The organism is Streptosporangium sp. NPDC050148, assembly GCF_055586505.1.
Window position 1 is genome coordinate 1 of sequence record NZ_JBVJIA010000002.1, and the last position, 43,261, is coordinate 43,261.

The 43,261-nt window shown below is 71.9% G+C and carries 38 protein-coding genes and 2 rRNA genes; 31 read left to right on the plus strand and 9 right to left on the minus strand.

All coding sequences use genetic code 11. From position 1 onward, the window contains the following. Together ACZ6RT_RS01790 and rrf are read left to right on the plus strand one after the other, a co-directional pair. Nucleotides 1–89, plus strand: a 23S ribosomal RNA gene (locus tag ACZ6RT_RS01790); the annotation flags it as partial. A 69-nt stretch (nt 90–158) separates the two neighbouring features. Further along, nucleotides 159–275 (plus strand): 5S ribosomal RNA (rrf, locus tag ACZ6RT_RS01795). 1,992 nt (nt 276–2,267) lie between these two features. Here rrf and ACZ6RT_RS01800 read toward each other — a convergent pair. After that, a complete protein-coding gene (locus tag ACZ6RT_RS01800; protein ID WP_470151880.1) occupies nt 2,268–2,621 on the minus strand; it encodes a hypothetical protein in 354 nt (117 codons plus the stop codon). Between the two features lie 3 nt (nt 2,622–2,624). On the opposite strand from ACZ6RT_RS01800, the gene ACZ6RT_RS01805 reads away from it, so the two are divergent. Then, nucleotides 2,625–3,779, plus strand: a complete 1,155-nt coding sequence (locus tag ACZ6RT_RS01805) for a hypothetical protein (protein WP_470151882.1) — start codon at nt 2,625–2,627, stop codon at nt 3,777–3,779. Between the two features lie 187 nt (nt 3,780–3,966). On the opposite strand, the gene ACZ6RT_RS01810 is transcribed toward ACZ6RT_RS01805, so the two are convergent. Both ACZ6RT_RS01810 and ACZ6RT_RS01815 read right to left on the minus strand, forming a co-directional pair. Then, nucleotides 3,967–4,893, minus strand: coding sequence for an MBL fold metallo-hydrolase (locus tag ACZ6RT_RS01810; RefSeq protein ID WP_470151883.1), 927 nt, complete (start codon nt 4,891–4,893; stop codon nt 3,967–3,969). Between the two features lie 96 nt (nt 4,894–4,989). After that, the gene (locus tag ACZ6RT_RS01815; RefSeq protein WP_470151885.1) at nt 4,990–6,393 is read right to left on the minus strand and encodes a DUF1015 family protein; all 1,404 of its coding nucleotides are present in this window, start codon (nt 6,391–6,393) and stop codon (nt 4,990–4,992) included. Nucleotides 6,394–6,515: 122 nt separating this feature from the next. Here ACZ6RT_RS01815 and ACZ6RT_RS01820 point away from each other — a divergent pair, with 122 nt between their 5' ends. Together ACZ6RT_RS01820 and ACZ6RT_RS01825 are read left to right on the plus strand one after the other, a co-directional pair. After that, complete coding sequence (locus ACZ6RT_RS01820; protein ID WP_344903551.1) at nt 6,516–6,947, plus strand: tetratricopeptide repeat protein; 432 nt, start codon at nt 6,516–6,518, stop codon at nt 6,945–6,947. 254 nt (nt 6,948–7,201) lie between these two features. Further along, complete coding sequence (locus tag ACZ6RT_RS01825; RefSeq protein WP_399196827.1) at nt 7,202–8,224, plus strand: HAD-IIA family hydrolase; 1,023 nt, start codon at nt 7,202–7,204, stop codon at nt 8,222–8,224. A 148-nt stretch (nt 8,225–8,372) separates the two neighbouring features. Here ACZ6RT_RS01825 and ACZ6RT_RS01830 read toward each other — a convergent pair whose 3' ends face one another. Continuing rightward, on the minus strand, nt 8,373–8,720 hold the full coding sequence (locus ACZ6RT_RS01830; protein WP_399196828.1) for an SCP2 sterol-binding domain-containing protein: 348 nt from the start codon (nt 8,718–8,720) through the stop codon (nt 8,373–8,375). Nucleotides 8,721–9,306: 586 nt separating this feature from the next. Here ACZ6RT_RS01830 and ACZ6RT_RS01835 point away from each other — a divergent pair. From ACZ6RT_RS01835 to ACZ6RT_RS01895, 13 genes are all read left to right on the plus strand, one after another. Next, on the plus strand, nt 9,307–9,522 hold the full coding sequence (locus tag ACZ6RT_RS01835) for a hypothetical protein (RefSeq protein WP_399196829.1): 216 nt from the start codon (nt 9,307–9,309) through the stop codon (nt 9,520–9,522). Beyond that, nucleotides 9,519–10,340 (plus strand): TlyA family RNA methyltransferase, encoded by an 822-nt coding sequence (locus ACZ6RT_RS01840; RefSeq protein ID WP_470151888.1) that lies wholly within the window; start codon nt 9,519–9,521, stop codon nt 10,338–10,340. The genes ACZ6RT_RS01835 and ACZ6RT_RS01840 overlap by 4 nt, the downstream gene beginning before the upstream one ends. A gap of 181 nt (nt 10,341–10,521) precedes the next feature. Continuing rightward, nucleotides 10,522–11,427, plus strand: coding sequence for an NAD kinase (locus ACZ6RT_RS01845; protein WP_399196831.1), 906 nt, complete (start codon nt 10,522–10,524; stop codon nt 11,425–11,427). A gap of 90 nt (nt 11,428–11,517) precedes the next feature. After that, nucleotides 11,518–13,230, plus strand: a complete 1,713-nt coding sequence (gene recN / locus ACZ6RT_RS01850; protein WP_399196832.1) for a DNA repair protein RecN — start codon at nt 11,518–11,520, stop codon at nt 13,228–13,230. 217 nt (nt 13,231–13,447) lie between these two features. Next, nucleotides 13,448–14,659 (plus strand): putative cytokinetic ring protein SteA, encoded by a 1,212-nt coding sequence (steA, locus tag ACZ6RT_RS01855; protein ID WP_399196833.1) that lies wholly within the window; start codon nt 13,448–13,450, stop codon nt 14,657–14,659. Continuing rightward, nucleotides 14,656–15,630 (plus strand): copper transporter, encoded by a 975-nt coding sequence (locus ACZ6RT_RS01860; RefSeq protein ID WP_399196834.1) that lies wholly within the window; start codon nt 14,656–14,658, stop codon nt 15,628–15,630. Before steA ends, ACZ6RT_RS01860 begins: the two co-directional genes overlap by 4 nt. Nucleotides 15,631–15,635: 5 nt before the next feature. Beyond that, nucleotides 15,636–16,523 (plus strand): hypothetical protein, encoded by an 888-nt coding sequence (locus tag ACZ6RT_RS01865; RefSeq protein WP_470151891.1) that lies wholly within the window; start codon nt 15,636–15,638, stop codon nt 16,521–16,523. After that, a complete protein-coding gene (gene murJ / locus ACZ6RT_RS01870) occupies nt 16,520–18,202 on the plus strand; it encodes a murein biosynthesis integral membrane protein MurJ (protein ID WP_470151893.1) in 1,683 nt (560 codons plus the stop codon). The genes ACZ6RT_RS01865 and murJ overlap by 4 nt, the downstream gene beginning before the upstream one ends. Further along, the gene (locus ACZ6RT_RS01875; RefSeq protein ID WP_470151894.1) at nt 18,195–19,340 is read left to right on the plus strand and encodes a glycosyltransferase family 4 protein; all 1,146 of its coding nucleotides are present in this window, start codon (nt 18,195–18,197) and stop codon (nt 19,338–19,340) included. The genes murJ and ACZ6RT_RS01875 overlap by 8 nt, the downstream gene beginning before the upstream one ends. A gap of 210 nt (nt 19,341–19,550) precedes the next feature. After that, on the plus strand, nt 19,551–20,540 hold the full coding sequence (locus ACZ6RT_RS01880) for a TerC family protein (RefSeq protein ID WP_399196838.1): 990 nt from the start codon (nt 19,551–19,553) through the stop codon (nt 20,538–20,540). A gap of 128 nt (nt 20,541–20,668) precedes the next feature. After that, on the plus strand, nt 20,669–21,316 hold the full coding sequence (locus ACZ6RT_RS01885; RefSeq protein ID WP_344903521.1) for a phosphatidylserine decarboxylase: 648 nt from the start codon (nt 20,669–20,671) through the stop codon (nt 21,314–21,316). Continuing rightward, the gene (gene pssA, locus ACZ6RT_RS01890) at nt 21,303–22,133 is read left to right on the plus strand and encodes a CDP-diacylglycerol--serine O-phosphatidyltransferase (RefSeq protein ID WP_344903518.1); all 831 of its coding nucleotides are present in this window, start codon (nt 21,303–21,305) and stop codon (nt 22,131–22,133) included. Before ACZ6RT_RS01885 ends, pssA begins: the two co-directional genes overlap by 14 nt. A gap of 161 nt (nt 22,134–22,294) precedes the next feature. Beyond that, the gene (locus tag ACZ6RT_RS01895) at nt 22,295–22,573 is read left to right on the plus strand and encodes a hypothetical protein (RefSeq protein ID WP_470151896.1); all 279 of its coding nucleotides are present in this window, start codon (nt 22,295–22,297) and stop codon (nt 22,571–22,573) included. Nucleotides 22,574–22,647: 74 nt separating this feature from the next. Here the strand turns inward: ACZ6RT_RS01895 and ACZ6RT_RS01900 are convergent, their stop codons facing one another. Beyond that, nucleotides 22,648–23,289, minus strand: coding sequence for an MBL fold metallo-hydrolase (locus tag ACZ6RT_RS01900; RefSeq protein ID WP_399196840.1), 642 nt, complete (start codon nt 23,287–23,289; stop codon nt 22,648–22,650). A 281-nt stretch (nt 23,290–23,570) separates the two neighbouring features. On the opposite strand from ACZ6RT_RS01900, the gene uvrA reads away from it, so the two are divergent. The 12 genes from uvrA (at nt 23,571) to ACZ6RT_RS01960 (ending at nt 37,936) form a co-directional block, all read left to right on the plus strand. Next, a complete protein-coding gene (uvrA, locus tag ACZ6RT_RS01905) occupies nt 23,571–26,411 on the plus strand; it encodes an excinuclease ABC subunit UvrA (RefSeq protein ID WP_399196841.1) in 2,841 nt (946 codons plus the stop codon). A 434-nt stretch (nt 26,412–26,845) separates the two neighbouring features. Further along, nucleotides 26,846–27,319, plus strand: a complete 474-nt coding sequence (locus tag ACZ6RT_RS01910; protein WP_399196842.1) for a Rieske (2Fe-2S) protein — start codon at nt 26,846–26,848, stop codon at nt 27,317–27,319. A 148-nt stretch (nt 27,320–27,467) separates the two neighbouring features. Next, a complete protein-coding gene (uvrC, locus tag ACZ6RT_RS01915) occupies nt 27,468–29,402 on the plus strand; it encodes an excinuclease ABC subunit UvrC (RefSeq protein WP_399196862.1) in 1,935 nt (644 codons plus the stop codon). Continuing rightward, a complete protein-coding gene (rapZ, locus tag ACZ6RT_RS01920) occupies nt 29,399–30,271 on the plus strand; it encodes an RNase adapter RapZ (protein ID WP_344903503.1) in 873 nt (290 codons plus the stop codon). The genes uvrC and rapZ overlap by 4 nt, the downstream gene beginning before the upstream one ends. Beyond that, nucleotides 30,268–31,206, plus strand: coding sequence for a uridine diphosphate-N-acetylglucosamine-binding protein YvcK (locus tag ACZ6RT_RS01925; RefSeq protein ID WP_399196843.1), 939 nt, complete (start codon nt 30,268–30,270; stop codon nt 31,204–31,206). Before rapZ ends, ACZ6RT_RS01925 begins: the two co-directional genes overlap by 4 nt. Nucleotides 31,207–31,299: 93 nt before the next feature. Continuing rightward, nucleotides 31,300–32,280 (plus strand): DNA-binding protein WhiA, encoded by a 981-nt coding sequence (gene whiA, locus ACZ6RT_RS01930; protein ID WP_399196844.1) that lies wholly within the window; start codon nt 31,300–31,302, stop codon nt 32,278–32,280. Between the two features lie 387 nt (nt 32,281–32,667). Next, a complete protein-coding gene (gene gap / locus ACZ6RT_RS01935) occupies nt 32,668–33,675 on the plus strand; it encodes a type I glyceraldehyde-3-phosphate dehydrogenase (RefSeq protein ID WP_470151898.1) in 1,008 nt (335 codons plus the stop codon). Next, a complete protein-coding gene (locus ACZ6RT_RS01940; RefSeq protein ID WP_470151900.1) occupies nt 33,672–34,865 on the plus strand; it encodes a phosphoglycerate kinase in 1,194 nt (397 codons plus the stop codon). Before gap ends, ACZ6RT_RS01940 begins: the two co-directional genes overlap by 4 nt. A gap of 19 nt (nt 34,866–34,884) precedes the next feature. Continuing rightward, on the plus strand, nt 34,885–35,667 hold the full coding sequence (gene tpiA, locus ACZ6RT_RS01945; protein ID WP_399196848.1) for a triose-phosphate isomerase: 783 nt from the start codon (nt 34,885–34,887) through the stop codon (nt 35,665–35,667). A gap of 130 nt (nt 35,668–35,797) precedes the next feature. After that, nucleotides 35,798–36,028 carry a preprotein translocase subunit SecG gene (gene secG / locus ACZ6RT_RS01950; protein ID WP_399196849.1) on the plus strand — a complete coding sequence of 77 codons (231 nt, stop codon included), beginning with the start codon at nt 35,798–35,800 and terminating at the stop codon, nt 36,026–36,028. A 76-nt stretch (nt 36,029–36,104) separates the two neighbouring features. After that, nucleotides 36,105–36,452 carry an RNA polymerase-binding protein RbpA gene (locus ACZ6RT_RS01955; protein WP_012892502.1) on the plus strand — a complete coding sequence of 116 codons (348 nt, stop codon included), beginning with the start codon at nt 36,105–36,107 and terminating at the stop codon, nt 36,450–36,452. A 344-nt stretch (nt 36,453–36,796) separates the two neighbouring features. Further along, on the plus strand, nt 36,797–37,936 hold the full coding sequence (locus ACZ6RT_RS01960; protein ID WP_470151901.1) for an arabinan endo-1,5-alpha-L-arabinosidase: 1,140 nt from the start codon (nt 36,797–36,799) through the stop codon (nt 37,934–37,936). 214 nt (nt 37,937–38,150) lie between these two features. On the opposite strand, the gene ACZ6RT_RS01965 is transcribed toward ACZ6RT_RS01960, so the two are convergent. Next, on the minus strand, nt 38,151–38,807 hold the full coding sequence (locus ACZ6RT_RS01965; protein WP_470151903.1) for a pyridoxamine 5'-phosphate oxidase family protein: 657 nt from the start codon (nt 38,805–38,807) through the stop codon (nt 38,151–38,153). 279 nt (nt 38,808–39,086) lie between these two features. Between ACZ6RT_RS01965 and ACZ6RT_RS01970 the strand changes: the two genes are divergently transcribed. Beyond that, nucleotides 39,087–40,301 (plus strand): FUSC family protein, encoded by a 1,215-nt coding sequence (locus ACZ6RT_RS01970; RefSeq protein WP_470151904.1) that lies wholly within the window; start codon nt 39,087–39,089, stop codon nt 40,299–40,301. Between the two features lie 45 nt (nt 40,302–40,346). Here ACZ6RT_RS01970 and ACZ6RT_RS01975 read toward each other — a convergent pair whose 3' ends face one another. Genes ACZ6RT_RS01975 through ACZ6RT_RS01985 form a run of 3 tightly spaced genes read right to left on the minus strand, consistent with a single transcriptional unit; the run spans nt 40,347 to nt 43,051 of the window. After that, nucleotides 40,347–40,811 (minus strand): carboxymuconolactone decarboxylase family protein, encoded by a 465-nt coding sequence (locus ACZ6RT_RS01975; RefSeq protein ID WP_344903475.1) that lies wholly within the window; start codon nt 40,809–40,811, stop codon nt 40,347–40,349. Then, the gene (sigJ, locus tag ACZ6RT_RS01980) at nt 40,808–41,710 is read right to left on the minus strand and encodes an RNA polymerase sigma factor SigJ (RefSeq protein WP_470151905.1); all 903 of its coding nucleotides are present in this window, start codon (nt 41,708–41,710) and stop codon (nt 40,808–40,810) included. Before sigJ ends, ACZ6RT_RS01975 begins: the two co-directional genes overlap by 4 nt. A 54-nt stretch (nt 41,711–41,764) precedes the next feature. Further along, complete coding sequence (locus tag ACZ6RT_RS01985; protein WP_470151907.1) at nt 41,765–43,051, minus strand: MFS transporter; 1,287 nt, start codon at nt 43,049–43,051, stop codon at nt 41,765–41,767. Between the last annotated feature and the right edge of the window lie 210 nt (nt 43,052–43,261).

A 43,261-nucleotide genomic window follows, 5' to 3' on the forward strand; every position in this document is an offset into this window, starting at 1 on the left:
CCCGGGAGACGACCGGGTTGATAGGCTGGAAGTGGAAGCGCAGTAATGTGTGGAGCTGACCAGTACTAATAGGCCGAGGACTTGACCACAAAGCATCATGCTCGCGTCCACTACGCAATTCTGAAACAACAAACAGGTGTTTGTGTGTTTCATAGGGTTACGGCGGTTATGGCGAAGGGGAAACACCCGGTTACATTCCGAACCCGGAAGTTAAGCTCTTCAGCGCCGATGGTACTGCACCGGGGACGGTGTGGGAGAGTAGGTCACCGCCGGACAATCTTTCGAAAGCCCCCACCCGTTGGTGGGGGCTTTCGTGTTTCCCGGGGTGCTTTCTTGCTTCCCGAGGGTTCTTTCCCGGGGGGTTCTTCTGGCCTTGGTGGGGTTGTTCTCCTGCGGGCCCCTGGCTTTTCTGCGGGGGCCTTTTCTGGACGTGTCCTGGGAGGGCGAGGCGAGAGTGTGTCGTCACGCGTCCCAGGCCCCGTATGACGTACCCACCTCATACGCCCCTTCGGTGGCATCGGAGAAGGGCTCGTGGAGTTTCGGGAGCTTGCTAGGCTGGAGGAGCCGGGCCACCCCACCAGCGGGTGGCCTTCGTCGCGCCGGACCACGATAGGGCGGGGCAGCGATAGCGAACGGGGCGCACCCCGCGGCCGGAAACCGCCCACACGGCGAATGCCCCATCCGATCGAAGAGATGGGACGCGCTCGCAGAGTGAGCCAACGAATGGACCAGAAGTGAACAGTGACAGCGGGCGCGACGACGCGGGCCGACGAGAAGAGAGCGAGAACCGCGGATCTGGCGGTCAGGGAGGCTACCGCGGCGATCGCGCGGGTGGCGACAGGGGACGTCCGGGAGACGGTCCCCGATATGGTGAGCGCCGCGAAGGGCGCCCGAGTGGTTCCTACGGCTCTCGCGATCGTGGCGACAGGCCGTCCTACAACCGGGACGACCGCGGCGCCGGCCGTCCTCCGTTCAACCGTGACGACCGTGGTTCGGGGCGCCCCCCGTTCAACCGTGACGACCGTCCGGGCGGCGGGCAGAGGCCCTCAGGGCCGCGTGAAGGCGGCCAGCGTTCCTATGGTGACCGCGATCAGAGTCGCGGAGGTTCCTACGGCTCTCGTGACCGTGGTGACAGGCCGTCCTACAACCGGGACGACCGCCCGCCGTTCAACCGCGACAACCGCGGCGGCGACCGTGGAGAGCGTCCTCCGTTCAACCGTGATGCTCGTGGTGGCGGGGATCGTCCCTCGTTCAACCGCGATGATCGTGGTGGGAGTCGTTCGTACGGTGATCGGGATCAGTCGCGTGAGCGTTATGGTTCGCGTCCTGACGGGGAGCGTAAGCCGTTCAACCGTGATGACCGCGGATCGGGCCGGCCCCCGGCCGGTCGCGATGACCGTGGTGGGAGTCGTCCCCCGTTCAACCGTGACGACCGTCCCGGTGGCGGTTACCGGGGTGACCGTGGGGACCGCCCCTCCTACAACCGTGGCGGAGAGCGTCCCCCCTTCAACCGCGACGATCGCGGTGGGAGCCGTCCTCCGTTCAACCGTGACGACCGTGGCGGGGACCGCCCCTCCTACAACCGTGACGACCGTGGCGGCGAGCGCAGGCCGTTCAACCGCGACGACCGCGGATCCGGGCGTCCTCCGTTCAACCGTGACGATCGTCCCGGTGGTGGCTACCGCGGCGGCGACCGTGGAGAGCGTCCTCCGTTCAACCGTGATGCTCGTGGTGGCGGGGATCGTCCCTCGTTCAACCGCGATGATCGTGGTGGGAGTCGTTCGTACGGTGATCGGGATCAGTCGCGTGAGCGTTATGGTTCGCGTCCTGACGGGGAGCGTAAGCCGTTCAACCGTGATGACCGCGGATCGGGCCGGCCCCCGGCCGGTCGCGATGACCGTGGTGGGAGTCGTCCCCCGTTCAACCGTGACGACCGTCCCGGTGGCGGTTACCGGGGTGACCGTGGGGACCGCCCTTCCTACAACCGCGACGACCGCGGGGGGGACCGCCCCTCCTACAACCGTGGCGGAGAGCGTCCCCCCTTCAACCGCGACGATCGCGGTGGGAGCCGTCCTCCGTTCAACCGCGACGACCGTGGCTCCGGGCGTCCCCCGTTCAACCGCGATGATCGTGGTGGGAGCCCTTCGTACGGTGATCGTGATCAGTCGCGTGAGCGTTATGGTTCGCGTCCCGACGGGGAGCGCAAGCCGTTCAACCGCGACGATCGCGGATCCGGCCGGCCCCCGTTCAACCGTGACGACCGCGGTTCAGGCCGGCCGTCCTTCAACCGCGACGACCGCGGTGGGAGTCGTCCTCCGTTCAACCGTGACGACCGTGGCGGGGACCGCCCCTCCTACAACCGTGACGACCGTGGCGGCGAGCGCAGGCCGTTCAACCGCGACGACCGGCCCGGCGGACGCCCCTTCGGTGACCGCGACGGTGAGGGGTCCCGTACCCGCTATGGCCGCGACGACCGGTTCGGCGGCCAGGAGGAGGCTCCCCGCCAGCGTGAGGAACTGCCGGAGCTCGCTCCGGACATCACCGCGGAGGAACTCGACAAGGAGATCCGCGAGGAGCTGCGCTCCCTCCCGCTGGATCTCGCCGATCTGATCTCGCGTCACCTGGTGGCGGCGGAGAGGGCCCTCGGCGAGGACGACGCGGAGCGGGCGTACGAGCACACCAAGGTCGCACGGCGTTTCGCGGCCAGGATCGGCGTGATCCGTGAGGCCGTGGGCATCGCCGCCTACCGTGCCGGTCACTTCGCCGAGGCGCTCAGCGACCTGCGCGCGGCTCGCCGGATGACGGGGTCCGACTCCTTCCTGCCGGTCATGGCCGACTGCGAGCGCGGTCTCGGGCGGCCCGAACGCGCCCTCGATCTGGTCCGCTCCAAGGAGGCCGAGCGGCTGGACCGCGTCGGCAAGATCGAACTGGCCATCGTGGAGTCCGGTGCCCGCAGGGATCTCGGCCAGAACGACGCGGCGGTCATCACCCTTCAGCGTCTTCCCGAGCTGCGGGACACGCGCCCCCAGCCCTGGTCGGCCCGTCTGGCGTTCGCGTACGCCGACGCGCTGGCCGCAGCCGGACACGAGGAGCCCGCGACCGAGTGGTTCGGCCGTGCGATGGCCTTCGACGAGGACGGTGAGACCGACGCGGCCGAGCGCTACGCGGAGCTGACCGGATCCGTCATCGAGGATCTCGAAGAGGACGAGGACGACGAGGCGATCGACGCCGGAGACGCCCTCGCCGACGACGAGATCGACGCCGGGGACACCGGGAATCTCGGAGAGACCGGAGTCATCGAGGACACCGACGATGACGACGATGTGCCCGCCGCCGATGACGTGCTCACCGTCGAGGACGACGAGGACGAGGACGACGAGGAGCACGGCGACGCCCCCCTGGGCGCGGACGCCGATGACGACGATCTCGAGGATCTCGAAGATCTCGACGACGAGGATGACGACGACCACGACGACGAGGAAGAGGACGACCGGTCCGTGACCGGAGAGGTTCCGGCCGGCGGGTCCACCGCCGACGCCGGCCCTTCGGGGGACGAGCCTTCCACGGAGGCGGCCGAGTCCGGGACCCGGGAGAAGACCGAGCCCAAGGTCCAGAAGGCCGGCAAGGCCGACCTCGTCGGACCGGCGTTCATCGAGCCCGACTTCGGGGACATTCTCAGCGATGTCCCTGACATCGACCCCGATGACGAGGACGAGATCGGCCCTGGCCGGGACGGCGACTCCGGCCGCGCTCACCGGAGCAGGAACGACAAGAAGTAGTCCAGAACGGCCTCGTACCGCCGCGGAGACGGTTCACCGCTCCGCGGCGGTACGAGACATGCCCGTGACGGACGAGATCCCGTGACGGCCCGGGACGTCCCGTGACGGCACGATCCCGTACCGATCCGGACGTCCCACAAGGGTGTCCGCCCGTGGCCTGCCGTCGAGGACGGAGGCCACGGGTCCCTCAGGGCTGGACCCGGTTCAGCCAGTGCAGGATCCCGGCCACGTTGGACGGGGCGCCGCTGAGCAGTTCGAACTGCTCGGCGGTCGTCTCGTCCCCCCTCAGGGCGGCGTAGCGGTCGCGGGTACGGTCCCTGACCATGGCCACGGCGTGGTCCAGGTCCATTCCCTCCGCGTGGGCCTGCCGGGTCAGGTCGACCCAGACGCGCAGCTCCTCGGCGGAGCGCCCGAGCGTCTCCTCCACGTCCGTGACCGGGCCGTAGTGGCTGAAGAGCAGCCGTTGCGGCCCCAGTGCCTCGAACAGGGCGATGGAGTCCAGCGCGGTCTGCAGGTCGAAGTCCGGTGGGGGCGTGGCGGGCCGCAGGTCGCCGGTCTCCGGAAGGTAGACGCCGGCCGCGTCTCCCACGTACAGGTCACCGGTGCCCGAGTCGACGAGCCCCACGTGGTGCTTGGCGTGCCCGGGGGAGTAGTGACTGCTCAGCGTGCGCCCGTTGCCGAGGTCGATGGAGCCGGTGTCGCCGAGCGCACGGATCCTGGACGCCTCGGTGGGGGACAGCTCGCCGAACAGGACGTCCAGCTTGTCACCCCAGACCATGCGGGCACTGCTCATCAGCCTGGACGGGTCGGCGAGGTGCCGGGCGCCCTTCTCGTGCACCACGATCTCCGCGTCCGGGTAGAAACCGGCGATGTCGCCGACCCCTCCCGCATGGTCCAGGTGGATGTGCGTGACGACGACCGTGGCGAGGTCCCGAGGGCCGACGCCCAGGGAGGTCAGGGCGTCGCAGACCACGGGGGCGGAGGTGGAGGTGCCGGTCTCCACCAGGCAGGGCCGGTCCCCGAGGATCAGGTAACCGGCCGTGATGCCGGAGTACCCGGCCATTCTCGTGTCGATCTCATAGACGTCTCCGCCGAGGGCGGTGATGTTATCCACGGGTCACCTCATCAATGGAACCGGCGTCTCCGGAACAGTATTCGGCTCTTTGGGTGCGTCTCCCGGAGTGGCGACGCGGAAAGGTCCCCGAATCGCTCAAGGGGCCGGATCCCCGGCCGGCGCGGGCGTCCCGGAGCCGGACGTCTCCACGGGGGTGAGCAGGCGAAGCACCAGGCCGGTCCGGGGCTTGGGGCCGAACGAGGTGGACTTGCGGGGCACCCGTTCCCCCTGGGCCGCGACCGCGAGCACGTCGTCGACCGCCAGCGGGCGCAGCAGCACGGCCGTCCCGCCACAGGCCCGCGCGAGCCGTACGGCGGCCTCCGGGTCGTGGTGGACGATGTGCACTGACCGCTCGTCGTCGTCCGTCCCCCACACCTTGGGAAGCAGGAACTCGGCCAGGACGGACGTGTTCAGCGCCCGCCAGCCGGCCGACCGGCCCGGGGGCATGGCGTGCTCGAGCTGGTCGGGGTCGGGGTCGCTGAGCAGGTGGACGAGGTCTCCGCCGGCCAGCAGGTAGGCCGGTCCGGTGGTCTTCTCCAGCGCGGCCAGCCCTTCGTCCAGGTCGGCGTGTTCCTGTACCCGCCAGGAGCCCCTGGCCTTGGTCAGCGCCTCCTCGGGCGGCAGGCCCGGGACGACCCGGTGGATGGCCTTGAGGTTGGGCGGGTAGGCGGTGGAGTCCACCAGGAGGGCGAGGCCGAAGTCCCACGGCCCGGGTTCCACGGAGACGGAGCCTGAGGAGCCCGGCGTCCCTCCCGCACCGGCCGTCCCGGTGACCCCGGGCCTCCCGGCCTCCTCGCCGCCCGTCGCCGCCCGGTGCTCACGCTGGAGCTCCAGGTAGGTGGCGTAGCGGTGGTGCCCGTCGGCGATGAGGGCCTGCCTGGGGCGGAGGTCGGCGTCGATCGAGGCGAGTTCCTCCGCGTCGATGACGGCCCACAGCCGGTGCCGGAGGCCGTCGGAGGTCTCCGCCTCCGCCAGCGGCGGCCGGGAGGCGGCGATCCGGTCGACGAGGTGGGTGGTGGCGCCCCCCGCGCCGTCGTAGAGCAGGAAGATGGGCTCCAGGTTGGCCTCGGTGGTGCTCATCAGTGCCAGCCGGTCCGCGACCGGGCCGGGCAGGACGTCCTCGTGCGGCAGGATGATGTTCGACTCCGGCCCGGCCAGCCCCACATCCCCGATGAGCCCGCGCTGCAGGATCCCGGGCCCGGACTGCTCGTACACGTAGAGGGCGGGCCTGTCGTCGGCGGCCAGCACTCCCGAGGAGAGCCATTCGTGGAGCGTCGCGCGCGCCTCGGCGTATCTGTGGCGGTCGGAGCCGGGAAGGATCAAACGCACCACGTTGTTGGGATGGGTGTCGAGCAGCTCTCGCACCCCGGCCTCGTCGATGAGGTCGTAGGGCGGGGAGGTGACCCCGGCCAGATCGTCGACCGTGAACCGTATTCCGCGGAACGGGCGTAGCACCAGCCCGTCAGGTACCGGCAGTTCAGGATTCGCCATAGAGGGCATGCTGCCATAAAGGCCAGAACCGGCCGGGAGCCACTTCAAGGCCGTGGTGGTGTCCGGCCCCCCGTCTGGAATCGGCCGGATCGGTCAGATCTGTCGTCTGTCGATGAAGGAGGCCTCACACGATGGTCCAGGGACGTGGCGGTCCGTCCGATTCCCCCGGTCCCGAGACGGGAACGCCGGTCGGGGACGTCTACGAATGGTTTCAACGAGGGATGAGGCTGCTGTCCGAGGGCAGCCCCGCGGCCGCGGCCGCGCTTCTGGAGCGGGCGGCCGACGCTGAGCCGGAGTCGCGCAGCGTCCGCGAGGCCCTCGCCCGGGCACAGTTCAACTCCCGCCAGTACGCCGACGCGGCCGACAGCTTCCGCTGGATCATCGACGCCAATCCGGCCGAGGACTACGCGTACTTCGGCCTGGGGCTGTCCCTGTGGCGGACCGGGGACATGGAGGGGGCGCAGGAGCCCCTGGCCATCGCCGTGGCCATGCGGCCCGACCTGCGGCACTACGTCTCCGCCCTGAAGAGCGTGCGCGCCACGCTGCGCGCCCGCCGGATGTGATCCGGGCCGCGCGCTCGTCCACCCGACCCCCGTCCCGACCCCCGAAATCCCCGCCCCCTGAACCCTCCGGCACCACCCCGACCCCCGAAATCCCCGCCTCCCGAACCTTCCGGCACCACCCGCCGCCCGCCACCCGCCCGGCATTCGCCGCCCCCGGCCCCCGCTCTCGTCCCGGGTGGTCCACCGGCCCCGGATGATCCACGAAGTCGCGGGTGATCCATCCACGATGCGGTGACGAGTGATGGAATGGGCCGGTGGACACGAATACGCTGATCGACTCCTATGACACCCTCCTGCTGGATCTCGACGGGGTGGTGTACCTCGGGCGCGCGGCCGTACCCGGGGCTCCGGAGTCCCTGCGCGAGGCGGCCGAGCGGGGCGTGCGCCTGGCGTACGTCACCAACAACGCCTCGCGCACCCCGGCGGCCATCGCCCAGCACCTGAGTGATCTGGGCGCCCCGGCGACCGCCGAGGACGTCGTCACCTCGGCCCAGGCCGCGGCGCGGCTCGTGGCCGAGCGGTTCGGGCCGGGCGCCGCGGTCCTGGTGGTGGGCGGCATGGGGCTGCGCGTCGCGCTGCGCGCCCACGGCCTGCGGCCGGTCAGCACCGCCAGGGACGCCCCGGTGGCCGTCGTCCAGGGCATGGCCCTCGACCTCTCCTACGGGCTGCTGGCCGAGGGGGCGCTCGCGGTGCGCGGTGGCGCGCTCTTCGTGGCCGCGAACACCGACTCGACGCTGCCGACGGCCAGGGGCGAGCTTCCCGGCAACGGCTCGATGGTCAGGGTGATCGCCACGGCGACCGGGGTGGAGCCGGTCGTGGCGGGCAAGCCCGCGCCGCCGCTGCACCGCGAGTCGATGCTCCGTACCGGATCACGGCGGCCCCTGGTGGTCGGCGACCGGCTCGACACCGACATCGAGGGGGCGACCAACGCGGGCGTCGACAGCCTGCTGGTGCTGACCGGCGTGGCGACCCCGCTGGACCTGCTGACCGCCGAGCCCCGCCACCGCCCCACCTACGTCGCCGCCGACCTGTCGGCGCTGCACCTGCCCTATCCGGAGGTACGGAGCACCGAACGGGGATGGGTCTGCCAGGGCTGGACGGCCCGCTGGGAGGGGGACGCGCTGGCCCTGGAGGGGGAGGGCGACCCGCTCGACGGGCTCCGGGTGGCCTCCGCGGCGACCTGGGAGGCGGTGGGCGACGAACGGGCGGACGAGGACGCGGTCAAGGTGGCGCTGGACGCCGTCCTGCCCCCACGGGGCCCCGCCGCCACCAGCTGACCACCCCCGCCGGCCTCGTCCGCACGCCGGCCGTCCCCGCCCGCCGATCCCGTCGGCCGTTCCCGTCCGGGTCCCCGGCCCGACCTCGTCCGCGCTCGCCGAGCGTCCCCGTCGCCCCGGCCGTCGCACCGGGGCTCCGGGGACGTCCTCAGAGGAGCCTGCGCAGGCGCAGGAGGTCGCCGAAGCTGGCGTCGATCTTGACTCGGCCGCCGAAGACGGCGCGTCCCATGTCGAGCTCCCCGTTCACCAGGGAGACCAGGTCGTCGCTGCCGATGGTCAGTTTCACCTCGGCCCTGCGGTCGTCGCCCGGCGCCAGGTCCTCGAAGGGACCGAGGCCGCCGTGGTGGAGACGGCCGTAGAAGGTGACGCCCAGATCCTTGACGTGGCAGCTGATGCTGCGTTCGACCACGTGCCTGGCGCGGCTCTCCTGGTCGACCTCGTCGAACTGCTCGCCGAGTTTGCGCAGTGCCGTCCGGCACTCGTCGACGGTCGCCATCGCGTCGCGCTCCCTTCTCCTGCCGGACCGGCCCGGATCCCTCTCAGGTACGGACGGTAGCGTTCCATACGGGGAAGGCCGCAGTCCGGCGCGGGGGTGCCGGGAAAAGGATGCTCCCCATGACGTACGGCCCGTCCGGGCCGGACGGTGCCCGTCCCGACGAGATGACAACGATCGGATCGCCGGGATGGTTCGCGCCCGCCCCGATCCCGCCGGGCGTTCCGCCGATTTTCGGAACGTCCCCGGGGACGGGCCCGCGACCGCGCAGGGGAACGGCCCCGGACACGCTCCGGAAGGCGTCCGGGACACGGGAACACGGACAGGCGGGACACGGACAGGCGGGACACGGGACCGGCGCCGGTGCGACGGGCGACGCGGGTTCCGATACGGTCGGGGAGTTCAGGCGCGGCACCGGCGGGCGCCGTGCCCGCGTGACGACCCGTACGCCCCGCCGGCGCCGTCCGCGGGCCCGCCCGCGGTCACATGGCCCGGATGGGCGGGCCGACCGGCCGGGGACGGGTACGGGACTGCCGTACGGGACGACCGCGGCACGAGAAGCGACCGGGAGAGGTTCCGGAGGGGACACATGACGGACCTGCTGGAGGAGACCGGCGACGGGCGGGCGGACGCCGCGCTGAGCGGCCTGGCCCGGCTCGGCGCCCTGCCCGTCTCCGCGCACGCGGACGTCTTCGAGGAGGTGTTCACCGGGCTGGAGCACGCGCTCGCCTCGGTGGACGACCGGCCGGGCACGCCCGGCCGGGACGCGGAACGGCCGGGCGAGGCGGGGGAGCGGCACCGGTGAGCAGGCGGGCACGTCTCGACAGCGAACTGGTCCGCCGCAAGCTCGCGCGCTCCCGGGAGCAGGCGGCCCAGCTCATCGAGGCCGGGCGGGTCAGCGTCGGCGGCAGGACGGCGGAGAAGCCCGCGACCCAGGTCGACACGGCCTCGGCGATCGTGGTCGCGGAGGCGGCCGAGGGGCCCGACTACGTCTCGCGGGGGGCGCACAAGCTCCTCGGGGCGCTGGAGGCGTTCGGCCCCCGGGGGCTCACCGTGGCGGGCCGGCGCTGCCTGGACGCGGGGGCCTCGACCGGTGGCTTCACCGACGTGCTGCTGCGCGCCGGGGCCGAGCACGTGCTGGCCGTCGACGTCGGGTACGGCCAGCTCGCGTGGTCGCTGCGGACCGACGACAGGGTCACGGTGATGGAGCGCGTCAACGTCAGGGACCTGATCCCGGAGCTGGTCGGCGAGCCGCCCCCCACGCTGATCGTCGGAGACCTCTCCTTCATCTCCCTGCGGCTGGTGCTGCCCGCCCTGACGCGCTGCGCGGCCGGGCGGGCGGACTTCGCGATGCTGGTCAAGCCCCAGTTCGAGGTCGGCAGGGAACGGGTGGGCGCGGGCGGGGTCGTCCGGGATCCCGCGCTGCGGGCCGAGTCCGTGCGGGAGGTGGCCCGATCCGCGGGGACGCTCGGCCTGGAGGTGCGGGGGGTCACCGCGAGCCCGCTGCCGGGCCCGTCGGGCAACGTCGAGTACGTCCTGTGGCTCGGCAAGGGGGAGGGGCCCCCACCGGTCGCCGACCTCGACGCCGAGATCGAGCGCGCGGTACGGGAGGGTCCCCGGTAGAAAGGAACCTCCACCGGAAGGTGCCGGCGCGAGGCCCCCGGCCGGAGGGCGTCCCGCGGGGGCGCCTTCAGGGGAGGGGCCTGCCATAGGGTCCCCTTCGGGTGGGAAGGCTCGTGGACGGGTTCCGACGCAAGGCCGGCGGGAGGGCCACGACAGGTGGCGACCCGGGAGAGTGAGACACATGACTGCCAAGCGCACCGTGCTGGTCACCGCGCACACCGGGCGGGAGGCGGCGGTCGACAGCGCCCGGATGGTGATCGGGCGGTTCGTGGACGCCGGGCTGACCGTGCGCGTCCTCAGCGCCGAGGCCGACGAGATCGCCTGCGCCGGGGCCGACGTGGTTCCCGCGGGCTCGGCGGCGGTCGACGACGCCGAGATGATGATCGTGCTCGGCGGTGACGGGAGCCTGCTGCGGGCGGCCGAGCTGGCGCGCCCGGCCGGGGTGCCGCTGCTGGGCGTCAACCTCGGCCACGTGGGCTTCCTGGCCGAGGCCGAGGTCGAGGACCTGGCGGAGGCGGTCGACAGCGTGGTGGAGGGCCGCTACGACGTCGAGGAGCGGATGACCATCGAGGTCACGGCCCGCCTCAACGGCAAGCTGCTGGCCGACAGCTGGGCGCTGAACGAGGCCACCGTCGAGAAGAGCGAGCGGATGCTGGAGGTGGTCGCCGAGATCGACGGACGGCCGCTGTCGCGGTGGGGGTGCGACGGGGTGATCTGCGCCACGCCGACGGGTTCGACCGCGTACGCGTTCTCGGCGGGCGGCCCGGTCGTCTGGCCCGAGGTGGAGGCGCTGCTGCTGGTCCCGATCAGCGCGCACGCCCTGTTCGCCCGGCCCCTGGTGGTCTCGCCGCGGTCCAGGCTCGCGCTGGAGGTCCAGCCGGACACGGCCGGCGCGGTGCTGTGGTGCGACGGCCGCCGCAGGTTCGACCTGCCCGCGGGCGCGAGGGTGGAGCTCAGGCGGGCCGCGCTGCCGGTACGGCTGGCCAGGCTGCACGGCCTGGAGGACACCGGGGCGCCGTTCACCGACCGCCTGGTCGCCAAATTCGATCTCCCCGTTCAGGGCTGGCGTGGCCGGGTGAGGCCCTAGTTCGTCCGGGCGAGAGGCCTCCGGAGCGCGTAGGATCGTGCCCGCGCACCGCACTGATGTTCGGTGAACTCGATGTGACGGGAGGGACCAGTGCGACCCAGAGTCGAGGAGGTCCGCATCCAGGGGCTCGGCGTGATCGATGAGGCCGTCCTGGTGTTATCGCCGGGATTCACCGTGGTCACGGGCGAGACGGGTGCGGGCAAGACCATGGTCGTCACCGGTCTGGGGCTGCTGTTCGGCGGTCGGGCCGACCCCGCCCGCGTCCGCCCCGGTTCCGACAGGACCACCATCGAGGGCACGCTGATGATCGACCCGGCCGGCCGGGTCGCCCAGCAGGTGCAGGACCTCGGCGGCCAGGTCGAGGACGGCGAGCTGATCATCTCGCGGACCGTCTCGGTCGAGGGGCGCAGCCGCGCCTGGCTGGGCGGGCGCACCGTCCCGGTCGGCACCCTGACCTACCTCGCCGAGGACCTGGTCGCCGTGCACGGCCAGATGGACCAGCAGCGGCTGCTGCAGGCCGGACGGCAGCGCGCCGCCCTCGACCGCTACGCCGGTGAGGAGCTGGTCAAGCCGCTGCGCGCCTACGAGCAGGCCTACAAGCGGCACCGCAAGGCCGCCGAGCAGCTGGCCGAGCTCACCACCAGGGCCAGGGAACGCGCCCAGGAGGCCGACCAGCTCAGGTTCGGGCTCGGCGAGGTCGAGAAGGCCGATCCCAAGCCCGGCGAGGAGAACGAGCTGCGCGAGGAGGAGGAGCGGCTCTCGCACGCCGACTCCCTGCGCAGCGCCGCCGAGAGCGCGCACCGGGCGCTGCTCGGCGACCCGATGTCGGGCGAGCAGGCCATGCCGGACGCCATCGCGCTGGTCGGCGAGGCCCGCACGGCCGTCGAGGCGGTACGCGACTTCGACCCGGCGCTCTCGGGCATCGCCGACCGGCTCGCCGAGGCGGGTTACCTGATCTCCGACGTGGCGACCGAGCTGGCCGCGTACGCCGAGTCGGTCGACTCCGACCCGGGCCGGCTCGCGGCCGTGCAGGAGCGGCGGGCCGAGCTCATCCACGTCATCCGCAGGTACGGCCAGGACACGCACGAGGTGCTGGCCTGGGCGGCGCGGGCGGCCGCGCGCGTCGCCGAGCTCGACGGCGACGACGACCGCATCGCCGAGCTCACTCGCGAGCAGGAGGAGCTCACCGAGCTGCTCACCGAGCTGGCCGCCGAGCTGACCCGGGTCAGGACGGCGGCGGCGGAGCGGTTCGGGCAGGCGGTGACCGAGGAGCTGACCGCGCTGGCCATGCCGCACGCCCGGGTGGTGGTCGTCATCACCGCCGCCTCCGAGTTCGGCCCGCACGGCGTCGACGAGGTCGAGCTGCGCCTGTCCCCGCACCCGGCCTCGCCGCCGCTGCCGCTGAACAAGGGCGCCTCCGGCGGTGAGCTGAGCCGGGTGATGCTCGCCATCGAGGTGGTGTTCGCCGGCGCCGACCCGGTCCCGACGTTCGTCTTCGACGAGGTCGACGCGGGGGTGGGCGGCAAGGCCGCCGTGGAGATCGGCCGCAGGCTGGCCAGGCTGGCCCGCACCTCGCAGGTGATCGTCGTCACCCACCTGCCGCAGGTGGCGGCCTTCGCCGACCAGCACCTGGTGGTGGAGAAGGCCGACGACGGCAGCGTGGTGCGCAGCGGCGTGATCGCCCTGGACATGGACGGCCGGGCACGGGAGCTGTCCCGGATGCTCGCCGGCCTGGAGGACTCCGAGCTGGGCCGCGCGCACGCGCAGGAGCTGCTGTCGATCGCCGCCGCCGACAAGGCGTGACCGGCGGGCACGTGACGGTGTGAAGGAGCGCCCGCCCCCGGCGTGATCACGGCGTGACGGCCGCAAGGGCGGGCGCGAGGGCGGGCGCGAGGGCGGGCACGCGAAGGGGAGACGCGCCCGTTCCGGGGAAACGGGAGGCAGGCTCGTCCTGTGACGTATCTGACACGCTGCCGCCTGTTTGGCTCTCCCGGTCGTTCCCTCTGGCAGGATGGGCGTGATGAAGGTGCCGATTGACGGGCTGCAGGACAGGCTCACGGGGTACCTCCGCCGCAGGAAGGTCACGGACCTTCCCGGGGTGACGGCAGTGGCGAGAATCGATCGGCGGACCAAGAGGCTGACCAAGCGCCTCAGGGCCGGGGAAATCGCGATTATCGATCACGTTGACGTTGACCGGGTGAGCGCGGAGGCGCTTGTCGCGTGCGGCGCGGCGGGCGTCGTCGACGTCGCCGCGGGCATCAGCGGCCGCTACCCGAACCTGGGCCCGCAGATCATCGTCGAGGCCGGGGTGCCGTTCATCGACAACGCCACCCCCGAGCTGTTCGAGCGCATCAAGGACGGTGACCTGGTCCGGCTGCACGAGGGCGTCGTGTACCTGGGTGAGGAGGCGGTCGGCAAGGGCGACGTGCAGACCACCGAGTCCATCGAGGCCGCGATGAGCGAGGCGCGCGCCGGGCTGACCGTGCAGATCGAGGCGTTCGCCGCCAACACCATGGAGTACGTCCGCCGCGAGCGCGACCTGCTCATCGACGGGATCGGCGTGCCCGAGGTGCGGACCGTGATGGAGGGCAGGCACGTCCTCATCGTGGTGCGCGGCTACCACTACAAGGAGGACATCGCCGCCCTTCGCCCCTACATCCGCGAGTACCGGCCGGTCATGGTCGCGGTGGACGGCGGCGCCGACGCGCTGCTGGAGGCGGGCTACACGCCCGACATCATCGTGGGCGACTTCGACTCGGTCTCCACCAAGGCGATCTGCACCGGCGCGGAGCTGATCGTGCACGCCTACCGCGACGGCAGGGCGCCGGGGCTGGAACGGGTCCAGCAGCTCGGCCGCAGCGCGGTGCTCTTCCCGGCCATCGGGACCAGCGAGGACATCGCCATGCTGCTCGCCGACGACAAGGGCGCCGACCTCATCGTCGCCGTCGGCACCCACGCGACGCTGGTGGAGTTCCTCGACAAGGGCCGCTCGGGCATGGCCAGCACCTTCCTCACCCGGCTGAGGGTGGGCAGCAAGCTCGTCGACGCCAAGGGCGTCAGCCGGCTCTACCGCAGCCGGATATCCACTCCGTCCCTGCTCCTGCTCGTCGCCACCACGCTGATCACCATGGGGGTGGCGATCGTCGTCTCCCCGGTGGGCAAGATCTGGCTGGACAGCATGCGCGACGTCTGGAGCGGCTTCATCTTCTGGCTGGTCGGACTCTTCTCGTGATCGATTTCCGCTATCACCTCGTCTCCATCGTCGCGATCTTCCTGGCCCTGTCGGTCGGCATCGTGCTGGGCACCACCCTGCTGGAGGACCCCGTCATCAAGGCGAGCGAGCTGGCCGTCAACCAGTTCCGCGAGGGCAACAACGAGCTCCGCGAGCAGGTGGAGACCCTGCAGAAGCGCGAGGCCGCCAACGACGCCTTCGTCGTCGGCGACACCCCCCGGCTCGTCCAGGACGCGCTGACCGGCAAGCGCGTCGTGATCGTCGAGGCGCCCGGCGCCGCGACGGCCGTGCGCGAGGCGGCGCAGGAGGTGCTCGAGGAGGCCGGGGCGACCGTGACCGGCCGGGTCACCCTCGCCGAGAGGTACGTCGACCCCGACCAGGTGGGCTTCGTCGACAAGCTGGCGGTCGGGGCCAAGGCCCCCGAGACCGTCTTCGCGGCCGAGGACACCGCCTACGACAAGGCGGCCGAGGTGCTCGCCGGCGCGATCGTGACGACCGACCCCGGCCAGGCGGGCGAGGAGCACCCGGCGGGCGCCGGCATCCTCGACGCCTTCCAGCGTGGCGGCCTGATCAGCGTCACCGACACCCCGGCCAGGCGCGCGGACCTGGCGCTGGTGATCGCCCCGGCCGAGGCGTACACCGGTGACGACGCCGCCCAGCAGGCGCGCGCGCTGGTCACGCTGGCGCTCGGCCTGGACGAGGCGGGCCAGGGCGCCGTGCTGGCCGGTACGCAGACCGCGGCGGCGACCGGCGGGGTCATCACCGCGATCCGCGACGACGCCGCCTTCACCGAGAAGATCTCCACCGTCGACACCGTCGATATGCCCGCGGGACGGGTCGTGGTGGTCTACGCTCTCCGGGAGCAACTGACCGGGCTGGCCGGCCAGTACGGCATAGGCCCCGGCGTCTCCGGCATCGAGCCCAGCGCGACGCCGACCCCCACGGCCGCCACGGCCACCTCCGGAGGATGATTCCGATGGCTCGTCTGGCTCCCCGCTCCCTTCCCCGTGCCCTCGCGGGCGCCCTCGCCGGTGCGGCCCTCGGTGCCGTGGCCGCGCGTGCCGCCTACGCCGCGTTCACCCGCAGGCCCCCGGTCGGCGACGCGGAGACCTGGGCCCGTACCAACCACCGGGGCGAGCCGATCACCCTGCTGGAGGGGCCGGCGTTCGTCGCCGGAGCCGGGGCGGCCGCGGCCGTGACGCCCGGCCTGCCCGCACGGGTCCGCACGGCGGCGGTGCTGGCGGCGGCGGGCGCCGGGGGGCTCGGCGCCTACGACGACCTGTACGGCGCGACCTCGTCCAAGGGGTTCCGGGGGCACCTGAGCGCCCTGGCCAAGGGCGAGGTCACCAGCGGGGCGGTGAAGATCCTCGGCATCGGCGTGACGGGTCTGGCCGCCGCCGCCCTGACCTCCCGCACCCCCCTGGACGTGGCCGTCGACGGCGCCCTGATCGCCGGGAGCGCCAACCTGGCCAACCTCTTCGACCTGCGCCCGGGCCGCGCCGTCAAGGTGGGCCTGCTCGCGGGCGCCCCGCTGCTCGCCGCGGCCCTGCGCCGCGGCGATCCTGCCGGGGCCGCCCTGGCCGCGCTCCCCATGGGGGCCGCGGCCGCGCTGCTGGACGAGGACCTCGGCGAGCGGGCCATGCTCGGTGACGCCGGGGCCAACGCGCTGGGCGCGCTGCTCGGCCTGGCCGCCACCGTGAGCCTGGGCCGTCCCGGGCGCCTGGCCGTGCTGGGCACCGTGGTCGCGCTGACCGCGGCCTCGGAGAAGGTCAGCTTCACCAGGGTGATCGCGGGCAACCCCTTCCTGCACCGCGTCGACATGCTCGGCCGTCGCCCCGTGGAGCAGGCGCCCACCCCCCGATGACCAGGAGGATCGGGCAGGGCGTCGCGGGCGCGGCGCTCCTCATCGGGATCGTGACCGTCCTGGCCCGGCTCGTCGGGTTCGGCCGTTACCTGGTCCAGTCGCAGAGCGTCGGCAACCTCTGCCTGAGCACCGCCTACAACACCGCCAACTACGTGCCCAACATCGTCTTCGAGCTGGTGGCGGGCGGGGCGCTGGCCGGGATGGTGGTGCCGGTGCTGGCCTCGGCGGCCTCGCGGGCGGGCGAGGACCCGCGGGCCAGGGCCGAGGCCGGCCGGACCACCTCGGCGCTGCTGACCTGGACGATGCTGGTCCTGGTGCCGGTGACGCTGCTGATCGTGGCGTTCGCCGGGCCGATCGTCACGCTGCTGGCCGGCGAGGCGCCCGGCTGCGACCTGGCCCAGGTCGTCGAGGTCGGCACCGGCATGCTCGTCGTCTTCGCCCCCCGGATGATCTTCTTCGGGCTGGCCGTCGTCCTGTACGGGGTGCTCCAGGCCCACCGGCGCTTCCTGGGGCCCGCGCTGGCCCCGCTGGTCTCCAGCCTGCTCATCGTCGCCTCCAACCTGTTGTTCGAGGCGGTGAACGGGCGTGCCGCCGAGGACCTGTCGGCGCTGGACGACGCGGGCGCGCTCTCGCTCTCCCTCGGCGCGACCGTCGCCGCGGCGGCGATGGTGGTCACCGTCGCCGGCCCGGTGGCCCGGCTGCGGCTCAGGCTGCGGCCCTCGCTGTCGTTCCCGCCGGGCGTCGCGGCCCGCGCCCGGCGCCTGGCCACCGCGGGCCTGGCCGTCCTGGTCGCCCAGCAGCTCACGCTGATCGTCGTCGTCCACCTCGCCAACGACCTGGGCGGCGAGGGGGCGGTCGGTGTCTACACCTACGCCTGGGCGCTGTACCAGCTGCCGTACGCGGTGCTGGTGATGCCGATCGCCACCAGTTCCTTCCCGGAGCTGTCGACCCGGGCGGAGGAGGGGGACCTGGCCGGGTTCGACGCGCTGACCTCCGCCACGACGCGGGCCGTGCTGCTGGTGACCGGGCTCGCGGCCGGGGTGATGGCGGCGGTGGCCGTGCCGGTGGCGCGGGTGTTCCTGGAGGACACCCCGGGGGGCGACCCCGCGGAGATGGCCCGCGCGGTCGCGCTGTTCGCGCCCGGCCTGGCCGGGTACGCGCTCATGCTGCACCTGGCCCGCATCCTGTACGCCCGCGGGCTGGGCAGGCCGGCGGCCGTCGCCTCGGTGGCGGGCTGGGGGGTCGCGCTCGCGGCCCAGATCGTGCTGGCCCGTGCCGCGGGCGACGAGACCGAGGTGGTGGGGATGCTGGCGCTGGGCAGCACGATCGGCATGACCGTCGGCGGCCTGCTGCTTGCCCTGGCGGTGTTCCGCGCCGGCGGGGCGCCCGCGCTCGCGGGGGCGCCCCGTGCCCTGCTGGCCTCGCTGGCCGGTGGCGCCGCGGCCTGGGGTGCGGGCCTGGCCGTGGTCGGCGCCTTCGGCGAGGTGTCCCGGTGGGCGTGCGTGGCGGTCGGGACGGCCGCCGCGGTGGCGGGCACGGCCGCGTTCGCGGTCGTGGTGGCGGTGGTCGGCGGGCCGGACGCCCGGGGACTGCTGCGACGGCTCCGCGGCCGGGCCGGGGCGAGGACGACGGAGGGGACGGCAGAGAGTGCGACGGAGGGGAGCGGTTCCGATGGCTGACCGGGAAGGACGCGTGGCGCTCGTGCTGGGGACCAGCGCGGGCGGTGTCGGCCGGCACGTGGCCATGCTGGCCCGGGGGCTGGCCGGCCGCGGCCACCGGGTGGTCGTGGCGGGCCCGCCGAGCACCGAGGAGGCCTTCGGGTTCACCGCCCTGGGTGCGCGCTTCACGCCCGTGCCGATCTCCGACCGGCCCCGCCCGCCCGCCGACCTGCGGGCGGTCCTGGCACTGCGGTCGCTGCGCGGGGCCGACGTCGTGCACGCCCACGGGCTGAGGGCCGGGGCACTGGCGGCGCTCGCGCTGGCCGGGACCCCGGCGCCGCTGGTGGTGACCCTGCACAACGCGGCCACCGCGGGCGGCGCGGTCGGGGCGGTGTACGGGCTGCTGGAGCGCGTGGTGGCCCGCCGGGCCGACCGGATCCTGGTGGTCTCGCCCGACCTGGGGGAACGAATGACCCTGCTGGGGGCGCGGCGCGTCGAGGCCGCCGTCGTCCCGGCGCCCCCGCTGGCTCCCTCCGGGCGCCGGCCCGAGGAGGTACGGGCGGAGCTCGGCGCCGGAGACCGGGTGATCTTCCTGACGGTCGCCAGGCTCGCGCAGCAGAAGGGGCTGGAGACCCTGCTGGACGTGGCGGGGACGCTGCCCGGCGGGCCCGGGTCCCCCGGGCCGCTGTTCCTGATCGCGGGGCAGGGGCCGCTGCACGCGGAACTGCGGCGCCGGATCGACCGGGAGGACCTGCCGGTACGGCTGCTCGGCCCCCGCGCCGACGTCGCCGACCTGCTCGGGGTGGCCAGGGCGCTGGTGGTGCCCAGCCGGTGGGAGGGACAGCCGCTCGTCGTGCAGGAGGCCCTGCGGTCGGGCACGCCGGTGGTCGCCACCGCCGTGGGCGGCGTCCCGGCGATGGTGGGCGAGGGCGGGGTGCTGGTGCCGTACGGAAATGTGGCCGCGATGCGAGACGCGGTGGCAGGGCTGCTCGCCGACGGCGAGCGGGCGCGTGAGCTGGCCGGCGCCGCCGCCCGCAGAGGCCGTGAGCTGCCGGGCGAGAGCGAGGCGCTGGAGGCGGTGCTCGCCGTCTACGCCTCACCGTCCGGTCCGTCCGGGCCGCCGGAGCCGGAGGAACAAGGGGCGGGGACGCGATGTTGAATTAGGCGACACCAGGCCGGACACCTATACTGGCGTGGTTAGGGGGGGAGTATCCCTTCGTGGCAGTCTCGTCATCACGGTGTTGCCTCGCTCCACGAGGCCCCCGGGGCTGTCGGTCCGCACGGCCCGGTCTTCCAGCCGGGCCGGATCCATGCGGGCGGGAGAGACCTCCGGCTGTCTGTCGTGCGCGCTGCCGGAGGTTTATCAGCTGTGAGTGTTCCCACCTGGGCATGGTTCGCCATCATCGGCGGCCTTCTCGTCGTTCTCGCCTTCGATCTGTGGATAGTCGACCGCGGCGAACCCAGGGAATTCTCCCTGAGGCAGGCCGGTTTCTGGGTCGGGTTCTACGTCAGCCTTGCGGTCGTCTTCGGCATCGTGATGTGGGTGTTCGCCGGTCCCGTCCCCGCGGGCCAGTTCTTCGCCGGCTATCTCACCGAGTACAGCCTGAGCATCGACAACCTCTTCGTCTTCTACATCATCATGACCCGCTTCGCGGTGCCGAAGATGTACCAGCACAAGGTCCTGCTGGTGGGCATCCTGATGGCGCTGGTCATGCGCGGCGTCTTCATCGCCATCGGCGCCGCGGCCCTGGCCAACTTCGGCTGGCTGTTCTACGTCTTCGGCCTGTTCCTGATCTACACCGCGGTCCAGCTCGTCCGCCAGTTCGGCCAGGAGGAGGACCTCCCGGAGAACGCGGTCCTGCGCTGGGCCCGCCGCGTGCTGCCGCACACCGACGACTACGTGGGCTCCAAGGTGACCGTCAAGATCGACGGCAGGCGCATGGTCACCCCGCTGCTGATCGTCATGATCGCCATCGGCACCACCGACCTGCTGTTCGCGCTGGACTCGATCCCGGCGATCTTCGGCCTGACCACCGACCCGTTCATCGTCTTCGCCGCGAACGCCTTCGCCCTGATGGGCCTGAGGCAGCTGTACTTCCTGCTGGGCGGTCTGCTCCAGCGCCTGGTCTACCTGAGCTTCGGTCTCGCGTTCATCCTCGGTTTCATCGGGGTTAAGCTGATCCTCGAGGCTCTGCACTCCAGTGGCGTCTCCTGGGCTCCCGAGATCCCGATCTGGGTGTCGCTGTCGGTCATCGTCGTCACGATGGTCTTCACCACCGTGATCAGCCTGATGAAGGCCAGGCGCGACACCCGTGAGGGCAAGGAGAACAGCACCCCGGCGAGTGTCGAGCAGGGCTAGCGAATCGGTGCATGAGGCGCTTTGCTTGTCTCATTGCGCCTTATAAGGGCTGAGAGATGGGTAACATCCTGCCCCAAAGCGGGTAGACATACCGGTCTAATGCCGCAAGACATCACAAAAGGTTCCCTGTGTCCCACGATTCAGCAAGTCGCCGGCCAGGTCCGCTGGGCCTGGCGCGGGGCGTCTCCCCGTGGTTGCTCCCGACCGTGGCCGCCGCCGCGGCGACCTCCCTGCTCAGCCGCCGCGACCGGCGCTGGGCGGCGGCGGCGCTCCCGCTGACGGCGCTCACCGGTGGGATGCTCTGGTTCTTCCGCGACCCGGACCGGACGCCGGGCACCGGGCGGATCCTGTCCCCGGCCGACGGCGTGGTGCAGAGCATCGACCCGTGGCCGGACGGGCGCACCAGGGTGGCGATCTTCATGAGCCCGCTCGACGTGCACGTCAACCGGGCTCCGCTGGCCGGCACGGTCACCTCGATGCGGCACGTGTCCGGGGGGTACGTCCCCGCGTTCGACAAGGACAGCGAGAACAACGAGCGGGTCGTCTGGCACCTGGACACCGCGCTGGGCGACATCGAGTTCGTGCAGATCGCCGGCGCGGTCGCGCGCCGCATCGTGCCGTACGTGGCCGTGGGCGCCAAGGTCGCCAAGGGCGAGCGGATCGGCCTGATCAGGCTCGGCTCCCGGGTCGACGTCTACCTTCCCGAGGGGATCGCCCCGGCCGTCTCGGTGGGCGAGAGAACGGTCGCGGGGGTGACGGGTCTTGACCACGGCTGACGCGAGCTGGCCGCTGGACGAGACGGACGACGAGCCACGGGGGCCGGTGGGCAAGGCGTTCCGCCTGTCGGCCGCCGACTCCCTCTCACTCGGCAACGCCCTGTGCGGGTTCCTCGCGGTCTGCGTGCTGGCCTGGTCGGCCATCAGCGCGCTGCAGGAGGGCAAGCCCTTCGCGGCCGACCCCCGCTTCTTCGGCACCGCCGTGGTGCTGCTGCTGATCGGCGCCACCTGCGACCTGTTCGACGGCCTGGTGGCCAGGAAGTTCCGCGCCTCGGCCATGGGCGCCGAGCTGGACAACCTCGCCGACGTGATCAGTTTCGGGTTCGCCCCCGCCTTCATGGTGGTGATCTGGGCGGGGTTCAACCAGCAGATCCCCTTCCTGCTGGTGATGGCCGCGGCGGCGTCGGTGCTGCTGGCCGGTGTCATCCGGTTGGCGCGCTTCGCCTGCGTGAAGACCAAGAGCGGCGACTTCATGGGCCTGCCCATCCCGATGGGGGCCATGACCGTGGTCTCGATCGTGCTGCTGTTCCCGCCGTCGAGCTGGACGGTCCTGCCCATCTTCGCGGTGGCGTACCTGATGGTGAGCCGGATCGAGTACCCCAAGCCCAAGGGCAACCTGGCCGCGGGCGTGCTCGCCTGGATGATGATCAACGTGGCCTGCCTGACCATCTGGGTCGCGGGCCTGGCCGGAGGGGACACCCTGATCAAGGTCGGGGCGGTCATGCAGCTGACGATCGTGGCCAGCATCCCGCTGCGGGTGCTGATGTTCAAGCGGGAGAAGCGCAAGGAGCGCCAGGCATCGGCCGGGGTCGGCTGACCTTCTTTTCCGGATTTTTCACCTTTTTCGGCCCTGGGGCCGGGGGCCCGGGGGGATCCCGGTGGGGGGATGGTCGGGGATCCGTCATACGGATGTCCGTTCTCGCCCCCGAACCCCCGATCCGTCTTTCCCCTGGCCGGGCGATCGCGTTCAATTGCCGCATGGCGACCGAGCCGCGCGAGCACACCCGCACGTACTTCCTGAGCCTGCTCGCCCGTGAGCTGGAGCTCAGGGGCGTCACCGCGACCCTCAGGCGGAGCCCGCCGTCGCTGCGGGTGAGCGATCCCGAGGCGGCGCTGTTCTCCGAGACGGTCGACTGCGTCCCGCAGGCCGACGGCTGGTTCTACCGCTGGTCCTGGGGGGACCTGGTCGAGCGGGTGGAGGACCCGTCCGCGGCGGCGGACCGGATCCTCCGGATCTTCGGCGGTACGGCCCGCTGACGCCCGGCCGGGCCCTGCCCCTCGTCCCGTCCGCTTCTCCCCGTGCCGCCGCGGTCACCCGTCGCCGCGGAGGGTCACCAGCCGCGTTCGCGCCACTCGGGCAGCGAGGGGCGCTCGGCCCCCAGGGTGGTGTCGCGGCCGTGGCCCGGATAGACCCAGGTGTCGTCCGGCAGCCGGTCGAAGATCCGCTCCGACACGTCGGCGAAGAGCTGGGCGAACCGCTCGGGATCCTTGTTCGTGTTGCCCACCCCGCCGGGGAAGAGCGAGTCACCGGTGAACAGGTGGCCGGGGTAGTACAGGGCGATCGAGCCGGGCGTGTGCCCGCGCAGGTGGATCACCTCCAGGCTGACCACGCCGACGGTGATCCCGTCGCCGTGCCCGACCTCCAGGTCCACCGGCACCGGCAGCCCGGGCGCGTCCAGGGGGTGGGCGATCACCGAGGCGCCGGTCGCCGCGGCGACCGCCTCCAGGGCCTGCCAGTGGTCACCGTGCTGGTGGGTGGTGATGATCTTGCTGATCGGCAGGTCGCCGATGAGCTCCAGCAGCCGGTCGGGCTCGGCGGCGGCGTCGATCAGGGCGCCGTCCCCGGTCTCGGTGCAGCGGACCAGGTAGGCGTTGTTGTCGAACGGGCCGACGGCCAGTTTGGCGATCGTCAGGGCGGGAAGTTCGCGCAGGTCGGCGGGGCCGCCCACCTGCACGTCACCGGTGTACGTCACGGTCTCTCCTCGGGCGGGGTCGCGGGAAGGTGAGGGCACGGGCGGTGCCCGTCATGGTCGTCGTCTCGTCATCATCATCGCGCGCCGCCGGCGTGTGAGGGCATAAGGGGGGTGTTCGGATCGTTGAGTAGCTGAGCGGCCTGCCGTGTCCGCGAGGAAGCCGTACCCTGAAACGGGCGGGGGCCCCGAGGGCCAGGACACCGGCCCGGAAAACTGTCGGTCGCTGTCGCTAGTCTGCCCGCGACCGCTCTCAACCCTTCTATATCGACGTCGGGACTGCTGTGGCTGACCGCCTCATCGTGCGTGGCGCACGGGAACACAACCTCAAGGACGTCTCGCTGGATCTTCCGCGGGACTCTCTGATCGTCTTCACCGGGCTGTCCGGCTCGGGGAAGTCGAGCCTGGCCTTCGACACCATCTTCGCCGAGGGCCAGCGCCGCTATGTCGAATCGCTGTCGGCGTACGCGCGGCAGTTCCTCGGGCAGATGGACAAGCCCGACGTCGACTTCATCGAGGGGCTCTCGCCCGCGGTGTCGATCGACCAGAAGTCCACCAGCCGCAACCCGCGCTCGACCGTCGGCACGATCACCGAGGTCTACGACTACCTGCGCCTGCTGTGGGCCCGCGTCGGCAAGCCGCACTGCCCGCAGTGCGGGCGGGCGATCGCCAGGCAGAGCCCCGAGCAGATCGTCGACCGGGTGATGGAGCTGCCCGAGGGCACCCGCTTCCAGGTGCTGGCCCCGGTGGTCCGCGGCCGCAAGGGGGAGTACGCCGAGCTCTTCGGCCAGCTCCAGGCCAAGGGCTTCGCCCGCGCCCGCGTCGACGGCACGGTGGTCCGGCTGGACGAGCCGCCGACGCTGAAGAAGCAGGAGAAGCACGACATCGAGGTGATCGTCGACCGCCTGGCCGTGAAGGAGGGGGCGGCCAGCCGCCTGACCGGCTCGGTGGAGACCGCCCTGAACCTGTCGGGCGGGACGATCACCCTGGAGTTCGTCGACCTGCCCGAGGACGACCCGAACCGCGAGCGCTTCTACTCCGAGCACCTCTACTGCCCCTACGACGACCTGTCGTTCGAGGAGATGGAGCCCCGCTCGTTCTCGTTCAACTCGCCCTTCGGCGCCTGTCCCGAGTGCACGGGTCTCGGCGTCCGCATGGAGGTCGACCCCGACCTGATCGTGCCCGACCCGGAACGGCCGCTGGGCGAGGGCGCCCTGTCGCCGTGGGCGGGCGGCCACACCAGCGACTACTTCGTCCGGCTGGTCGAGGCGCTCGGCCTGAACATGGGCTTCAGCCTGGACACCCCCTGGGAGCGGCTCCCCAAGAAGGCCCAGAAGGCCCTGCTGTACGGCCACGACGAGCAGGTCCACGTCCGCTACAGCAACCGCTACGGCCGCCAGCGCTCCTACTACACCACCTTCGAGGGGGTCATCCCCTGGGTGCAGCGCCGCCACGGCGAGTCCGACAGCGACGGCATGCGCGAGAAGTACGAAGGCTACATGCGGGAGATCCCGTGCCCGGCCTGCAAGGGGGCCAGGCTCAAGCCGGTCTCGCTGGCCGTCACGGTCGAGGGCCGCTCGATCGCCGAGGTCTCGGCGATGTCGATCGGCGACTGCGCGGTCTTCCTGGCGGGCCTGAAGCTCTCCGACCGCGACATGCAGATCGCCGAGCGGGTGGTCAAGGAGATCAACGCCCGGATGGGCTTCCTGCTCGACGTGGGCCTGGACTACCTGACCATGGACCGGGCCTCGGGGACCCTCGCCGGTGGCGAGGCGCAGCGCATCCGGCTCGCCACCCAGATCGGCTCCGGCCTGGTCGGCGTGCTCTACGTGCTGGACGAGCCCTCCATCGGCCTGCACCAGCGTGACAACCAGCGGCTGCTGGAGACGCTGATCAGGCTGCGCGACATGGGCAACACGCTCATCGTGGTCGAGCACGACGAGGACACCATCGCCGCCGCCGACTGGGTGGTGGACATCGGCCCCGGAGCCGGTGAGCACGGTGGCCAGGTCGTCGTCTCCGGCACCGTGGCCGACCTGCTGGCCTCCGAGGACTCGATGACGGGCGCCTACCTGTCCGGCCGCAGGTCCATCACCATCCCCGCGACCCGCCGCAAGCGCGACAGGAAGCGGCAGATCACCGTGAAGGGCGCCCGCGAGCACAACCTCAAGGGCGTCGACGTGGAGTTCCCGCTCGGCGTGCTGACCGCGGTCACCGGGGTCTCCGGATCGGGCAAGTCCACCCTGGTCAACGACATCCTCTACAACGCGCTGGCCAAGGAGCTCAACGGGGCGCGCACCGTCCCGGGCCGCCACTCGCGGATCAACGGGATGGACCTGGTCGACAAGGTCGTGCACGTCGACCAGTCGCCGATCGGCCGCACGCCGCGCTCCAACCCGGCGACGTACACCGGCGTCTTCGACAAGGTCCGCGACCTGTTCTCGCAGACCACCGAGGCCAAGGTCCGCGGCTACCAGAAGGGCCGCTTCAGCTTCAACGTCAAGGGCGGCCGGTGCGAGGCGTGCTCGGGAGACGGCACCCTCAAGATCGAGATGAACTTCCTGCCCGACGTCTACGTGCCCTGCGAGGTCTGCCACGGCGCGCGGTACAACCGGGAGACCCTGGAGGTCCACTACAAGGGCAAGACGATCTCCGAGGTGCTCGACATGCCGATCGAGGAGGCCCTGGGCTTCTTCGACTCGATCCCGTCGATCAAGCGCTACCTGCAGACGCTGTTCGACGTCGGGCTGGGCTACGTCCGGCTGGGCCAGCCGGCCACCACGCTGTCCGGCGGCGAGGCCCAGCGTGTCAAGCTCGCCTCCGAGCTGCAGCGCCGTTCCACCGGACGCACGATCTACGTGCTGGACGAGCCCACCACGGGCCTGCACTTCGAGGACATCCGCAGGCTGCTGGGGGTGCTGGGCAAGCTCGTCGACGGCGGCAACACGGTCATCGTGATCGAGCACAACCTCGACGTGATCAAGACCGCCGACTGGCTGATCGACATGGGCCCGGAGGGCGGTTCCCGCGGCGGCAGCGTGCTGGCCGTCGGCACCCCCGAGGAGGTCGCCCTGGTCGACGAGAGCCACACCGGCCGCTTCCTGCGCAAGATCCTCGGCAGCTGAGGGCGGGGCCGGCGGCGGGGCCCGCCGCCGGCGTCCCCGGCACGGGTTCCGCCACGGCCCCGTGCCGGGTCCCCGGGACGGTTTCCGGGCCCAGGAGCCCCGGGCCGAGGGTCCCCGGGCCGAGGGTCCCCGGGCCGAGGGGCCCTGAGCCGAGGTCCCCGAGCCGGGGTTCCGGTGGTGGGCCCCGCGCGGGTCCCGGTGCCGAAGGACCCGGGGACGAGGGTCCCGGCGTCAGGGGACCCGGTGGCGAAGGCCCGTGTCGAAGGGGCCCGCTATGAAAGGCCCCGGCGCCGAAGCCCCCGTGGCCGGATCCCGGGGCCGCGGACCTGTCCCAGGGCGTATTTCTTCACAGTCTCCTGATGCGTCGTACGGCATGCTGAACCGTCATCGGGGTGTTGACCGTACCTGAACATGACGATCCTGGAGGAACATAGATGACTGAGACGACGCGTCGCACGGTGATGATGAGCGCCGGTGGAGCCGGTATGGCCGCGGTGCTGACCGCCTGCGCCGGGTACGGGGAACCGGCCGCCGGCGGTGGTGAGACCTCCGCGACCGCCGCCTCGGAGGCTCCCGGGAAGAGCGCGGACACCGGCGCGGGGTCGGGCTCCGACTCCGCGGCGGAGGCGCTGGCCAAGACCGCGGACATCCCCGAGGGGGGCGGCAAGGTCTTCAAGGACGAGAAGATCGTGATCACCCAGCCCACCGCGGGCCAGTTCAAGGCGTTCAGCTCGGCCTGCACCCACCAGGGGTGCGACGTCGACAAGGTGGCCGACGGCACCATCGACTGCCCCTGCCACGGCAGCAAGTTCAAGATCACGGATGGTTCGGTGGTGGACGGTCCCGCGACCAAGCCGCTCCCGGAGAAGACGATCAAAGTGGACGGCGACTCCATCACGCTGGCCTGATCCCCGTCGCCGGACTCGCCGCCGGGGGACGGGTTCCCCGGCCGCGAGGCCCGCGCCGTGACGGGCGCCCCCTTCGGGGAAGGGCGGCGCCGTTATCGTAAGGAAAGCTGTCGGTCGGGGCCGATAGGCTCATGGTGTGGCGAGATCTGTGGGTGGTCCGGCGAGTTTCCGGCCGAAACCGGGGTCGATCCCCGACTCTCCCGGCGTCTACCGGTTCAAGGACGGCGACGGCCGGGTCGTCTACGTCGGCAAGGCGAAGAACCTCCGTCAGCGGCTCAACTCCTACTTCGCCGACTTCGCGGGCCTGCACCAGCGCACCCAGACGATGCTCACGACCGCCGCGGCCGTCGACTGGACGGTCGTCGGCACCGAGGTCGAGGCGCTCCAGCTGGAGTACTCCTGGATCAAGGAGTACGACCCGCGTTTCAACGTCAAGTACCGCGACGACAAGTCCTACCCCTACCTGGCGGTCACCATGGGGGAGGAGTTCCCCCGGGTGCAGGTGCTGCGCGGCGCCAAGCGCAAGGGCACCCGCTACTTCGGCCCCTATTCGCACGCCTGGGCGATCAGGGAGACCGTCGACCTGCTGCTGCGGGTCTTCCCGATCAGGAGCTGCTCCACCGGCGTGTTCAGGCGCGCCGAGCAGATCGGCCGCCCCTGCCTGCTGGGCTACATCGACAAGTGCTCGGCCCCCTGCGTCGGCCGGGTCACCCCCGCCGAGCACCGGGCCCTGGCCGAGGACTTCTGCGAGTTCATGGCGGGCAACACCGCCAGGTTCATCAGGCGGCTGGAACGCGAGATGCGCCAGGCCGCCGTCGAGCAGGAGTACGAGCGCGCGGCCAGGCTGCGCGACGACGTCCAGGCGCTCCAGCGGGCCCTGGAGAAGCAGGCCGTGGTCCTGGGCGACACCACCGACTGCGACGTGGTCGCCCTGGCCGAGGACCCGCTGGAGGCCGCCGTCCAGGTGTTCTACGTCCGCGGCGGGCGGATCAGGGGGCAGCGCGGCTGGGTGGTCGACAAGGTCGGCGAGGTCACCCCGGCGGAGCTGGTCGAGCAGTTCCTGCTGCAAATGTACGGCGACGCGGCCGCCGAGGCACTGCCCAGGGAGGTGCTGGTGCCCGTGCTGCCCCCCGACGCCGAGGCAGTCTCGGAGCTGCTCTGCGAGCACCGCGGCGCCCGGGTGGAGATCAGGGTCCCGCGGCGCGGCGACAAGAGGTCGCTGATGGAGACCGTCGAGCGCAACGCGGCCGAGTCGCTCAAGCAGCACAAGCTCAAGCGGGCCAGCGACCTGACCACGCGGAGCAAGGCCCTGCAGGAGGTCGCCGACGCCCTCGGCCTGGACCAGGCGCCGCTGCGCATCGAGTGCTACGACGTCTCCCACATCCAGGGCACCGACGTGGTGGCCTCCATGGTGGTCTTCGAGGACGGCCTGGCCCGCAAGAGCGAGTACCGCCGATTCTCCGTGCGCTCCACCGAGGGCGACGTCGCCTCCATCCGCGAGGTGATCTCCCGCCGGTTCAAGCGCTACCTGCAGGAGCGCTCCGAGACCGGGGAGCTCGACGCCGACCCCGGGGCCGGGCCGGGCGAGGGGACACGGCCGACCGGCATCGACCCGGAGACCGGGAAGCCGCGCCGGTTCGCGTACCCGCCCAACCTGGTGGTGGTCGACGGCGGTCCCGCGCAGGCCGCGGCGGCCCGCAGGGCCCTCGACGAGCTGGGGATCGACGACGTGGCCGTGTGCGGCCTGGCCAAGCGGCTGGAGGAGGTCTGGCTGCCCGGCGAGGACCTCCCGGTGATCCTCGCCCGCTCCAGCGAGGCCCTTTACCTTCTCCAGCGGGTACGCGACGAGGCCCACCGCTTTGCCATCACCTACCATCGAGCCAAGAGGTCCAAGAGCGTCACGGAAAGCGCCCTGGACGAGGTCCCCGGACTCGGCCCGGCCCGCAGACAGGCGCTGATCAAGCATTTCGGATCGGTGAAACGGCTGCGGGAGGCGACGGCGGCCCAGATCCGCGAGGTTCCCGGAATCGGCCCGTCGACGGCCGAGACGATCGTGTCGGCCTTGAAGGGGCAGCACCCATGAGCGAGAGAGAGTCCGCGTTCGTCCTGGTCACCGGCATGTCGGGGGCGGGGCGGAGCACGGCGGCCAAGGCCCTGGAGGACCTGGGCTGGTTCGTCATCGACAACCTGCCGCCGGGGCTGCTGTTCGCCATGGCCGAGGAGGCCGGCCGGGTCAAGCTGGCCGCCGACAAGGTGGCCGCGGTGGTGGACGTGCGCAGCCTGGCCTTCACCAGCGACCTCAACAGCGCGATCGAGGAGCTGGAGGGGCGCGGCGTCGGCGTGCGCGTGGTGTTCCTGGAGGCCAGCGACGAGGAACTGGTCCGCAGGTTCGAGAACGTCCGCCGCCCGCACCCGCTGCAGGGCGACGGCCGCCTGGTCGACGGCATCGCCCGCGAGCGCGGCATCCTGCGCGAGGTCCGGGCCAACGCCGACCTGGTGATCGACACCTCCAACCTCAACGTGCACGAGCTCCGTGGGAAGATCGTCGCCTTCTTCGGCGGGGAGGACCGCCCCGGCCTGCGGGTCAACGTCGTCTCCTTCGGCTTCAAGTACGGCCTGCCGGTCGACGCGGACCTGGTCGTCGACTGCCGCTTCCTGCCGAACCCGCACTGGGTGCCGGAACTGCGCCCCATGAACGGCCTGGACGCTCCCGTACGGGAGTACGTTCTCAATCAAGCGGGTGCGAAGGAACTCCTCGACGCCTACGAGGAGGTGGTCTCCATCATCGCCTCCGGCTACACCCGCGAGGGCAAGAGCTACGCCACGCTCGCCGTCGGCTGCACCGGCGGCAAGCACCGCAGCGTCGCCATGGCCGAGCAGATCGGCGGGCGGCTGCGGGACCGGGGTGGCATGGAGGTGCAGGTGAGCCATCGGGATGTGGGCCGGGAGTGAACGATGAGGGTCTCAAGGTCGTCGCACTGGGCGGGGGACACGGGCTGTACGCCTCGCTGTCGGCGCTGCGGAGGGTCACCTCCCGTCTGACGGCGGTGGTCACGGTGGCCGACGACGGGGGGTCCAGCGGGCGGCTCCGCCGCGAGCTGGGGGTGCTGCCGCCGGGGGACCTGCGCATGGCGCTGGCCGCGCTGTGCGACGACGACGAGTGGGGGCACACCTGGAGCGAGGTGGTCCAGCACCGTTTCCGCAGTGACGGCGACCTGCACGGCCACACGGTCGGCAACCTGCTGATCGTGGCCCTGTGGGAGCGGCTGGGCGACACGGTCGCCGGGCTCGACTGGCTCGGGCGGCTGCTGGGCGCGCACGGGCGGGTGCTGCCGATGTCGTCGGTGCCGCTGGACATCGCGGCCGAGGTGGAGCTGGACGGCCGGGTGAGCACGGTGCGCGGCCAGGTGGCCTGCGCGCTCACCCCCGGCCGGGTGCGGGCCGTCTCGCTGCTCCCGAAGGATCCTCCGGCCTGCCCCGAGGCGGTCGAGGCGGTCCTGGACGCCGACTGGGTGGTGTTCGGCCCCGGCTCGTGGTTCACCAGCGTGCTGCCGCACCTGATGGTGCCCGAGCTGGCCGAGGCGCTGCTGGCCACCCGCGCGCGCCGCCTGGTCGCGCTCAACCTCGCCCCGCAGCCCGGTGAGACCGACGGCTTCTCCCCCCAGAAGCACCTGGAGGTGCTGGGCCAGCACGCCTCCTCCCTGGCGATCGACGTGGTCGTCGCCGACACCGGGGTGACCCACGACCGCGACGCCCTGGCCAAGGCGGCCGCCGATCTCGGCGGGCGGCTGGTCCTCGCCCCGGTGGCCGACGAGGACGGCTCGCCGCGACATGATGCGCAACGTCTTGCCTCCGTCCTGGACGAGATTTTCCGTGAGAAGCGTTGATCCTGGTCAGCGGTGCTCAGGAGTGCGAGAAACTTCTGTGAGCCCGATTCACCTCGGGCCGCAAGGGGTCTGTATGGGGGAGGACGAACGCGCATGGCGATGACCGGTGTGGTCAAGGACGAGCTGAGCAGGCTTCCGGTACTGAAGCCCTGCTGCCGCAAGGCCGAGGTGTCGACGCTGCTGCGGTTCGCGAGCGGGCTGCACCTGGTGAGCGGGCGGATCGTGATCGAGGCCGAGCTCGACACCAACGTCACCGCCCGGCGGCTCATCAAGGACATCGGCGAGGTCTTCGGGCACAAGGCCGAGGTGCTCGTGCTGGCCCCGGCCGGGTTGCGCAAGGGCTCGCGCTACCTCGTGCGGGTCTACCGCGACGGGGAGGCCCTGGCCCGCCAGACCGGCCTGATCGACAACCACGGCCGCCCGGTGCGCGGCCTGCCGCGCCAGGTCGTCGCGGGGGCGACGTGCGACGCCGAGGCCGCCTGGCGGGGAGCGTTCCTGGCGCACGGCTCGCTCACCGAGCCGGGGCGTTCGATGTCGCTGGAGGTCACCTGCCCCGGGCCCGAGGCGGCGCTCGCGCTGGTCGGCTCGGCACGGCGCCTCAAGATCCACGCCAAGGCCCGGGAGGTCCGCGGCGTGGACCGGGTGGTGGTCCGCGACGGTGACGCGATCGGCGCGCTGCTGACCCGGCTGGGCGCCCACGACAGCGTGCTGGCCTGGGAGGACCGGCGGATGCGCCGGGAGTTCCGGGCCACGGCCAACCGGCTGGCCAACTTCGACGACGCCAACCTGCGCCGTTCGGCCCGCGCCGCGGTCGCCGCCGGGGCCAGGGTCCAGCGGGCCCTGGAGATCCTCGGCGAGGAGGCCCCCGAGCACCTGGTGGTCGCCGGCCGCCTACGGGTGGAGCACAAGCAGGCGTCCCTGGAGGAGCTGGGCCAGCTCGCCGACCCGCCGCTGACCAAGGACGCCATCGCCGGCCGCATCCGCCGCCTGCTGGCCATGGCCGACAAGCGCGCCCAGGACGTCGGCATCCCCAACACCGAGGCCAACCTCACCGTGGACATGCTCTCCCCCTGAGGGCGCGGTGCGGGCGGTCCGGGCCGCCCGCCGGGAGCGGAACGCTCCAACCGCCCGGCAGGGAAGGCGGGGGTGGGCGCCGGGGGCCCGCGGGGCCGGTGAGGCCGCCGGGGCGGTGTCCTTGCCGTCCCCTCGGGCGCGTCCCGCACGGCCGCGGATCGTGGGCCGTCGTCGCAGGTCCAGCAGGGGCTGGAGGAATTTACCGGACGATACGGGCGTCTTACGTGAAGGGTGCGATACCCCTTCGTGAAGCATGAAATAACGCACCCTACCCCTCCAGTGGTCTACACCAATTTGGGTCCGATAGGGTTCGTGGTTGAGGTTTCAAGCCAGCCCCCAGTCGCCGGTCCCACGATCGGCGCACCGACGTACGAGGAGATCGGCACCGTGACCATCCGCGTAGGCGTCAACGGATTCGGCCGTATCGGCCGCAACTTCTGGCGTGCGGTCGCTGCCAGCGGCAAGGACATCGAGATCGTCGCGGTCAACGACCTGACCGACAACGCCACCCTCGCTCACCTTCTGAAGTACGACAGCATCCTCGGCCGCCTGCCGTACGAGGTGAAGAGCACCGCCGACGAGATCATCGTCGACGGCAGGACCATCAAGGCCTTCGCCGAGCGCGACCCGGCCAAGCTGCCCTGGGGCGACCTGGGCGTCGACGTCGTGGTGGAGTCCACCGGCTTCTTCACCGACGCCAACAAGGCCCGCGTGCACGCCGACAACGGCGCCAAGAAGGTCATCATCTCGGCCCCGGCCAAGAACGAGGACGTCACCGTCGTCATGGGCGTCAACCACGACACCTACGACCCGGCCAGCCACACGGTGATCTCCAACGCCTCCTGCACCACCAACTGCCTGGCCCCGATGGCCAAGGTCATCAACGACACCTTCGGTATCGAGAAGGGTCTGATGACCACCATCCACGCCTACACGCAGGACCAGAACCTGCAGGACGGCCCGCACAGCGACCTGCGCCGCGCCCGCGCCGCCGCGCTGAACATCGTGCCGACCTCCACCGGCGCCGCCAAGGCCATCGGCCTGGTGCTGCCCGAGCTCAAGGGCAAGCTCGACGGCTTCGCGCTGCGGGTGCCGATCCCCACGGGCTCGGCCACCGACCTCACCGTCGAGGTCGGCCGCGAGACCACCGTCGAGGAGGTCAACGCCGCGCTCAAGGCCGCCGCCGAGGGCCCGCTCAAGGGCTACCTCACCTACACCGAGGACCCGATCGTCTCCTCCGACATCGTCACCGACCCCTCCTCCTGCATCTTCGACTCGGGCCTGACCAAGGTCATCGGCAACCAGGTCAAGGTCGTCGGCTGGTACGACAACGAGTGGGGCTACTCCAACCGCCTGGTGGACCTCATCGAGCTGGTCGGCGCCGACCTGCGATGAAGGACATCACCGAGTTCGACGTGGCGGGTCGGCGCGTCCTGGTGCGCGCCGACCTCAACGTCCCCCTGGAGGGGGACGTCATCACCGACGACGGCCGCATCCGCGCCTCGGTGCCGACGATCAAGGACCTGGCCGGTCGCGGCGCCCGCGTGATCGTCGTCGCGCACTTGGGCCGCCCCAAGGGCAGGCCCAACCCCGAGTTCTCCCTGGCCCCGGTGGCCAGGAGGCTGGGAGAGCTGCTGGAGACCGAGGTCGCCTTCGCGACCGACGTGGTCGGCGAGTCCGCCCAGACGGTCGTGGACGGCCTCCAGGACGGCCAGGTGGCCCTGCTGGAGAACCTGCGCTTCGAGCCCGGCGAGGAGTCCAAGGACGACGCCGAGCGGGCCGCGTTCGCCGGGAGGCTGGCGGCGTTCGCCGACCTGTACGTCGGTGACGGCTTCGGCGCGGTGCACCGCAAGCACGCCAGCGTCTACGACGTGCCCGGCCTGCTGCCGCACGCCGCGGGCACGCTGGTGCTGGCCGAGGTCGACGTGCTCAGGAAGCTGACCGACGACGCCGAGCGCCCCTACGTCGTGGTGCTGGGCGGTGCCAAGGTCTCCGACAAGCTCGGGGTCATCGGCAACCTGCTCACCAAGGTCGACCGGCTCCTCGTCGGCGGCGGCATGGCCTACACCTTCCTGAAGGCCCAGGGCTACGAGGTGGGCGGGTCGCTGCTGCAGGAGGACCAGCTGGAGCAGGTGCGCGGCTTCCTCGACGAGGCGGCCAAGCGCGGCGTGGAGCTCGTCCTGCCGGTCGACGTGCTGGCGGCCGTCGAGTTCGCCGAGGACGCCGAGTACGAGGTGGTCGACGCCACCGCCATCCCGGCCGACCGCGAGGGGCTCGACATCGGCCCGCGCACCCGCGAGCTGTTCGCGGGCAAACTGGCCGACGCGGGCACCGTGTTCTGGAACGGCCCGATGGGCGTCTTCGAGTTCGAGGCGTTCTCCGGGGGAACCCGCGCGGTCGCCGAGGCGTTGATCGCTTCTGAGGCCTTCACGGTCGTCGGCGGGGGAGACTCGGCCGCGGCCGTGCGCAAGCTCGGCCTGCCCGAGGACGGCTTCTCGCACATCTCCACCGGTGGCGGGGCCAGCCTGGAGTATCTGGAAGGCAAGACCCTCCCCGGCCTCGTGGCCCTGGAGGAGCAGAAGTGAACCCGGAAGTCGGTGCCCGATGACAGTCCGCAAGCCGCTGATGGCCGGCAACTGGAAGATGAACCTCAACCACCTCGAGGCCATCGCCCACACCCAGAAGCTCGCCTTCGCCCTCAACGACAAGGACTTCGACCGGGTCGAGGTGGCCGTGCTGCCGCCCTTCACGGACCTGCGCAGCGTGCAGACGCTGGTGGACGGTGACAAGCTGCGGATCACGTACGGCGGGCAGGACCTGTCCGCGTACGACGGCGGGGCCTACACCGGAGAGATCTCCGGTGCGATGCTCGCCAAGCTCGGCTGCACCTTCGTCACCATCGGGCACTCCGAGCGCCGCCAGTACCACCGCGAGGACGACGACGTCGTCAACGCCAAGGTGCACGCGGCCTACCGGCACTCGCTCACCCCCATCCTGTGCCTGGGAGAGGGCCTGGACGTGCGCCGGCAGGGCGGGCAGGTGGCCTTCAGCCTCGCGCAGCTCGACGGGGCGCTCCGCAAGGTCACCGCCGAGCAGGCCGCGTCCATCGTGATCGCCTACGAGCCGGTATGGGCGATCGGCACCGGCGAGGTGGCCACCCCGGACGACGCCCAGGAGGTCTGCGGCGCTCTCCGGACGCGACTCGCCGAGCTGTACGATGCGCAGGTGGCCGCCGGTGTCCGTATCCTTTACGGTGGGTCGGTCAAGGGCGACAACATCGCGGGCATCATGGCGCAGCCTGATGTCGACGGTGCCCTGATCGGCGGGGCGAGCCTCGACCCCGGGGAGTTCGTTAAGATTTGCCGTTTTGGTGAATTGTCGAACTGACTGAGCCATTCGGGGGGTACGACTTGACATCACGTCATACCCTCTTAGAGCAAGTTTGAATCGTCACGCCTCGGCGTACACAGGGTCGTGCCCGGACGCGGGTCACGCGCACACAGGGAACAGGTCAACGGTGACAATCGGAATCTCCATCGCCCTCATGCTGGCGAGCTTGCTGATGATGCTGCTCATTCTGCTTCGCAAGGGCAAGGGCGGCGGTCTGTCGGATCTGTTCGGTGGCGGGTTCTCGTCGTCGTTCGGAAGCTCCTCGGTGGTGGAGCGCAACCTCGACAGGCTCACCGTCATCACCGGTCTGCTCTGGCTGGTGTGCATCATCGCGCTGGGCCTCCTCCTGCGACCCTGACCCGATTCGACAGGCGTGACAGTGGTTCAGTCCCCGCATCCCCAAGCGGCGGGGCCATCGAGCAAGGAGTTCATCCGTGGGTAGTGGCAACGCGATCCGTGGCAGCCGTGTCGGTGCCGGGCCGATGGGAGAGGCGGAGCGCGGCGAGGCGGCCCCCCGTGTCCGGGTGCCTTTCTGGTGCGCGAACATGCACGAGACGCGCCCCAGCTTCGCCAGCGACGCGGCCGTTCCCGAGTTCTGGGACTGCCCTCGGTGTGGTCTCCCCGCCGGTCAGGACGAGGCCAACCCGCCCGCCCCGCCGCGCAACGAGCCGTACAAGACGCACCTCGCGTACGTGAAGGAGCGCCGTAGCGACAAGGACGGCGCGCAGATCCTGGCCGAGGCCCTGGAGCGGCTGCGCTCCTCCTCGCGCCCGATCTACTAGTCCGGCTCCGCGCGGCCTCGTGCCGTGCGCCGTCGAAGGCCCTCGCGGTGATCCCGCGGGGGTCTTCGTCGTTCCCGGGCCGTCGGGCCGTCGGGCCGTCGGGGCCGGTCTCACCGCGCTCCGGTGCGGGCGGTGAAACTTTCATCTCGCCGCGGGGCCCCGGGGCGTCGCGATCACGGTTCCGGGGTGCGCCGACGGATGTTCCGGACGGGGGCCGCGCCTGCGGGGGGGTTGACCTTAGAAAACGCTTTCCATACCGTGCGATCAGTCCGATGAACACGTTTTAATCGACGTCGCGAAGCACGGTGATCAGGTCGGCCCCACCTGAAGAGGATGACGATGACATGAGACGCCCCAGGTTCGACCGCGCCCTGGTCGCGGCGTGCGCGATCGCCGTCGCCGCGCTGGGACTCCCGCGGTCCGCGCTCGCCGCGCAGCCGGCCTCCGCCCCGGCCGGCGCCGTCGGCGTCCCGTCCGGCGCGACGGCCGCCACGCGAGCCGTCACCCGGGCCGTGGGGACCTCCGGCTCGGCGCGGGCCTCGGTGCCGGGTGCCGCGCCGGTTTCGGGAGCCGCCGGGACGTCGCTCGCCGACTACCCGGGGCCCGGCCGGGTCACCGGGGACGTCCTCGTCCACGACCCCTCGATGGTGAAGAAGCCGGACGGCACCTACCTGCTGGTCCACACCGCGGACGGCATCGGCATCAAGACCTCCGCCGACCGGACGGCCTTCCGCAACGCCGGCGTCGTCTGGCCAAATGGGGCGCCCTGGACCACCGCCTACACCGGTGGGAGCCGCAACCTGTGGGCCCCCGACCTCTCCTACCGCAACGGCCGCTACCACCTGTACTACTCGGCCTCCACCTTCGGCTCGTCCCGCTCGGCGATCTTCCTGGCCACCAGCACCACCGGAGCCTCGGGGTCCTGGACCGACCGGGGGCTGGTGATCGAGACCACGGCCGACAGCGGCTACAACGCCATCGACCCCAACCTCGTCGTCGACGACCAGGGCAGGTGGTGGCTGTCCTTCGGCTCCTTCTGGTCCGGGATCAAGATGATCCGGCTGGACCCGGCCACCGGCAAGAGGTCGTCCTCCGACACCTCGGTCCGCGCCCTGGCGCAGCGGACCACCGCCTCCGGCGCGGTCGAGGCGCCCTTCATCCACCGTCGCGGCGGCTACTACTACCTGTTCGTCTCCTTCGACCTGTGCTGCCGGGGGGCGCAGAGCACCTACCGCACGATGGTGGGCCGCTCGACCTCGGTCACCGGGCCGTTCGTCGACCGCAACGGGACCCGGATGACCTCGGGCGGCGGGACCGAGATCCTGGCGGGCCACGGGAGCGTCCACGGCCCCGGCCACCCCGCGGTGATGCCCGACGCCGACGGGGACCTGCTCGTCTACCACTACTACGCCGACGACGGCTCGGCCAGGCTCGGGGTCAACCTGCTCGGCTGGGACTCCGCCGGCTGGCCGTACGTCCACTGAGCCCCCGCCGTACCGGCGGGAGGCGCGGTCCGGGCCGGGCGCGGAGCGCCGGCTCGGAGAACGGCGCGACGGCGACGGCCCCCGGGTCGGGAGCCCCCAGGGCGGCCTCGCCGGCGTGACCGGCCCGGCCGCGCCGGACGGTGACGTCGGGCGGTGACGTCGACGTCGACGTCGACGGTGACGTCGGGCGGTGACGGAGGTGGCGGGAGACGGGTCAGGAGGCGAGGATGCGGCGGCCGGTGATCCGGCTGGGGGCGATCCTGACGTAGAGGTCGCGCTCACCGCCCGCCCAGGGCTCCACGCCCACGCCCGCCACCGAGGGCAGCTCCTCGGGGGCGACGTGGTGGACGGGGCCCTGCACGAGCACGCTCCACCCCTCCCGCCGGGTCTCGTCGATCCGGTCCACCTCGAAGCCGATCTTCATCTCGACGCCCTCGACGCCGGTGCGCAGGTCCTGGTCCATCGGGCCGCCGGACCGCGTACGGAAGACGATCACACCGTCGTGCACCCGGTAGTTGACCGGCAGCACGGCCGGTCCGGCCGGGCCGTCGAAGGCGATCCTGCCGACGCCGCCGGGGGCGATGAGCCGCATGCACTCGTCCGGGGCGAGCTCCTTCGGCGGGGAAGGCTCGTCGTTCAGGGGTTGTTCCACGTCACCGGCGAGCAGGTCGCCGGGCGTGGTGTCCAGCGCGTCGGCCAGGTGCGACAGCGCGCCGTCGGTCACGCCGACCGGGTTCTCCTCGATGAACTCCACCGAGGTCGGGGGGATGCCGCTGCGCTCGGCGAGCTCCTCGCGGCTCAGGCCGAGACGTTCGCGGTTGAGGGCCACACGGCGGCCGAGGCCGTCCGGTGCGGGGGTGATGTCCGGCATCGACACTCCTTGTTTACGCGGGTGGAGGTACGGTTCGCGCCGCGGGTGGGGGAGGGCGGCGCGGCGCCCCTATGTCGGTTTCATGGAGTGTGCACCGAATCGCCCGTATCTCGTCAATGCGCCTTATCGGGCAATCCGACATAACCGGTGTGCCCCCCATGTTGGGAACTTACGCCGCATGGAGCATGACCATTGCGAGACCTCCGTCTTCCAGACAGGGATGGGACGGGACGGCACCCCTGGTTTGCCAAACGATGATCGTTGCGTGATCGTCGGGACATGGCTGATCTGGACACGGACCGGGTGCGCACCGCGGTCCGGCGCGAGCTGCGGTACGTACGCGACCAGGCGGCCGGGCTGGCCAGGCGCGACTCCGAGCAGCGCTTCGAGCTCCGGCAGATCGCCAAGGCGACCTTGGCCGCGGTGCTGGCCTGGTTCCTGGCCGACCGCCTCCTGCCGCGCGAGACGGTGTGGATCGCTCCCGCGACCGCCGTCATCATGGTGCACGCGACCGTGTACCAGACCCTCACCAACGGGGTACGGCGGGTGTTCGCGGTCGCGGCCGGAGTGATTCTGGCCGGTAGCGTCGGCCACCTCATCGGGCTCACCGCGCTGGGCCTGCTCCTGGTCGTACCGCCCGCGCTGGTCGCGGCGCGCTGGCACCGGATGGGCCGCCACGGCACCGACGTGGCGACCACCGCCGTGCTGATGCTGTCGTTCGGCGCCGCCTCCCAGGAGCGCTACCTGCTGGCCTACGTGGTGGCCACCGGCGTCGGAGCCGTCTGCGGCGCGCTGGTCAACGCGATGCTCTGGCCCCCGCTGTACCACCGCCGCCCGCGCGAGGCGGTGCGCCGCCTGAGCGGGGAGGCCGCCACCCTGCTGGAGAACGTCGCCGGCGGGATGCGCGAGGGCTGTGACCTGTCGGACCTGCCCGACTGGCAGCAGCAGGCCGAACGGCTGGACGAGCACCTGGCCCGGGCCGCCTCGGCCATCGCCGACGGCGCCGAGAGCCGCCGTTACAACCTGCGCGGCGCCCGCGTCCCCGAGCCGGACGACTACCAGCGGCTGCTGTCGGCGATGAGCGAGATCGGCGTACACCTGCACGCCCTGGTGCGGGCGCTGGCGCACGTCGCCCAGCGCGGGCGCGGCCGGGGCGGCCCGCGGTGGACCAGCGAGGAGTTCGGGCGCGACTACGCCGAGCTGCTGGACCTGCTCGCCCGGGCGCTACGGGCACGGATGCGCATCGCGGACGAGCCCGCGCGGCTGAGCGCGCTCATCTCCGTCGCGCTGGAGCGGGCTGACGCGATCCAGGAGCAGATGACCGAGGAGGTGCGCACCGGCAGCCTGGACCAGCCGCGCGGCTGGGCCGTCACCGGGAGCCTGCTCACCGACGCCGAACGCGTCCTGACGATCCTCAAGGCGCTGCACGCCGAGTCCCTCCGGGACCCGGCCGTCCTCGGCGACGGGGACGGGGTCCCCGACGCCCTCGTGTGAGACGGGCCGCGGGGAACGTACGAGGACCCGGCGGGCGCGCCCGGGTCAGGCGGTCCGGCCGCGGAGCGTTCCCGGGACCGCGCGCGTGATGACGGCGATCCGGTTCCACGCGTTGATCGTCGAGATCGTCACGACCAGCGCGGCCAGCGTCTCCGGCTCGTAGTGCCGCTCGGCCTCCGCCCACACCTCGTCCGGCACGGTCTCGCCGCGGTCGCACAGGCGGGTGGCCTCCTCGGCCAGGGCGAGGGCCGCCCGTTCGGCCTCGGTGAAGAAGGGCGTCTCCCGCCAGGCCGCCACCGCGTACAGCCGCTCGTCGCTCTCACCCGCGGCCTTGGCGTCGTGGCAGTGCATGTCCACGCAGAAGCCGCAGCCGTTGATCTGGCTGACCCTGATCTTCACCAGCTCCCGCGTGGTGTGCGGCAGGTCGCTGGAGGCCGTGTACCTCTCCAGCCCCTGCATGGCCCGGTACGCCTCGGGGGCGAGCTCGGCGACGTTCATCCGCTGCTTCAACGGACACTCCTTAGTTTCTCCGGGTTCATCACGATGTCGATCTCGGTGATCCGGCCCTCGGACACGGTCAGCCCGTAGACGGCGGCGATCGTCCCGTCCCGCGTCCGCAGCAGCCCGGCCCGGCCGTTGACCGTGGCGGACGTCAGCACGCTGTCGCCGCGGTCGTACTTCCCGGCCACCCCGAGCACGAAGCGGGCCACCCGGTCGGCGCCGTGGATCGGCCGCCGGGCCGCCCCCACCACCCCGCCGCCGTCGCTGCGCAGCACCACGTCCGGGTCGAGCAGCAGCATCAGCGAGGCGAGGTCGCCCTCGCCGTCCCGGGCGAACCGGGCGAACGCCTCGACCACCCTGCGGTGCTCGGTCTCGTCGACCTCGAAGCGAGGCGCCCGCGCCGCGACGTGCCCGCGGGCACGGGCCGCCAGCTGCCGGCACGCGGCGGCCGACCGCCCGACCGCCCGCGCCACCTCCTCGAACGGCAGCCCGAACACGTCGTGCAGCACGAAGGAGGTGCGCTCGGCCGGGCTGAGCGATTCCAGCACGACCAGCATGGCCAGGCTCATCGACTCGTCCAGGGTCACCCGGTCGGCCGGGTCGCCGTCGGTCACCACCGGTTCCGGCAGCCACGGCCCGACGTACTCCTCGCGGCGTACGCGCGCCGAGCGCAGCACGTCCAGGGCGAGCCTGGAGACCGTGACCACCAGCCAGCCCGTGACGTCCTCGATCTCCGCGCGCCGGGTCCTGCCCAGCCGGAACCAGGCGTCCTGCACCACGTCCTCGGCCTCGTCGAGACTGCCGAGCAACCCGTACGCCACACCGACCAGCCGCGGCCGGATGGCCTCGAACCCGGCCGCGAGCGCCTCGTCACCGTTCACGTCCGCGAGGGCCTCGTCACCGTTCACGTCACAAGGACGAGACGGGCGCGGAGTCTGTGACATCCGTTCCACGGCCACCTGTCACGAGGTGGCCGGAGCCGTGTCCTCGGGGGCGGAACGGCGGATCGGGGTCAGCAGCGCGGTCACCGCGATCAGCAGGCAGGCGGTACCGGCGACGAGACAGGTCACGGCGACACCGTACTCGCCCGCACTCCAGGTCAGCGCCGCCGCGCCCACCGGGCCGAGGGAGAAGTGGATCGTCCAGAACGCCGAGGTGACACGGCCCAGCAGATGGTCCGGGGTGACCTGCTGGCGCAGGGACATCGAGCAGATCCCGGCCACGCTGACGCCGCCGAGATAGACGGCCATCAGGGTGGCGATCACCGGAACGCGGCCGGAGAGGCCGACGCACGCCACGGCGAGCCCGCTGACGGCGATGGCGCCGATCCAGGTGACGCCGAACCCGAGCCTGCGGCGGACGGGCGCCACGAGCAGGGAGCCCGCGATCGTCCCCGCGGCGGCGATCGCGAGGACCGTGCCGACGGTGCCGTCGGAGCGGCCCAGATCGTGCTTGAGGTGGTAGATCAGCACGTCGGTCATCCCGAGCGTGAAGAAGATGAAGAAGGACAGCAGGATCGTCAGGGAGCGCAGCACCGGATTCCGCCAGAGGAAGCGGGCACCGGCCGACAACTCCTGCCAGGGCCGCTGTCGCTCCGGCGCGGGCACGGGGACTTCGGTGGCCCCGGTGACCTCGGTGGTCTCGGCCTTCCTGAACCGGACGAAGAACAGGCCCGCCGCCGACAGCGCGAAGCTCGCCGCGTTGACGGCGATCGCCGCGGTCGGCCCGAACTGCCCCGACACCACCCCGGCGAGCAGCGGGCCGCCGAGACCCGCCGCCGCCGCGGTCGCGTACAGCCGGCCGTTGGCCTCGGTGACGCGGTCGACGCCGACCAGGTTGCGCACCGCGGTCACGTAGGTGACCTGGAAGACCATGCCGACCGCCTCGCCGAGCGGCAGCACCACGTACAGCAGCCAGACCTGGGGGCCGAACGTCCAGGCCAGCGGGATGAGCCCGTACAGCACCAGGCGGACGAGGTCGCAGCAGATCATCAGGGTCCGCCGGTCGAACCGGTCGGCCAGGACGCCCGCGAAGATCCCGGCGAACACCGACGCGGCACCCGCCACGCCCGTCAGCAGTCCCATCTGCGCGACCGACCCGGTCACGTGCAGCACCAGCAACGGTACGGCGATGTAGGCGAAGGAGTCCCCGGCGACCGAGAGGGTCTGGGAGACCCAGAAGACCCCGAAGTTCCGGTCCCGCCACAGCGGCGGCGAGGGTCTGTCCTCCGCTCCCGATGCTTCCGTCACCGGATCACTATCACCCGCTTCGGGGATCTTTTCCAGTGATCGAACGATCTCCGGCGGAAGGGCACCGATGCCCCGCCACGGCCACCGGTGCCGTCACGGGCCCCGTGACACCGCGACCGGCGGCGCGCCCCCCGGCACCGCCGCCCGCGGGGGGGGGGGGAGGGCCGGTATGGTGCGGTGTTTTGTCTCTCATGTGTGGGTGGGGTTGGT

Bases quoted from the DNA above. Each gene is read 5' to 3' on its own strand.
- ACZ6RT_RS01815 (WP_470151885.1), bottom strand. From the start codon at position 6,393: ATGCCCTCTATGGCGAATCCTGAACTGCCGGTACCTGACGGGCTGGTG.
- ACZ6RT_RS01820 (WP_344903551.1), top strand. From the start codon at position 6,516: ATGGTCCAGGGACGTGGCGGTCCGTCCGATTCCCCCGGTCCCGAGACG.
- ACZ6RT_RS01830 (WP_399196828.1), bottom strand. From the start codon at position 8,720: ATGGCGACCGTCGACGAGTGCCGGACGGCACTGCGCAAACTCGGCGAG.
- ACZ6RT_RS01835 (WP_399196829.1), top strand. From the start codon at position 9,307: ATGACGGACCTGCTGGAGGAGACCGGCGACGGGCGGGCGGACGCCGCG.
- ACZ6RT_RS01845 (WP_399196831.1), top strand. From the start codon at position 10,522: ATGACTGCCAAGCGCACCGTGCTGGTCACCGCGCACACCGGGCGGGAG.
- steA (WP_399196833.1), top strand. From the start codon at position 13,448: ATGAAGGTGCCGATTGACGGGCTGCAGGACAGGCTCACGGGGTACCTC.
- ACZ6RT_RS01865 (WP_470151891.1), top strand. From the start codon at position 15,636: ATGGCTCGTCTGGCTCCCCGCTCCCTTCCCCGTGCCCTCGCGGGCGCC.
- murJ (WP_470151893.1), top strand. From the start codon at position 16,520: ATGACCAGGAGGATCGGGCAGGGCGTCGCGGGCGCGGCGCTCCTCATC.
- ACZ6RT_RS01875 (WP_470151894.1), top strand. From the start codon at position 18,195: ATGGCTGACCGGGAAGGACGCGTGGCGCTCGTGCTGGGGACCAGCGCG.
- ACZ6RT_RS01895 (WP_470151896.1), top strand. From the start codon at position 22,295: ATGGCGACCGAGCCGCGCGAGCACACCCGCACGTACTTCCTGAGCCTG.
- ACZ6RT_RS01910 (WP_399196842.1), top strand. From the start codon at position 26,846: ATGACTGAGACGACGCGTCGCACGGTGATGATGAGCGCCGGTGGAGCC.
- rapZ (WP_344903503.1), top strand. From the start codon at position 29,399: ATGAGCGAGAGAGAGTCCGCGTTCGTCCTGGTCACCGGCATGTCGGGG.
- whiA (WP_399196844.1), top strand. From the start codon at position 31,300: ATGGCGATGACCGGTGTGGTCAAGGACGAGCTGAGCAGGCTTCCGGTA.
- ACZ6RT_RS01940 (WP_470151900.1), top strand. From the start codon at position 33,672: ATGAAGGACATCACCGAGTTCGACGTGGCGGGTCGGCGCGTCCTGGTG.
- tpiA (WP_399196848.1), top strand. From the start codon at position 34,885: ATGACAGTCCGCAAGCCGCTGATGGCCGGCAACTGGAAGATGAACCTC.
- ACZ6RT_RS01960 (WP_470151901.1), top strand. From the start codon at position 36,797: ATGAGACGCCCCAGGTTCGACCGCGCCCTGGTCGCGGCGTGCGCGATC.
- ACZ6RT_RS01965 (WP_470151903.1), bottom strand. From the start codon at position 38,807: ATGCCGGACATCACCCCCGCACCGGACGGCCTCGGCCGCCGTGTGGCC.
- ACZ6RT_RS01970 (WP_470151904.1), top strand. From the start codon at position 39,087: ATGGCTGATCTGGACACGGACCGGGTGCGCACCGCGGTCCGGCGCGAG.